Here is a 56,547-nt window from a genome sequence, read left to right as displayed (position 1 = left end):
ATCGCGGGGAGGGGACGGTGCGGTCAGGCGACCTCGACGATGACCTCGACCTCGACCGGGGCGTCGAGCGGCAGCTCGGCGACGCCGACGGCGGAGCGGGCGTGCCGGCCGGCCTCGCCGAAGACCGCGCCGAAGAGGTCCGAGGCGCCGTTGATCACGCCGGGCTGGCCGGTGAACCCGGACGCGCTCGCGACGAAGCCGGTCAGCTTCACGATCTTGACGACGTTCTCCAGGCCGACCAGGGCGTCGACCGCCGCGAGGGCGTTCAGCGCGCACCGCTCGGCGAGGTCCTTGGCCTGCTCGGCGGAGACGCCGGCGCCGACCTTGCCGGTGGCGAGCAGCTTGCCCTCGGCGATCGGCAGCTGGCCGGAGACGTAGACGTGCTGGCCGGACTGCACCGCCGGCACGTAACTGGCCACCGGCGGCACGACCTCGGGCAGGGCCAGCCCGAGTTCCGCCAGCTTGGCGTGAGGCCCGTTGCTCATGCCCGTCAGCCCTTCGGACGCTTCAGGTAGGCGACCAGCTGGTCCGGGTTCGGGCCGGGGACCACGGCGACCAACTCCCAGCCGTCCTCGCCCCAGTTGTCGAGGATCTGCTTGGTCGCGTGGACCAGCAGCGGGACCGTGGCGTATTCCCACTTCTGCATCGGTGGAAGGCTCCCTTGCCTGGCGTGGACTGGTTTCCAGGCACAGCCTACGGTTTGGGCGTCGGCCGGGGCGCGGGACGCTGCTCGGGGGCGGTCGGCACCTCGCCGCACGGGCCCTCGTGGTCGTACGGCTGGGGGCAGCGGGACCTGTCGGGCAGCAGCAGGTCGCAGAAGACGCGGTGCCGGTTGTTCTGGTCGTCGGCGGTCGAGACGGTGGTGTCCCCGGCGTCCAGCTCGGGCAGGAAGCCCAGCGAGACCGCCACCGTGCCGGCCAGCGCGGTGGCCGCCGACAGATCGGCCACCCGGATCGGCAGGTGGATGACGTAGCCGGGCTCGTCCTCGTCCCGCCCGCCCGCGCGGCTCAGGATGCGCAGCACCTCGTTCGGCTCGGCGCACCGGCGGTACGACCGCTCGTTGATCGGGAGACCGTCCGTGTCCCCCCGGTCGGCGAGCCGGCCGGCCCGGTCGCCGGGCGGGAACTGGGCTCGAGCGATGTTGTCCGCGTCGCGCATGTACTGCCTCCGGGCCTCAAACCATGAACTGACCGCCGTCCGGACCGGGCCCACCGCCCGACCCGCTCCCCCGCCGGCACGAACGTAGGACCGCAGCCCGGACGGCCACAACGGGACGCGCATGGCCGATCACCTGGAGTCACATATGCGACACATGCCTCGTCCGGAACGTGACGACGCGGGCCGACGGCTCGTGAACGGTGCGCCACGGAGGGGCCCATCGACCGCTACCCTTCTGCCTCGGACGGGCGAGCCACGTCGCCCGCCGCGCCCGCACCCTCTTCCACGCCCAGCGGCGGCGAGGACGCCCATCCCCGGGGGACCAGATGACGCAACCGCCGAACGACGGAGCGACCGGATCGCCGGCCACCCCCGCGCCGGGCGACACCACCCCCGACGAGCCCGGGCCGGGCGCCATCCCGCCACCCCCGCCCGCCTACCCCGCGGACCAGGCGCCGGTGGCCCGGCGCCGGCGCGGCCTGCTCATCGCCTCACTCGTGCTGGCCGGCGCTCTGCTGCTCTGCGGCGGGGGCGGGACGGCCGCCTTCCTGGCCCTGCGGAACACCGAGGACGGCGAGGGCGCGAAGGAGCCGGCGGTCGCGGTGGACAACTTCCTCACCGCCGTCTACCGGGACCAGGACGCGAAGAAGGCGGCCGACCACGTCTGCGCGGACGCCCGCGACCAGGAGAAGCTCGACGCCAAGGTGGCCGAGGTGCGCAGGTACGCGGCCGGCTACGCCAACCCGCGCTTCCGCTGGGCCAGCCCGAAGGTGGACAACCAGACCGGGGACCGGGCCACCGTCACCACCAAGGTCACCATGACCACCGCCGACGAGAAGGTCGCCGAGCAGGCGCTGCGCTTCACCGTCGTACGGAAGACGGGTTGGTGGGTCTGCGAGGTGGCCTGACGCCGCCGGGTGGATAGGCTCGACGGGTGCGAGCAGCAGAGCGGCCGGCCGACCCGGCCTCCACCGGATGGCCGGCCCGCCTGCACGTGGTCACCGGCAAGGGCGGCACCGGCAAGACCAGCGTCGCGGCAGCCCTGGCGCTGGCCCTGGCCGAGGGCGGCCGGCGCACGCTGCTGGTCGAGGTCGAGGGGCGGCAGGGCATCGCCCAGCTCTTCGGCACCGACCCGCTGCCGTACGAGGAGCGGCACCTCACCGACGCTCCCGGCGGCGGCGAGGTACGGGCCCTGGCGGTGGACGCCGAGGAGGCCCTGCTGGAGTACCTCGACATGTTCTACAAGCTCGGCGCGGCCGGCCGGGCGCTGCGCAAGCTCGGCGCCATCGACTTCGCCACCACCATCGCGCCGGGACTGCGCGACGTGCTGCTCACCGGCAAGGTGAAGGAGGCGACCACCCGCACCACCGGCCAGCGCCGGGCGTACGACGCGGTGGTGCTGGACGCGCCGCCGACCGGGCGGATCGGCCGCTTCCTCAACGTCACCGCGGAGACCGCCCGGCTGGCCAAGGTCGGCCCGATCAAGACCCAGAGCGAGGGGGTCGCCGCGCTGCTGCGCTCCCCGATGACCGCGGTGCACGTGGTCACGCTGCTGGAGGAGATGCCGGTCCAGGAGACGGTCGACGCGATCGCCGAGCTGACCCAGTTGGGCTTTCCGGTGGGGCGGGTGATCGTCAACGGCGCCCGGCCGCCGGTGCCGGCCGGGCGTGAGGTCACCCAGGCCGAGCTGAAGCGGGGGCTGCTGGCCGCCGGGCTGCCGGCCGACCGGGCCACCGTGGCCGGGCTGGCCGGCGAGGCACGGGACCAGCAGATCCGGCGCGAGCTGGAGGACTCCCTCCGGACGGACCTGGTGGAGCTGGGGCTGCCCCTGACCGAGCTGCCGCTGCTCCCCGACGGGGTGGACCGGGCCGGGCTGGATCGGCTCGCCGAACTCCTCGGCCGGGCCGATTGACTCACACCTGACCTCGGCACGGGCGCACGGACCCCACCGGCCCGATACGCTCGATTGGTGCCTTCCGAAGACGCGGCGCCACGGCTGGACGTCGACCAGATCCTCGCCGATCCCGGCGTGCGGATCATCGTGTGCTGCGGCGCCGGCGGTGTGGGTAAGACGACCACGGCCGCCGCGCTCGCCCTGCGGGCGGCCGAGCGGCACGGCCGGCGGACGGTGGTGCTCACCATCGACCCGGCCCGCCGGCTGGCCCAGTCGCTCGGCCTGACCGAGCTGGACAACACACCCCGCCAGGTCAAGGGGCTCGACGTCGAGGCCAGCGGCGGCGAGCTGCACGCCATGATGCTGGACATGAAGCGCACCTTCGACGACGTGGTGCTCCAGCACACCGATCCGGCGAAGGCGGCGGAGATCTTCGCGAACCCCTTCTACCAGGCCATGAGCTCGACCTTCGCCGGCACCCAGGAGTACATGGCGATGGAGAAGCTGGGTCAGCTGCACGCCCGCGGCGAGTGGGACCTGATCGTGGTGGACACCCCGCCGTCCCGCTCCGCGCTGGACTTCCTGGACGCCCCGGCCCGGCTCTCCCGCTTCCTCGACGGGCGGATGCTGCGGCTGCTGCTGGCGCCGGCGCGCAGCGGGGGGCGGAGCATGTTCAGCCTCGTCACCGCCAGCTTCGGGATGTTCTCGAAGGTGGTGCAGAAGGTGCTCGGCGCGCAGCTGCTCACCGACCTCTCCGGCTTCGTCGCCGCGCTGGACTCGATGTTCGGCGGCTTCCGGCAGCGGGCGGAGCAGACGTACCGCATCCTGCAGGCCCGGGAGACGGCCTTCCTGCTGGTCGCGGCGCCGGAACCGGACGCGGTCCGGGAGGCGGCCTACTTCGCCGGGCGGCTGCGCGAGGAGCGGATGCCGCTGGCCGGCCTGGTGCTCAACCGGGTGCACCGGCCGGCGGTGCCCGACCTCGACGCGGCCGAGAGCGTCGCCGCTGCCGGGCGGCTGGCGGAGCTGGGCGGGCACGACGCGACCGTCGACGTGCTGCGGGCGCACGCCGCGCTGGCCCAGCAGGCGGTACGCGAACAGCAGGTGGCGACCCGGTTCAGCGAGGAGTTCCCGACGGTGCCGGCCGTGTCGGTGACGGCGCAGCCCGCCGACGTGCACGACGTCGACGGGCTGCGGACGATCGGCGCGGCGATCAGCCGGCCGTGACCGGCGTCAGCCGGCGGCGGTGACCAGGACCTTGTCCTTGCCGGTCTTGTCCTTGGCGTTCTTCTTCATCGCGGCCTCGAACATCTTGCGCCAGCTCGTCACCTGCGGGTGCCGGCGCAGCAGCGCCCGACGTTCGCGTTCGGTCATGCCACCCCACACCCCGAACTCGATCCGGTTGTCGAGCGCGTCGGCCAGGCACTCGTACCGAACTGGGCAGCTCCGGCAGATCCTCTTCGCCACGTTCTGTTCGGCGCCCTGTACGAACAACGCGTCCGGGTCCCCGTTCTGACACGCCGCCAGTGACGGCCAGTCAGTGATCATGCCCATGTGTACACGTCCCCCCTTGCAGTACCTACCGACCTCGTGCGACCAGGCGTGAATTTCCCCCCGGTCGTCCGGCCCGTTCCTTCCCCAAGGAGGCACGGACGACGTGTGGCCTGTCGCCGCCACCATCATGCTCTGTAGTCGCCTGATTACGCAACGTTGTCGGCGAAATCCATCATTACGGACACTCCCGGCTTACCGGGCCTTCGCCCGCCGCTTACCCGGCCCGGGTACGTGAAAACGCTGCGGACGCTCCACCGTTCGGTGGAGACTCGCGGCAGGTCACACGCAACCACGTACCGGGGGTCGTGCGTTTAGCACAACGAGGTCGGCGCGCGCAGGAAATGGGGAAAGAACGCCCCAGCGCCCCTCGTTCCCTACTCGCGTACCCTGTCGAGGTGACCTGGATGCGGAAACGTGACCACAATGTCTTCACCAACGCCGCATCGCTGCTTGTCTGTGGCCTGCTGGCCGGCGTGGTGGTCGCGGCGGCGGCCTTCCCCGCGGTGGCGATGTCCGGCTTGGCCGCGAAGGCCGGCGCCGAGACCTTCGGCGCGTTGCCGAAGGAGCTGACCGTGGCCCGCGCGCCGCAGATCAGCTACCTGCTCGCCTCCGACGGCAAGACACCGCTGGCGACCATGTACGACGAGAACCGGCGGGACGTGAAGCTGGCCGACATCGCGCCGGTCATGCAAAAGGCGATCATCGCCGCCGAGGACCACGACTTCTACAAGCACAACGGCGTCGACCTCAACGGTGTCGCCCGTGCCTTCGTCAACAACCAGTCCGGCGCCAACTCCCAGCAGGGCGCCTCGACGCTGACGATGCAGTACGTCCGGCTGGCCATCGCCTACTCGGCGACCCACCCGGCCGACGTCGTCGCGGCGACCGAGGACACCAGCGCCCGCAAGCTGCGCGAGATGCGCTACGCGATCCAGATCGACAAGGAGTTCTCCAAGGACGAGATCCTGGAGCGCTACCTGAACATCGCCTCGTTCGGCAACGGCGCGTACGGCATCTACGCCGCCAGCCAGGTCTACTTCGGCAAGCCGCCGAGCAAGCTGAAGATCGAGGAAGCGGCGATGCTGGCCGGCATGGTCAAGGCGCCGACCACCAACGACCCGACCACCCGTAGCGGCCGCCCGCTCGCCCTCGACCGGCGCAACTACGTGATCGACAACATGGTCAAGATCGGCGCGATCAACCAGCAGGAGGCCGACGCCGCCAAGGCGGCCCCGATGGTGGTGAAGGACAAGCGCACCCCGAACGGCTGCGTCTCCACCAACGAGAAGGGCTGGGGCTTCTTCTGCGACTACTTCTACCGCTGGTGGCTGCAGCAGGAGACGTTCGGCTCGACCACGTACGACCGCGAGCGGCGGCTCAAGAGCGGCGGCTACACCGTCATCACCACCCTCGACGCGCAGGCGCAGCGGGGTGCGGACAAGGCGGTGCGCAAGGCGAAGAAGGAAGGCGCCAAGGAGGCCGCCATGGTCGCCGTGGTGGAGCCGGGCACCGGCCGGGTGCGGGCGCTCGCGGTGAACCGGTCCTTCAAGATCGACGACCCGAAGAACCCGAAGAACAAGATCTCCAGCGACCCGGCGAAGGCCAAGAAGAAGATCCGCGGTAACTACCCGAACACGGTCAACCCGCTGCTCACCGGCGGCCAGGGCATCACCGGCTACCAGGCGGGCTCGACCTTCAAGATCTTCTCCATCGTGGCCGCCCTGGAGAAGGGCATCCCGCTCGGCTACACCATCAACGCCCAGCAGACGTTCAAGTCGGAATACATCATCGACAGCAGCTCGCCGGCCGCCTGCCCGGGCACGCACTTCTACTGCCCGAAGAACGCCGGCGGCAAGGCCGGCGGCGTGCAGAACATGTGGAGCGCCTTCTCCCAGTCGACCAACACCTACTTCGTCCCGCTCCAGCAGCAGGTCGGGGCGGAGAACGTGGTCGACGCGGCGAAGCGCCTCGGCATCCAGTTCCGGGCCGCCAACGACGCCAAGTTCGCCGGCACCAAGGACGCGGCGCACCAGTGGGGCGCCTTCACCCTGGGCGTCTCGCAGACCACCCCGCTGGAGCTGGCCAACGCGTACGCGACCCTCGCCGCGGACGGCAAATACTGCGAGCCGATCCCGGTGCAGGAGATCAAGGACCCGGAGGGCAACAAGCTCGACATCGCCAACCCGCGCTGCGAGAAGCGGGTCAGCACCGAGGTGGCCCGGGCCGCCGTGGACGCCGCCCGCTGCCCGGTCGGCGACAACTCCTCCACCAGCAAGTGCGGCGGCAGCCGTACCGCCCGCCAGGTGAAGACGATCGTCAAGGCGCCGGTGGCCGGCAAGTCCGGCACCACCGACTCGGAGAAGACCGCCGCCCTGGTCGCGATGACCAAGCAGTACGCGGTGGCCGGCATCATGGCCGACCCGGACTGGCCGCAGACCAACGTCAAGATGAAGCACAACCAGCCCGACGGCATCAACCCACCGGTCATCGAGACGCTCCGCGCCGCGATGGAGGGCAAGGAACGGATCAACTTCGAGCCGCCCGGCAAGAAGATCTCCGAGGGCGACCAGCGGTCCATCCCGAGCGTCACCTGCCAGGACCTGGACGCCGCCAAGTCCCGGATCAACGGGGCCGGCTTCGAGGCGGTCGTCTCGGACGTCAAGGTCCCGTCGAGCTGCCCGGCCGGCAAGGCCGCCGGCACCAGCCCGGAAGGCCGGACCATCAAGGGCGGCGTGGTCACCATCCAGGTGAGCAGCGGCGGCGCTCCGCCCGGGACGACCACGGGCCCCGGCGGCACCGCCACCCCGCCGACAACGGGCCGACCCCCTCGGCCCCGCGGCTGACCTCCGCACGAACGACGGGCGGGCACCCCTTTCGAGGGTGCCCGCCCGTTTCGCGTACCCGGGTCAGAGGCCGAGCTGTCGGCGTACCTCGGCGGCCACCCGGCCCCCCTCGGCCTGGCCGGCCACCGCGGCCTGGGCCGCCTTCATGGCCGGGCCCATCTGCGCCTTGCCGGTGAAGCCGCCGGCCGCGAGCGCCCCCGCGACCAGCTCGGCCAGCTCGTCGTCGGAGAGCTGCTTGGGCAGGTAGCGGTCCAGCACCTCGCCCTCGGCGGTCTCCTTGGCGGCCTGGTCGCCCCGGCCGGCCTCGGCGAAGGCGGTGGCGGCCTCGCGCCGCTTCTTCGCCTCCTTGGTCAGCACCGCGAGCACCTCGTCGTCGGTGAGCTCGCGCTTGGCCTTGCCGGCGACCTCGGCGGTGCCGACGGCCGCGAGGGCCAGCCGCAGGGTGGAGGTGGTCAGCTCGTCGCGCGCCTTGAGAGCGGCGCGCATGTCGGCAGTGAGGCGGTCCTTCAGCGTGCTCATGGACGGTCAAACTACCCTGAACGGCATGCGAAAGCGCACACTATTCCGCCTTGCCGCCGGAACCGTCGCCGCGGGCGCGGCCACCCTGGCGTACGCGTCGCTCATCGAGCGCAACATGTTCACCCTGCGGCGGTACGACGTGCCGGTGCTGCCGGCCGACGCGGAGCCGCTGCGCGTGCTGCACCTGTCGGACCTGCACATGATGCCCGACCAGGCACGCAAGCAGCAGTGGGTGGCATCGCTGGCCGCCCTCGACCCGGACCTGGTGGTGGTCACCGGCGACAACATGGCCCACCCCGACGCCGTCGAAGGGGTGCTGCGGGCCCTGCAACCGCTGCTCGATTTTCCGGGCGCGTTCGTCTTCGGGTCGAACGACTACACCGGGCCGGTCTGGAAGAACCCGTTCACCTACTTCCTGCCCAACCGGGAGTACACCGAGGGCGTCGAGCTGCCGCACGAGGAACTGCGGGACGTGTTCACCGGGGCCGGTTGGGCGGACCTGAACAACGCCCGGACGTCGGTGAAGGCCGGCGGCCGCCTGGTGGAGCTGGTCGGCGTGGACGACCCGCACATCGAGCGGGACGACTACGACGCCGTCGCCGGGCCGGTCGCCGCCTCGGCCGACCTCGGCATCGCGCTCGCGCACTCCCCCGAACCGGCGGTGCTGGACCGGATGGCTGCGGACGGCTTCAGCCTGCTGCTTGCCGGGCACACCCACGGCGGCCAGGTCTGCGTGCCCGGCTACGGGGCACTGGTGACCAACTGCGGGCTGCCCCGTTCGATGGCCCGCGGGCTGCACCGCTGGCCCGGCTCGGACTCCTGGCTGCACGTCTCCGCCGGCCTGGGCACCCACCCCACCGCTCCGGTGCGGTTCGCCTGCCCGCCGGAGGCGAGCGTGCTGACGCTCATCCCGCGCTGAGCTCCCCGGCGCCTGCGCCCCCGGGCCGGGTCGAGGGGGTACCGAGTTTGACCATCGGACCGGGTGGGCTACTATTTGTCGGCACGCCTCGGGGTGTGGCGCAGCTTGGTAGCGCGCTTCGTTCGGGACGAAGAGGTCGTCGGTTCGAATCCGGCCACCCCGACCAGAGGCCAAAAGGCCAGGTGAGATCACCTCTCACCTGGCCTTTTGTCATTCCCTCGGTGCTCTCGTCCATCGGCTCAGGCCGCTGGCTAGTCGGCGCTTTCGTCCTCGTCAGCCTCGAAAGTCAGCGGAAAGTCAGCGAATGAGTCCCTGACCTTCTGCGCGCCGGCCTCGAACGCGTGCGTGTACCGGTCCAGCGTGGTCGAGATCTGCTCATGCCCCATGACCCGCGCCACGTCGTTGATCGGTACGCCGTCCGATACCAGCCAGGTCGCGTACGAGTGCCGCAGATCATGGAACCGAAGCCCGCCCTGGGCCATGCCAGGTGCCGGCCGCCGCCGACCTGTTCGCATGGGAACGCGCATGCGGCGCCGACGACACCGCCGCTCAGGACCTGTTGCGGATGCTCGGCGAGGTCCAGGCCGCGCACCGCAGCTTTCGTCGCCGGATGCGTCAGGGTCAGGCCGCTGTTCAGGACAGCTACAACCAGCTTGTCGCCGAGTCGCGGCTGATCCGGCATTTCGAGACCGTGTACGTGCCGGGCCTGCTCCAGACCGCCGACTATGCGCGCCGCATCCTCACCGAGATGGTCGAGCTGCACAACCTCGACATCGCCGACGTGGACGCCGCCGTAGCCACCCGCATGCAGCGCCAGCAGCTCCGGTACGACACCAGCAAGCGGTTCGAGTTCCTGCTCGCCGAACCCGTGCTGCGGTGGCTCCTGGCCTCGCCCGAGGTCATGCGCGGCCAGCTGGACCGGCTGCAAACCGTCGTCGGCGTTCCGAACATCCGGTTCGGCATCCTGCCGTTGGGCGTTCCGCTCGCCACCACCCCGCAGAACTCCTTCCAGATGTACGACGATGTCGCCATCGTGGAGACCTTCGTCGGCGAGACCACCTACCGTGATGACGAAGCGGCCACCTACGCCAAGGCCATCGAGCGACTCTGGACCGAAGCCGTCACCGGTGAAGACGCCCGCCAACTCATCGTCCGCGCCGTGCGGGATCTCCCGATCTAATACGACAGCCCGGGTCCGTTCATCGCACCGCACGGCTCACCGATTGGATGGCCGTATGAGGATTCCGCCGTTCGCGTTCAAACTGCTCTACCGCATCCGTCGGCTGTACTGGCGGATCGCCAAGCCGACCACCTACGGCGTGAAGGCGCTGATCATGCATCCGGTCGACGCTGACCGAGTGCTCCTCGTCCAACACAGCTACGGCGACCGATCCCTGTGGAGCCTGCCGGGAGGCGGATACAAGCCAGCACGGGAGACCCCAGAGCGAGCGGCCAGGCGTGAGTGCATCGAGGAACTGGGCATTGAGTTGGACTCGTTCGCCCTTGTGCTAGAGGAACACCTGACCACCAGCGGGGGCAAAAGGGGGCACCTGAAGATTGTCCGCCTGCACGCGACCTCGGACGAGATTAGCCCAAATGGGGAGATCTCCGAAGCTCGGTGGGCAGGCGTCGATCTTACGGACCTACCTGGCAACCCGGCGGTCTCCAAGTGGGTGTACTCGGCTTTAGAAGCGCATGGACGCCGAGCCGCTGGAAACCGAGACGCGTCTTGAGGACTCAAGAACCGAAGACGTTGCCGAATTGCCCTCTTAAGGATCAAGGCGGCCCGTAGAGCGGGCCGCGCCGGCCCGGCCCCGGCCTGCTGGCGACCTCCGGCCGGCATCGGCCGGGCCGGCCGGCCACGCTGGCGGACGAAGATGTGGCATCCCGACTGGTTGGCTGACTCGCGGCTCCGAGTCGTTGACGAAAATCGGGGAGCGCCGCGCGGGGTGATCTCGGTCTGGTGTCGTGTTGAATGCGGGCCATGTCGCTGAGCATCGGACCCGCCTTCACGATCCCCGGCTATACCACCGTGGCCCCGCCTGACTACGCCATCGAGTGCGACGCAACCGTGTATGCGGCAGACGGTGTGGTGGGATACCCCGCCTTCTGGTTGCACTACCTGTCGGGACCGCTGGGTGCCCACCGGGAGTCGGAGGCCGCCTTCGAGGTGCATGCCGCTGATTACAACGCGATGTGTGCCGTCCTCAACGACCCGGAGCGCTGGCCGGTCGCCTCGGTGCGGCTCGACGGAGAAGTGTGGCTACGGATCGTGTACCGCAACGTCGAGGAGGATGAGGGGCTCGACTTCGTGGAGGAGCGGCCGGGCCTGCCAGCAAAGTTGGTCGCCTCGGTTGAGGGCCACGGGTTCACGTCCGCGATGACCTGGGCGGAGCTGCTCGCCGCGGCGGCGCTGCCGGATGAGCGGCTGACCTGGGCGCAGCGGCTCATCCTGATGCTGCCGATGTTGGGTCCGCAGGAGCTGCCCGAGGGCGCCGCGGAGGTTATGCACAGGGCGCTGGACGGGATCGGTGCAACAAACCGGCCGACCCTGGTAGGGGGCCTGCTCGACGCCATGGACTGGCGTATTCACTAGCTGGAACCTAAAGGACCTCGGGGCTCTGCCCCGAACCCCGGCCCTCCTCAGAGATGCCGGTGCGGATCACCTCGCCGGGCACCACAAGGGCTACCAGCCTCCCCGGACGGTCTACGACTGCCCGACGAGGAGATTCGCTTCCACAGCCTGGAGCTCAAGAACCGCGAAGATCCGGCTCGGCTGCTAGGGAATGCACCCAACAGATACGGACAGCACCCACAGTTGTCCCGCCCTGAACGCGGCCAGCTGCTCGGCCGTCAGCTCGAAGTGCAGCGCACGCGAAGCGCTCGTCTTCCAGCGCTTCACCCGCACTCCACAGCCGTTCCATATGCCGTGACCGATCAAGTCGCTGTCGCTAAACCCCGGATCCTCTGTTCTGGCGTTGACAACGAGTCCAGGTCCCGACACTCGGGCAAGGACATTGTCATCCGGAGGTCCGACGAAGTCAGCGACAGCGGCGCGCTCCCTCGCAGGCCCCGTACCAAAATCTAGGTAGTCGTGCACTCGCTCGTAACCGCGCACGTTGATCTGAGACACGTGGCGCTGGGCCTCGGTCTTGAAGGGGTCTAGCCAGATCAGCACGCCAAGTAGACAGGCAACAGCCGCGACAACCGACAGCAGCCATGCTCGTGTGCGTCGCGAATGGGGCGGGACGCTTCCCCCGGCGGCATGGTCGGGTTCAGGCACGACAAGACAGTAGCCAACCCGACTGGCGCAGGGGTGGGAGCGGAAGTTCGTAGCGGTGGACACGAGGTACTGCCGTGGGCCGTCCACGGGCCGGTAGCCGCGAGGCCCAGCGGTCACGAGCGGGCACGAGACGGCACCGGACCAGCCGCCAGGAGCAGGCGTTTGGGGCATGACGGCCTCATGAGCATGCTCTTCCAAACTGGAGTGCGGCCCGCCTAACCGCCCGGGCGCCATTCACTCCCCGCCGAGGCCCCTGAACGTGCCGGACTCATCGGAGGCGTCTGCGAACTCGTCGAAGTCCAGGTTCGCGATGGTCAGGTTGGCAGAGACGTCGGCGTACCAGCGGGGCGGCAGCCGGAAGGTGCGACCGGGCTCGGTGTACAGGTCGACGGCGAGCAGCGGATGCTCGTCGTCGGTCATGGTCATCACGTCGGCGAGGAACAGGTAGGTCAGCTTGTCGTCGTCGCTGGCGGCGGCATCCATGTCAGCCAGCTCCTGGACGGTTGTTCCGGCGTACATCGGGTCGCTGACGTAGGTAGCGCTCGACGCGTCCCGGCTGTCTATGGCCGCTTTCAGCACGGCCCAGGCTGCGTCGTCGCTGAAGTCGGTACGCAAGACCAGTGACGTCAGGTCCGCCGGTTGAGGCAGGGAGGTCATGCCTGGGATCTTCTCGGGCAGCGCGTCAGCAGAAAGTCAGCGAACCCGTGACAGCGGTTCCCCATCAACGAGCCGAGCCGGCTGCCGACCCGGAAGTCACCGCGACTAACGACACCGGTTGATAGCCAACTACAGCACCGACGGCCGTTCGGGACGAAGAGGTCGTCGGTTCGAATCCGGCCACCCCGACCAGAGGTAAGTGAAGGTCGGGGCCCCTCCACGGAGGGGCCTTGATCCGTTCTTGGGGCTCACCGCTCCGCAGGAGGCAACCGGCCGGGCAGCTAGCGAAGCGACCGGAAGGCGGTGCGCAGCTCTTCGGACAGGAGCTGTGGCTGTTCCCAGGCCGCGAAGTGCCCGCCCTTGTCGAGCTTGTTGTAGTGGATCAGATTGGAATACGCCCGCTCCGCCCAACTCTTCGGGGCCTGATACATCTCGTTCGGGAAGACGCTCACGGCAGCCGGGACGGAGACGCCCTTGGCTGCGAAGAAGGGGAGCTTGTTCTCCCAGTAGATGCGGGCCGCGGAAACTCCCGAGTTCATCAGCCAGAAGAGCGTGATGTTGTCGAGGACGTCGTCCCGCGTGAGGCCGACGGACTTCCCGGCGAAGGCCTGGCAGATCAGGTCCAGGCTGGCCGCGTCATGGTCGATCATGTAGCTCGCCAGCGCGATGGGCGAATCCGCGAATCCGGTCAGCGTCTCCGGACGCGTGCCCATCATGAGGGCGTAGGCGGAATGCTGCCAGAAGAAGGCGAGCTGCTCGCACGTCTGCTTCTCCTCGGCGGAGAGGTTGGACGGCAGCGAGGCCAGCGGGTTTGCCGCTCCGGTGACGCCGGTCTGAAGCAACGTGTCGATGTCGGGCGGGACGACACCGGGCATGTTGGTGTGGATGCCGGCCAGTTCCGGAGGCGCCTGCAGAGCGATGACGTCCGTGATGAGCGCCCCCCAGTCGCCGCCCTGCGCGACGAACCGCGGGTAGCCGAGGCGCCTCATCAGCTCGATCCAGGCGCTGGCGATGCGCTCCGGGCCCCAGCCGGGCTCGGTCGGCTTGCCGGAGAGCCCGAAGCCGGGCATCGACGGGATCACCAGGTGGAAGGCGTCCGAGGCGGCCGCGCCGTGTGCCGTCGGGTCGGTGAGCGGACCGACGATCTTCAGCTGCTCGATGATCGAGCCCGGCCAGCCGTGCGTGACGATGAGCGGCAGCGCGTCCTCGTGCTTCGACCGGATGTGGAGGAAGTGGATGTCCAGCCCGTCGATCTCGGTGATGAAATTCGGTACGGCGTTCAGCCGTGCCTCGACCTTGCGCCAGTCGTACTCCTTCTCCCAGTAGCGGGCGAGCGCCTGGCTGGTCTCGAGCGGCACGCCCTGGGACTGATCGCCGACGGTCTGCTTCTCCGGCCAGCGGGTGGCAGCGATACGCGCACGTAGCGCCTTCAGGTCCGCCTCGGGCACCTCAACGGTGAACGGCCGGATCTCCGCAGTCCTCGTGCGCGCTTCGGTCTTGACAGCCATGTGGCCACCTTCCGTTCGAGGTGATGAAAGGTCGAGCGGGAGACTTCTGCCCTCGTGCCGCGACAAACGGCAAAGCGCCCCGCTCCTGCCTCGCGAGGGCATTCCGATGACGGCGCTACCCGAACTTCCGGCAGGTCACAGAGGTGCACGGCCCATCTGCCCAGAGCGTAGAACGGCCCTCTACGGGTCGCGGGCCATACCACCGATCCCGCCCGGCGCTGCGGGCCGAGTCCGCCCGAGTGTCCGAATACCGGTCCGGCGGCGCTGATTCGTCACGTTCCAGGCGCCTGTCACAACCGCGCGCGGCCCGGTGTCAGTGCGGTGAGGAACCCCGGACGACCCGCCCGGGTGAGCCGCACACCGAGGAGTTCTCCTGATGTCCACCACGCACGTCGTCGTGACCCTGCTGGCCGCCGCCATGGTCGGCTTCTCCGCCACCTCCGTCTTCCTCCGCGCCCCGTGGGTCGTGCAGCCGCTGGCCGACTACGGCGTACCCCGCTCGTGGTGGCCCTGGCTCGGCACCGCCAAGGCCGCCGGCGCGGTGGGACTGGTGGCCGGCCTGTTCGTGCCGGTCGTCGGCGTGCTGGCCGGGATCGGCCTGGTGCTCTACTTCACCGGCGCCGTCGTCACCGTGCTCCGGGCGCGCTCGTACTCGCACATCCCGTTCCCCCTGCTCTACGCGGCGCCGGTGGTCGGCTCCCTGGCGCTGCTGGCCGCCTCCTGAGCGGCGCGGCAGCCCCGGACCCGGACGGCGCGGTCGCGGTGCGACCGGCCGTCCGGGGCGTCGACGGTTCAGGCGACCTTGACCGGCGCCGAGCGCAGCTCGTTGTCGTACGGGAGCGCGTCCCGGGCGTCGAGCAGTTCGGCGACCGCCCGGAAGGAGACCTTGCCGACGGCCAGGTCCTCCGGCGTGACCGTGTAGTCGATGACGAAGCGGGTGGTCTTCCCGCTGTCCGTCGCCGGTACCGGACGGGTGGACGATCCGGCGGGCAGGTAGCCGGTGGGGGTGCTCCGCTCGAGATCGACCCTGACGTTCTCGTCGTACCGGGTGCTCCGGACCTGGACGGTGACCCCGATGGTCTGCCCCACCCGCGCCGTCGACGGCACGTTCAGCTTCACGACGGCGACGTCGTGGGTCCGGACCGACACCACGTGACTGACCGACGCGGTGCCCCCGTCGACGGTGCGTACGGCGAGCCGGACGGTCCAGTCGCCGTCACCGGGGAACCGGTGCACCGGGTACGGCTCGGTCGACGTCGTCCCGTCCCCGAAGTCCCAGGCGAAGGAGGCGATGCCGGCGCCGGCCGGGTCGTAGGCGGAGCTGCCGAGGCTGACCTGGTCGTACGAGCTGGGGTCGCTCGGGTAGTGGTAGAAGTCGACGGTCGGGTCGGCCGCCACGTCGAGCTGGAAGGTGTGCGCGGCGCTGCCGTCCGAGCCCACCTGGAACAGGTACGTCCGGCCGGCCTGCGCCACGAAGGTCAGCGGGTCGTAGTCGTAGAGGGACGTGCACCCCACTCGGGCGAGCGTGGTCAGCGAGGAACCCGTGTAGGCGGCGATGCCGGCGTAACCCGGGTTCGTGCGGGCCGTGATCGAGCCGGTGGTCGTCGGCGTGTACGCGTTCCAGGCCGAGTGGCTGGAGGTGACGCAGGACGAGGGCTCGCCGGTCTCGGCGGTCGCGCCGGCGTAGTTCCGACGGCGTACGGCAGCGCGCCGACCGTGATCGCGTCGGCGAAGTCGTCGTTGGCCGGGGCCACGGCCTGGTCGAGCGAGAACCGCAGCGAACCGCCGATGGTGTCGCCGAAGCCGCCGGTGCCGACCATGAGGTGGTACGTCGTGCCCGCGGTGACCGCGAAGCGGATCCCCGACCGCTGGCTGCCGTTGTCGTCGTTGCAGGCCACCTGCGTGAGAAAGCCCTGCTCACCGGTCCAGGCCGAGAGCACGCTGTAGTAGTCGCTGCCGTACGTGTGGGCCTCGACGCGGCCGTCCACGGCCGGGGTGAAGCTGAACCAGACGGACCCCCGGTTGGCGCACCCGGTCGGGTCCGTCGGGTCCGTGGTGGCGCCGGTGGTGTCGATGGTGGTGGTGAAGGGAGTGGTCCCCACCGTCGTCGCGGCGGAGAAGTCGTCGTTCGCCGGTGCGGCGTAGGCGGCGGTCTGCCCCGCGACGAGCAGGGCGACCACCCCCGTGAACGCGACAGCGAGCCGGCCCGGCGGTCCGACCGGGTGGTCGGTCCGCCGGGCCCCGCAGGGGTACGTCAGAGCGGGCGGTTCGGCTCGCTGACCGGGCCACCGGGGTACGTGGTGGCGGCCGGGTCGGGCACGACCTCGACGTCGATGACCACGTAGTCGGTCTCGGTGGTGGTGGTCGACGTCCGGTCCTCGTCGCCCGTGCGGTGCCTGGCGGCGGCGATCCCCGCGGCGGCAGCGGCACCCGCGGCGGCGGCGCCGGCCGCGACCGCGGTGCCCGAGACACCGGCCTTGCCGCTGTCACCCGCAGACGACGCCGCGTGCGCGACACCCGGCGTGCCCACGCCGTGCCCCTCGCCGACCGAGCCGCGCCAGGCGCCGGTCTCGGCGCCCCGGGACTCGATGAAGCTCTTGAACTTCTCCAGGTCGGACTCGGCCTGCTTCTCTACGATGTTCAGCTTGTCGCCGGTCTTCTCGACCAGCCCCTCCGGCTCGTACTCCAGGTACAGCCGGACCATCGTGCGGCCCGCGCCCACCGGCTGGAAGTAGACGGCACCGGCGTTGGTGGCGCCCTCGGTCGCCGCCCAGGCGACCTTCTGGTCGGGCACCTGCTCCAGGACCCTGGCGTCCCACTCACGCTTGACGCCGGCGATCTGCGCGACCCAGTGCATCCGCTGGTCGTCCAGCTGGCGCACCTCCTGCACGCCGCCCATGAAGCGGGGGAACTCCTCGAACTGCGTCCACTGGTTGTAGGCGGTGCTGACCGGGACGTCGACTTCGATCGACTTCTCGACCACGGTGGTCATGGCAATCCTCCTCGTTCCGGTCGACCTCCCTCCACGCGGGAGGAAACAGCGTTTCTCGTCCACCAGAATCCCTACCCACCGTCGGACGGCTGAACCGGAAAATGCCGGAGCCGGCGACATCCCGCTGGTCACGGGGGGTCGCCGGCTCCGGCTTCACGTCAGGACGCGGGGCCGATGAAGTAGCCCGACTGGTCGACGACCAGGTGTGCGCTGCCTCGGCTGTTGTTGTGGACGCGGACGGTCCCGAACTGCCCGACGTTCACGGTCGCCAGGTTGGACGCCGTCTCTCCGCCGACGAAGTTGACGTTGGAGGCGTTGGGCGGCTGGGCATCGGTGCTCGGGTACATGGTGAGGAAACCGGCCTGGGTCGGCTTGGTGACCGTCAGGTTGAACACGCCACCCGTCGCCGCCGGGCAGTCACCCCAGCAGCTCGTCCGCTCGAACTGCGGGCGGAAGATGAGCCGCTCGTCCGGCTGGAGGGGCATGCCGAGGGGCCGCTCCGGCAGGCCGGTGTTGTTGCGCGTGTCGATGATCCGCACGGGCCCGTTCGGCACATAGCTGTCCGTCGCGCCGGACGCGGCGGAGCCGTAGTAGCCCGCGAGGTCCGCCACCACGTGGGTGGCGCCGGAGCTCTGGTTGTGGATGCTCACCCTGCCGCCGACCACCGGCACCACGACCAGGTTGGGGATGGTCTGCCCGGTGACGAAGTTCAGGTTCGAGGCCACCGGCACCGACGCGCCACCCGGGAACACCTTGAGCACCCCGTCAGCCGCCGGCTTCGTCACCGTGACGTTGAGGATGGCCGCCGTCGCGTCCGCCGGCATCGTGCCGGAGAGGTCGAGCTGCCGGGTGGTGTTGGCGGGGACCGCCGTGTTCCCGGCGCTACGGGTGTCCAGCACCCGCCTCGGCGCGAGCGGCTCGAATCCGGACCCACCGCCGGAGTAGAAGCCCTGGAGGTCGGCCACCACGTGTGCGGTGCCGCCGCCGCTGTTACGGATGCGGATCTTCCCGTTGCTCATCGGCACGGTGACCAGGTTCGGCACCGTCTCCTTCGGCACGAAGTTGACGTTCGACGCGTTGGGCAGCGTCGCGCCGTCCGGGTAGACGGTGAGGAAGCCGGCCGTCGTCGGCTGGGTCACCGTCACGTTGAGCACCACCGCCGTGATGTCCGCTGCGGAAGTGCCGCCCACCCGCTCGATCGGCAGCACGACCTCCGAGTTGCCGGGCACCGGCGTGGTGGTGGGCACCCCGAGCGCGGCCCGGGTGTCCAGCAGCCGGGTCGGCGCCACCGGGGTGTAGTGCGCCCCGACGACCGTGTGCAGCCGCCCGGTGCCGCTACCGGGAATGTCACGGAACCCCGTGTAGTTCACCCGGCCGACCACCGAGACCAGGCCGGCCCTGCGGAAGGTGTGGCTCATCGACGTGGCGGTGCCGACCCGCCAGTAGCGGTCGTCGCTGAACTTGAAGGCGGTCATCGAGACCGACCCGTCCATCGGGTACTTGTAGATCGGCCCCATCCTCGCGACCACGTCGAGCGGACCACCGCCGACCTTGCGGCGGATGTCGTAACCCCGAAGGTCACCCCAGCCGATCATCTCGACGGCGCCCCGGTCGTGGTAGCCGTTGCCGGTGCCGGTGTTGGCGATCTCCGGCGGGTCGGCGTGCGGGTTGTTCAGCAGGTCGGTGGCGGTGACCCCCGGCGCGGTCGCGTCGGCGGAGTCGATCGCCGGCGAGGTGGTGAGGAGCGGGTACCAGCCCCGCTCGCCGCCGGACCGGCCCCGCAGCCGGGGCGGGGCGGCGATGTCGTGGCCGCCCTGGCCCGTCGCCGCCCGGAAGGCGGCGAGGGTGGCATGGTCGGTGCCGCCCCAGTGGTAGGGCGCACCCCCGCCGGTCGGGTCGATCAGGTTGTGGTCGGCGGTGGTCTGTGACGTGGAGGCCGCAGAGACGCTGATCGCCGTGGCGGTAATCGGGTCCGCGCAGGCCTGCGGGATGGACGGCGTACCCGCGGCGGTCTGCACGATGTTGTTGCGGAGGGAGACCCCCGGGGATGCGCCGGTCACGCTGATGCCCTGCCGGCAGGTCAGCACCACGGTGTTGCCGGTGACGACCGTGCCCGGCGCGTCGGTGACGAGCATCCGGCTCTCGGAGAAGGTGCTGGCGGTCACCACCGCGCCGGTCACGCCCGCCTCGACGGACACCCCGTCGGCCGTGCCCTGGAACCAGCCTCGGCTGACGGTGACGTCGCTCGACGCGCCGGTGACCCGTACCAGGGCGGGAGCGTTGGCGGCCCGGATGGCGAGACCGTCCAACGTCACGTCGGAGGCGTCGTCGACGAGCACCGGAACGACGGTCTCCGGGGTGAGCACCGTGAAGCCCTCGACCGCGACATCGTGCACGCCGACCAGGGAGAAGACGGTGCCCGGGACGATGTTGCCGCCGACGTAGCCGACCCGGACGGACCCGTCGGGTCCATTGACCGCGCGGAAGGTGATCGGCGCGCCGCTGCTGCCCGAGCGGGTCAGCGACACCGTCTCGGGATAGTCCCCCGGCTGGACCAGCACCGTCTGACCCGGCTGGGCGGCGGCGGCCGCGGCGGAGATGGTGCAGAAGGGCGCGTCGTAGCTGCCGTCCGCGCCCGACGCGCAGTCCTTGACGCTGACGTACAGCTCCGAGCCGGACGTCGTCGCCTGGGTGACCGGCGGGGGCGCCGCCACCGCGGGCGCCGTCGGCCCCACGAGGCCGAGGCCCGCCATCAGTGGTACGACCGCGAGCCGCGCAGGTCCATGTCTTCTCATCGACCGCCCCCGTGACGTGTGAACAGATGTGTGCCGCAGCAGCGTATACCGACGTCGACCGATCCGGTTGCCGCCGAACAGGCGGGTGTCGACCAGCCCGAAACGGCATCGGCCACCCGTCCGGGCGGACGAGTGGCCGGTGGCCGCTGCTGCCCACCCGGGTAGGCGATGAGCACGCGAGACGCGCATCGATCCCAGCAGCGCTGGACGGATCACGCCGAGCCACCGTTCGGCCGGCCGTGATCGGGTCCACCGACTTGATGCACGTGGGCCGATTGATCCGTTCCCTTGGCATTGTTGACGACATGACCGCGCTGATTCGATCACGTTTGACGGACTGGACCGTATTCGTACCGATCCTTGCGGTTGTGCTGCTCGTCCTCACCTGGGGTCGCGACCTCCCCGGGGTCGCGGTCGCGCTGGTGCCCGCCTTCCTGGCCGGCGCGGTGCTCGCGGCCGTCCACCACGCCGAGGTGGTCGCGCACAAGGTCGGCGAACCGTACGGCTCGCTGGTGGCGCCGTGGCGGTCACCGTCATCGCGCGACCGTCCTGCAGGGCGGGGTCCACCTGGTGCTGCTGGCCGCGTTCGTCTTCCTCGCCGCCAGCCCCTGACGAGGGGAAGCAATGCACAGCGGCCGCGCCCCTCGTCGGGGCGCGGCCGCTGTCGGACCAGGTCAGTACTGCGGTGTGATGAAGACGCCCGCCTGGTCGACGACCGTGTGGGTGGTGCCCGAGCTGCTGTTGTGCAGCTTCAGCCCGCCGTCGGTCCCGACGATGGCGAGGTTCGACGCGGTCTCGCCGGCCACGAAGTTGACGTTCGACACCGTCGGCCGCGCCTCGTCCGCCGGGTGCGCGATGAGGACTCCGGAGGCGGTCGGCCGGGTGACGGTCAGGTTCGCCACCACCGCGGCGGGCGTCACGCAGCAGGCCAGGTTGTTGGCGTACGGAGCGACGGTGATCGTCTCCCGCGGCTGGAGCGGCGTGGTGCCCCGGTTGTACACGCCCGTGCCGTCGCGGGTGTCGGCGATCCGCAGCGGACCGTTCGGCACGTAGCTCAGCTGGCCGTCCGGCCCGAAGTGGCCGGCCAGATCCGCGATCACGTGGGTGCTGCCGGAACTGGCGTTGTGGATGCTCACCTTGAGGTCCGTCACCGGCACGATCACCAGGTTCGGGATGGTCTGGCCGGTGACGAAGTTCAGGTTCGACGCGGTCGGCACCGCTGAGCCGTACGGAAAGACCTTCAGCACGCCGTTGGCCCGCGGCCCGGTAACTGTGACGTTGAGGACGACCGCGGTGGCGGCCGGGGAGACCTTGAGGTCCAGGTCGAGCAGCCGGGTGCTGTTCGGCGCGAGCGCGCCACCCGCGGTACGGGTGTCCAGCACCCGCTTCGGGGTGCCGACGGCGAAGCCCTGCCCGGCGGCTCCGTACCAGCCCTGGAGATCGGCGATGACGTGGACGGTCCCGCTGCCGCTGTTCCGGATCCTGATCTTCCCGTTGGTCATCGGCACGGTCGCCAGGTTCGGCACCGTCTCCCGGGCCACGAAGTTGACGTTCGACGCGCTCGGGGCGCCCGGGGCGTCCGGGTAGACGGTCAGGAACCCGGCGGCCGTCGGTTGGGTCACGGTCACGTTCAGGACGACCGCGCTGATGTCCGCCGCCGGTACCCCGCCGATGCTGTTGATCGGCAGCACCACCTCGGAGTTGGCCGGTACCGGGGTGGTGGTGGCCACCCCGATCGCCGACCGGGTGTCCAGCAACCGGATCGGTGCCATCGCCGTGTAGTGCGCGCCGAGCACCACGCAGGACGGCGAAGTGGCGCCGGCGCTGGACCGGAAGTCGCTCCAGTTGACGTGCACCCGCACGCAGGCGCTCCCCGCCCGCCGGAACCGGTGGTCCACGTCGAGTGACGACCGGGCGGTCCGCCAGAGGGGGGAGTCGTCGTACTTGTAGGCGAACCGGCCACCCGGTCCGTCGGTCGTCCACTGGAAACTCGTGCTGGCCCGGAGCTTGGTGTCGAGCGGGCCCGCGCCGATCGTCCGGTGCAGCGGCTCGGTCTTCGAGTTGGTCCCCTGGACCCGCTCGACCGCGCCCCGGTCGTGGAAGCCGTTGCCGGTGCCGGTGTTGTTCCAGGTCGGATCGTCGGCGTGAGGATTCCCGAACAGGTCGGTCGCAGGTACGCCACGCGCGGTCGCGTCGGCCGAGTCCACCGCCGGGGAGCTCTGCTTCAGCCGGATGTAGCCCCGGTCGCCGCCGGCCGCGAGGTCGAGCAGCGGGTCGGCGGCGATGTCGTGCCCGCCCTGACCGGTGGCGGCCCGGAAGCCGTCCAGCGTCGGGTAGGTGGTGCCGGCCCAGGCGTACGGGGCCCAGCCGGCGGTCGGGTCGATCAGGTTGTGGTGGCTGGTGGTCTGCGGCACCGACTCCGCCGACACCGCGATGGCCACCTCGGCCACCGGCTTGACGCACGCCCCCTGCTCGGCGTAGGGCTTCACGATGTTGTTGGCGATGACGGTGCCGGGCGAGGTGCCGGTGACGTCGATGCCGGGGCCGCAGTAGGCGACGACGGTGTTGTTGGTGACAGTGGTGCCGGGGGCGTCGGTGAACACCATGCGGCCGGCCGGCACCTGGTTGGCGACGACCGTCGTGCCGGTCACGCCCGCCTCGACGGCCAGCCCCACCTTGGCGAGGGTGAAGAACCAGTTCCGGCTGATCGTCACGTCCCGGGACACGCCGGTGATCCGTACGCCGAGCGGGCCGACCCCCTGGCGGACGGCCCCGCCGTCGAGGGTGACCCGGGACGAGCCGTCGACCACTACGACGGGCGCCGTGCCCGTGCTGTCGCCGTAGAGGGTGAAGCCCTCCACGACCACGTTGTGCACCTGACGGAAGCTGAAGATCGTGCCGGTGACGGAGGTGGTGTTGTAGCGGCCGACCCGGACCATCCCGTCGGGGAGGTTGACCGCGCGGAACGTGATCGGCGCCGCCTCGGTGCCGGACCGGGTGAAGGCGACGGTTTCCGAGTACGTCCCCGGCTGCACCAGCACCGTCTGGCCGGGCTGCACGACGGCGGCGGCGGCCGAGATGGTGCAGAACGGCGCCTGCGCGCTGCCGTCGCCGCCCGGCGCGCAGTCCGCGCCGCTGACGTGCAGCTCCGAGCCGGTCGAGGCCGCCGCAGCTGCGGTCGGCGCGGGCGCCGCGACGGCGGGTGCCGGCGGCGCCACCAGACCCGCGGCCCCGATCAGGGGTACGAGCGCGAACAGGGATCGGGCAGGTCTTCTCATGGACACCCCGTGACGATGAACGAATGACGTGCCGAGGCAGCGTACCGCGGTCGATATGGGGCGGACGGCCGCCGGACGGCGATGTGGACGGTGACACGGACGGGTTCGGCCCGCCCGTCCGGACGGGCGGGCCGAACCTCGGATCAGGAAGCCGGGGCGATGAAGTAGCCCGCCTGGTCGACGACGACGTGGGTGCTGCCGCTGCTGTTGTTGTACGCGGCGATCCGGCCGTCGGCGCCGACCTTCACCACGGCCAGGTTGGACGCGGTCTCCTTCGCGACGAAGTTGACGTTCGACGCGGTCGGCGCGGCCTGGCCGGCCGGGTACGCGGTGAGCACCCCTGCGGCCGTGGGCGCGGTGACGGTCAGGTTGAGCACCGCCGCCGTCGGCTGGGGACATCCGCCGTCGCACCGCTGACTCACCAGGACGCCGACCGACGCCTTCGCATACTTCGTGAACGGCCCGTCGTAGGGCTTGATCCAGCCGGTGCGGTTCCGGCTGTCGGCGATCCGGTGCGGTCCCTGCGGCAGGTAGGTCTGGTCGGCGCCCGACGCGGCCGAACCGAAGTACCCGGCCAGGTCGGCCACCACGTGGGTGGTGCCCGAACTGGCATTGCGGATCATCGCCTTGCCGGCGACGACCGGCACGATCACCAGGTTGGGGATCGTCTGCCCGGCCACGAAGTTCAGGTTCGAGGCCACCGGCACGGGCGACCCGTCCGGGTAGACCTTGAGAACGCCGCTCGCCGTCGGCTTCGTGACGGTGACGTTCAGGATCGCGGCCCTCGCGTCCACCGGCACCCTCCCCGACAGGTCCAACCGCCGCTCACCGTTCGCGGCCAGCGCCGCGCCGGTACGGGTGTCCAGCACACGGGTCGGGGTGAACGGCTTCAGGCCCGAGCCCTGCCGGCCGTAGAAGCCCTGCAGGTCGGCCACCAGGTGCACCGTCCCGCTGCCGGTGTTGCGCAGGCGGATGCGGCCGTTGGCCATCGGCACCGTGACGAGGTTCGGGACGGTCTCCCCGGCGACGAAGTTGACGTTCGACGACTGTGGCGCGCCCACGCCGTCGCCGTCCGGGTAGACGGTGATGAACCCGGCCGCGGTCGGCCTGGTGACCGTCACGTTGAGCACCACCGCGGTGATGTCCGCGGCCGGCGTGCCACTGATGCTGGGAATCGGAAGCACGATCTCGGAGTTCGCGGCGACCGGTGTGGTGGTGGCGGTGCCGACGGCCGCCCGGGTGTCGAGCAGCCGCGTCGGCGTCACCGGCTGGTAGAGCGCACCGACCGTGGTGCAGTGGTAGTAGGTGTATTCCGCCCCGTTCCGGAAGTCGGTGAAGCTGGTGTGCGTGGTGACGCAGGCCTGCCCACCCCGACGGAACGAGTGGTCCAGTGTCCGCGCGGCGGTGACCCGCCAGAACGGCTCGTCCCAGAACCGGTAGGCGATGGAGCCGCCCTCGCCGTCGGTCGGCCAGGCGTACTGGGGCGCGGCGATCGCGGTCACGGCGAGCGGGTCACTGCCCCGCTTGCGCTGGATGCCCACCTGACCGCCGTTGACGCCACCCTGGGCCTCCACCGCGCCCCGGTCGTGGTAACCCGGACCGGTGCCCGTGTTGGCGACGGCGGGGTTGTCGCTGTGCGGGTTGAGCAGCATGTCGGTGCGGGTGAGCCCCTTGGCGGCGGCGTTCGCCGAGTCGACCGCCGGTGAGGCCGGGTCGATCGGGAAGTACATCCGGGCCGCTCCCTGCCAGTTGCCGATGCGCGGGTCGGCGGCGATGTCGTGACCGCCCTGCCCGGTGGCGGCGCGGAACGACGGCAGGTCGGGGTAGCTGGTCCCGGCCCAGGAGTAGAGGGCGCCGCCACTGATCGGGTCGATCAGGTTGTAGTCGGCGACGGACCTCTCGGTGGACTGCGGGGAGACCGCGATCGCGGTGGCGTTCTCCGTGGTGGTGCAGGCCGCGCGGAGCCGGTTGGTGCGCACGACGTTGTTCTGGATCTCCACCCCGGGGGATGCTCCGGCCACGTCGATTCCCCGGGTGCAGTAGGTGAGCACCGTGTTGTTGGTGACCACCGTGCCGGGGACGTCGGTGGCGATCAGACCCCCGTAGTAGAGCTGGTTGTGGACGACGACACTGCCGGTGACGCCCGGGTCGATCCGCACCGCCGGCTGCGGAGTCGCGGCGACGTTGCTGAAGAAGCCCCGACTGATGGTGACGTCGCTGGACCCTCCGGTGATGCGCACGACCTCGGGGCCGCGCGAAACGGAGGCCGTGACGCCGTCGACGGTGACCCGGCTCGAGCCGTCGACCACGAGGGGCGTCTTTTCCGGCTGGGTCGCCAGCCGGAAGCCCTCGATCACGACGTCGTGCACTCCGGTCACGGTGAAGACCGTGCCGATGGTGGCGTTACCGTCGAGGCTGCCCACGTCGACCCGGCCCTCCGGCCCGTTGACGGCGCGGAAGGTGATGGGGGCGTCCGCCGTGCCCGAGCGGTTGAAGGTCACCGCCTCCGCATAGGCGCCGGGCTGCACCAGTACGGTCTGGCCCGGCTGGGCCACGGCCGCCGCCGCCGAGATCGTGCAGAACGGCGCGGTCATGCTGCCGTTGCCGCCCGGCGCGCAGTCCTTGTTGCTCACGTACAACTCGCTCGCCACCGCCTCGGTGACCGGCGCTGGCGCGGCGACCGCCGCGGGCGCCGCCGGGGCCACCAGGCCCGCACCGCCGACCAGTGGTACGACCGCGAGCCGTACCCACGCACGTCTGTCCATCATCCGCCCCCGTGACGAATCGATCATGCCTGGCCGGAGCGTATCGTGACGGACGCCGATGTGATCAGGGTCGGACGGGCGGCGCTCGTCGGCCGATCGGCCAGGCCCGGACGGCGCAGCGGCCGCATCCCGGTGTCGGGACGCGGCCGCTGCGGACCGGCGGTGACCGTCAGGCCGGGGCGATGAAGTACCCGGACTGGTCGACGATGGCGTGGGTGTCGCCGCTGCTGTTGTTGAACGCCGCAACCTGGCCGTTGGCGCCGACCTTGACCACGGCCAGGTTGGCGGCCGTCTCGCCGGCGACGAAGTTGACGTTCGACGCGGTCGGAGCCGCCTCGTCCGCCGGGTACGCGGTCAGCACCCCCGCGGCCGTCGGCCCGGTGACGGTCAGGTTCAGCACCGCGGCGGTCGGCCGGGGGCACTCGACGCCACAGCCCGTCTCGCTCTTCACCGTGACCGACGCCTTCTGGTACCTGCTCAGCTTGCCGGGGAAGACCCCCAGCCAACCCGAGCCGTCCCGGGTGTCGGCGATCCGGGTCGGCCCGTACGGCACGTACACCTGGTTGGCGCCCGACGCGGCCGAGCCGAAGTAGCCGGCCAGGTCGGCGACCACGTGCGTGGTGCCGGAGCTGGCGTTGCGGATCATCACCTTGCCGGCGACCACCGGCACGATCACCAGGTTGGGGATCGTCTGCCCGGCCACGAAGTTGAGGTTCGAAGCCACCGGCACCGGCGAGCCGTACGGGTAGACCTTCAGCACGCCGGCCGCGGTCGGCTTGGTGACCGTCACGTTCAGGATCGCCGCCGTCGCGTCGGCCGGAAGCCGGCCGGCGAAGTCCAGCTGCCGGTCGGCGTTCCCGGCCACCGGCGTCGACGTCCGGGTGTCCAGCACCCGCACCGGGCTGAGCGGCTTGAAGCCGGAGCCCTGCCGGCCGTGGAAGCCCTGCAGGTCGGCGACCAGGTGCACGGTGCCGCTGCTGGTGTTGCGGAAGCGGATGCTGTCGCCCATCGGCACGGTGACCAGGTTCGGCACGGTCTCGTTGGCGACGAAGTTGACGTTCGACGAGCCGGGCAGCGGGGTGCCGTCCGGGTAGACGGTGATGAAGCCCGACGCCGTCGGCCTGGTGACCGTGACGTTGAGGACCAGCGCGGTGATGTCCCGGGCCGGCACGCCGCCGACGCTCGGGACCGGCAGGACGACCTCGCCCTTCGGCGGCACCGCCGTGGTGGTGGCGGTGCCGATCGCCGCCCGGGTGTCCAGCAGCCGGGTCGGCGCCACCGGCGTGTAGGGCGCCCCGACCGTGGTGCAGTGGGAGTAGCTGTACTCGGCGGCGACCCGGAACCCGGTGAAGCTGGTCCGGGTCAGTACGCAGGCCGGACCGCCCCGGCGGAAGGAGTGGTCGCGGGTCCGGGCGTCGGTCACCCGCCAGAACTTCTCGTCGGCGAACTTGTACGCGATGGCGCCACCGTCACCGCCGGTCGGCCAGGCGTACTGCGGGGCGGCGATCGCCGTCACGGCGAACGGATCGCTGCCCCGCTGCCGCTGGATGCCGACCTGGCCGCCGATCACGCCGCCCTGCGCCTCGACCGCGCCCCGGTCGTGGTAGCCGGAACCGGTGCCGGTGTTGGCGACGGCGGGGTTGTCGGTACGCGGGTTGCCCAGCATGTCGGTGCGGGCGACCCCTTCGGCCGAGGCGTTGCCGGAGTCGACCGCAGGCGAGTTCGACTGCAGGGGGAACCACGACCGCATGACGGTCCGCTGGCTTCCGAGCAGCGGGTCCGCCACGATGTCGTGACCGCCCTGCCCGGTAGCCGCACGGAAGGCGGCCAGGTCCTGGTACGCCGTGTCGCCCCAGGAGTAGAGGGCCCCACCCGTGATCGGGTCGACCAGGTTGTAATCCAGCACCGTGCCGGCCACGGACGAGGCCGAGACCGCGATGGCGGTCGCGTTGGCCGGCGTGGTGCACGCCTGCCGGGCCCGGTTGGTGCGCACGATGTTGTTCTCGATCGACACCCCCGGCGAGGCCCCGGTCACGTCGATCCCCCGGACGCAGTTCGTCACGAAGGTGTTGTTGGTGATCACGGTGCCCGGCGCGTCGGTCACCCGCAGCCCGGAGTAGGAGAACTGGTTGCCGCTCACCACCACGCCGGTGACCCCGGCGTCGATCGCGAGGCCCGGATTGCCCGCGGGCAGGTTCCCCAAGTAGCTCCGGCTGACGGTGACGCCGTCCGAATCACCGGTGATCTGCACGGCGCCCAGCAGCGGACGCGACGCCAGAACGGCGGCCCCGTCGATGGTGATCCGGTCCGAGCCGTCCACCACCGCGGCGGCCTGGCCGCTACTGGTGACCAGGCGGAAGCCCTCGATCACGACGTCGTGCACCCCGGCGAGGGTGAAGACCGGGCCGGTCGCGGCGCTGCCGCTGACGTTGCCGACCGCGACCGAACCGTCCGGGCCGTTGACCGCCCGGAAGGTGATCGGCGCGCCCTCGACGCCCGAGCGGGTGAAGGCGACGGTCTCCGCATAGTTGCCCGGCTGCACCAGCACCGTCTGCCCGGACTGGGCCACCGCGGCCGCCGCCGAGATGGTGCAGAACGGCCGGTGCGCACTGCCGTCGCCGCCCGGCGCGCAGTACAAGTTGCTCACGTACAGCTCGTCGGCCACCGCCTGGGTGACCGGCACCGGCGCGGCGACCGCCGCGGGCGCCGCCGGACCCACCAGGCCCGCACCGCCGACCAGTGGTACGACCGCGAGCCGTACCCACGCACGTCTGTCCATCAACCGCCCCCGTGACAAGTCGATCATGTTGTGCGCGGAGCATATCGGGACGACTGCCGATTTCATCAGCGCCGATTGGTCGGTGCCCTCGCCCGTTCGGCCAGCGCCGCAACGGGGATGACGTGCGTCGCGCCGCCGCTCTTTGTGGAACGCGCTGATCTCCCCGCCGGCACCGATCTTGACGACGGCCAGGTTGGACGCGGTCTCCTTGAGCACCGAAGCTCTCGGCTTCGGGCAGGCCCCGTAGCAGGGATGCTGGCTCGACGTCACCGGGCGTCTGGTCGCCCCGACGCCCTCGACGAGGCTCAGTCGTGCCGTTCGGTGCGTTCGATCTCGGTGAACGCCGCCCCCAGGTAGCCCTCGACCGGCCGCCCGGTCACCGCGAGCAGATCGGCGACCAGCAGCGGGGCGTGCCGGGCGATCGCCGCCGGATCGGGCGGGGAGTCGTCCTCGCCCGGGTCGTACACGCCGAGCGCGGAGGCCAGCAGGACCAGCACCACGTGCGGGTCGACCTCCGGCCGCCACGGCACCGCCGCCCGGACGCAGTGCTCCAGCACCTGCCGGACGTCATCGCCGTCCAGCCCGTCCGGGTGGGTCTCCTCGAGCAGCAGCCGCACCACCGCGCCGAGGACCAGGCCGGACCGCTCGGCCCCGCCGAGCCGCGCGGTCGCCGCCTCGTACGCCGCACCGTCGCGGGCCTTCGCGGCCTCGACTGCGTCGGCGGCGGCGACGGCGATCTCGCGGGCCGATGCGGGCAGGTGTCGCCAGGTCACGCTCACCGGGCCAGCATGGCAGAGCCGACCGACAGCGCCGGTGGGCCGGAGGCTCAGCCCCCGGTCCGCCGTCCCCGACCCGTCCGGCCGGGCTCGACAACGCCACGGGCCACCAGCGGCGCGGCGACCAGGTGCGCGACGACCACCAGACTGAGCGGCACCGCCGACCGTTCCAGCCGTTCCCCCTGGCCGGCCGACGACAGGACGATGCCGGCACCGCAACAAAGGACGCCGGTGAGCAGGGCGCCGACCAGGGGCACCGCCCAGGGCCGGGGCAGGCGCAGCCCCCCGGCGACGAGCAGACCGAGGAGCAGAGTCGCCGGTAGGCCGATGCCCACCGTGAGGGAGACCTCGTCGCCGAGGGCCACGACACCGGACCCGTTGGCGGCGTCTGCCGCCGTTTCCGCCGCGAGTCGTGCATCGACCAACCGGCGGGCGTACGCCGCGGCGGCCAGCCAGGCGGCCGCGACGCCGACGCCGACGAGGGCGCCACGGGTGCCGTACGACAGCAACGTCCCCGTGGTCGAGGCCGGGTGACGGTCAGCGGTCATGCCGGAGGCTACCGCGAAGCCGGCCCTGCGACGTGTGTTCGGTCATGCCCGGGCCGGTCTCTGCGCGCAAGCGGCGGCAAAATGCGTCGCGCCCTGTCAGACCCGCTGGAAAGAATCGCGGCATGCTGCGCCGATCCCTCCCCCGCCGTCCGGAAGCCCGACGCATCCTGCTCGGCACCCTGCTGTCGGCGATCGGTCGCGGCCTCACTCTGCCGTTCCTGTTCATCTACCTGACCGACGTGCGCGGGCTCTCCGACCCGCGCGCCGGCCTGGTCATCGGCTGGTACGGCGCGGTCACCCTGGCGCTCTCCCCGCTGGGCGGGACGCTGATCGACCGGTTCGGCGCCCGCCGGGTGGTGCTGCCGTCCCTGCTCATCGAGGCGATCGGTACCGGGTCGCTCGCGCTGGTCGACTCGACCGCCTCCGCGTTCGGGGTGGCCACGGTGATCGCGATCGGCAGCTCCGCGATCTGGTCGGGGCAGAACACCATTCTCGCCTCGCTCACCGCCGACGACGAGCGGCAGCGGGTGTACGGGCTGAACTTCGCCCTGCTCAACCTCGGCATCGGCATCGGCGGCCTGACCTCCGGCGCCATCGTCGACGTCGCCCGACCGGTGACCTTCCAGGCGATCTACCTGCTCGACGCGCTCAGCTACCTGACGCCGGCGGTCATCCTGCTGACCCTGCCGCACGTCGGGCACCGGCTCGCCGCCGGCGCGGCGGGCGCGAAGACGGGCGGCGGGGGTTACCTCACGGTGCTGCGGGACCGCCCGTTCCGCCGCCTGGTGATCTTCGGGCTGGTGCTCACCACCTGCGGGTACGCCCAGATCGAGGTCGGTTTCACCGCGTACGCGGTCCGGGTGGTCGAGGTGACCCCGCGCGTCGTCGCCTGGGCACTGGCCGGCAACACTCTGATGATCGTGCTCTCCCAGCTGCTGGTGATCAGGCGGATGGAGGGGCGCAGCCGCACCGGAGGGCTCGCGGTGGTCGGTGCGGTCTTCGCGACCGCCTGGCTCACCCTCGGCGCGGCCGGGCTGATCGGCACCGGCAACGCCCTGGTGGCGGCGCTCGGCGTGGTGGCCTGCGCGGCGATCTTCGGGTTCGGCGAGACCATGCTGTCGCCGGTGATGCCGGCGCTGACCAACGCGCTCGCCACCGACGAACTGCGCGGCCGGTACAACGCGATGAGCTCGATGATCTTCGGGATCAGCGGGGTGATCGGTCCGGTCACCGCCGGCCCGCTGATCGGCGCCGCCGACGGCAAGGTCTGGGTCGCCGTCGTGGTGGGTGGCTGCCTGGCCGCCTCGCTGATCGCCCTCTCCCTGCGCCCCCTGCTCACCGCCATCCAGGACGGCCGGCCCGCCGCCACCGCCCACCGCACCCCCGAACCCACCCCCGCCTGACTCCCTGCACCGCCCCCCAGCCCGCGCTTCACCCGCGCCCCGCGCTTCACCACGCCGCGCCCACCCCGCCGCAAAAGCCGCCCACTTTCACGGAAAGCGTGGCTATTTGATGCGCCATAGCCACGCTTTCCGTGAAAGTGCGTGCGCGGCGCGACGGGGGCGGCGGCGCGGCGGGGGACGGCACGGCCGGGGGTGGCGCGGAGACCGGGGGCGGAGACGGGGACGGGCCCCGGAGCGGGTGCTCCGGGGCCCGTTCGTGGGCGGGGTCCTGCCGTCAGGCGGCGGGGACCTCGGCGGTGGTGCGGATGCGGTCCAGGGCCGGCGCGGAGACCGGCGAGGACGCGGTCAGGTACGCCACGAAGGCATCCAGGTCGATCATGCCGGTGACCTGGTTGGTGCCGCTCTTGAGCGCGGTGAACCCGTCACCGCCACCGGCCAGGAAGTTGTTCACCGTGACCCGGTAGGTGCCGGCGTCGGTGACCGGCACGCCGCCGAGGGTGAGGCTGCCCCGGACGACCCGGGTACCGGCGCACGGGTCGGCGGTGGTGCCGGTGGTGCCGTTCACGTCGACCGTGTAGCGGACCGCCGAGGACGGGTAGAGCGTCCGGCCGACGACGAACTGCTGCTCCAGCACGCAGTAGAGCTGCGCGCCGGTGAGGTCGAGCGTGACCAGGTTGTTGGCGAACGGCTGGACCGTGAACGCCTCCTCGTAGGTGACCTGGCCGGCGTCGAGGTCGGCGCGGACACCACCGGGGTTCATGAACGCGCCGAGCGCGCCCTGCTCGTTGTCGGTCGCCGCGAACTGCGCGTCGGCGATCACGTTGCCGAGCGGGGACTCGCCCTTGGCCGTACCGAACAGGGTCTCCTGCACGCGGTTGAGCGGCTCGGCGGTCTCGCCGACGACCTTGGTGGCGACCGGGCCGAGCGCCGTCTTGTAGCGGGTGATCAGCTCGGTCTGCGCCGCGTCCTTGGTGACGTCCCGGGTGACCACGACGTTGTTGGCCTTGGCGGTCAGCACGTCGCCGGTCTTCCGGTCGATCTGCAGGTCGATGTCGGTGACCAGGCGACCGAACGAGCTGGCGCTGGTGACCAGCTTGCCGTTGATCTCGCAGTTGTACGCCTGGTGGGTGTGTCCGCTGACCACCACGTCGATCGACGGGTCCATCCGGTTGGCGATGTCGACGATCGGGCCGGTGAAGCCCTTGCAGTCGTTGATGCCGCCGGTCGTGTCCTGCTGACCGCCCTCGTGCAGCAGCACGACGATGGACTCCACGCCCTGCGAGCGCAGGATGCGGGCGTACTTGTTGGCGGTCTCCGCCTCGTCGCTGAAGGTGAGGCCGGCGACGCCCTCCTGGGAGACGATCTGCGGGGTGCCCTCCAGGGTCATCCCGATGAAGCCGACCTTGACGCCGGCGACCTTCTTGACCGCGTACGGCGGCAGCAGCGGCTGGCCGGTGGCGGTCTTGAACGCGTTGGCGGAGAGGTACTGGAAGCCGGCGCCCGTGTACGGGGTGCCGTCCGCGCAGCCGTCGACCGGGTGGCAGCCGCCGTTCTGGATGCGCAGCAGCTCGTTGGCGCCCTCGTCGAACTCGTGGTTGCCGACGCTGGCGAAGTCCAGCCCGGCCATGGTGAGCGACTCGATGGTCGGCTCGTCGTGGAACGCGGCGGAGAGCAGCGGGGAGGCGCCGATCAGGTCACCGGCGGCGACCGTGATGGTGCGCTCCTGCTCCTCCTCGGTGGCGCCGCGCAGGGCGGCGAGCTGGGTGGCGAGGTATTCGGCGCCACCCGCGGGCTGACCGGCGATGGTGCCGCTGGAGCCGGTCGGCGGTTCGAGGTTGCCGTGGAAGTCGTTGAGGGCGAGCAGCTTGACGTCGACCGGCTTGGGGCCGGCCTCGGCCTGGCTCGGGTTGACGGCGACCGTGCTCAGCGCGGCCGCGGCGAGTGCGGTCAGGCCGATGGCGGCCCGACGCATCCCGGGGACGGACATGGAACTCCTCGTGAGGTTCGGCGTTGGACGCGGCACGGGCGATGGTTCGCCCGGCCACCCTGATCCGTGCCGTGACAGGGGGCGATCGCGGATGGCGGCGGTCGGGGGTCGCCGCTCCGTCAGGGACAGCCTCTCATCTCCGCCACCGCCGGGCGACTGGGGAAGTCGAACAGACCTGCGGATACGTGAGGTGACCCGACCTGGACGTTCGGACCATTCCGACATGACGGGTAGGTGAAGGCAGTCCGGCGGTCGGCGTCGGATTCGCGTCGGTGGCACCGACCAGGATGGGAGACGACGACGAGGAGAGGATCCACGGATGACTGACGCGACCCTGGCGGTGGGCACGGTGCGCTCCGCCGACGGCACGACCATCGCGTACGAGCGCAGCGGCGACGGGCCGGCGATCGTGCTGGTGGGCGGCGCGTTCAACGACCGGACCACCAGCCGCGCGGTGGCCGCCGCGCTGGCCGAGGACTTCACCGTGTTCGGGTACGACCGGCGCGGCCGGGGCGACAGTGGCGACACCGCCCCGTACGCGGTGCAGCGGGAGATCGAGGACCTGGCGGCGCTGATCGGCGCGGCCGGTGGCACGGCGTACCTCTACGGGATCTCGTCCGGCGCGATCCTCGCCGCCCTGGCGGCCGCCGCCGGGCTCCCGGTCGCGGGGCTGGCCCTCTTCGAACCGCCGTTCCGGGTCGGGCCGCACGACGGGTCGGGCGTGGCGCTCGCGCCCCGGCTGGCCGAGCTGGTGTCGGCGGGCCGGCGGGGCGACGCCGTCGAGTGCTTCCTGCGCGACGCGGTGGGCCTTCCCGCCGATCAGGTACGCGGCATGCGTGACCAGCCGATGTGGCCCTGGCTGGAGATGATGGCCCCGTCCCTGGTCCACGACGCCACCGTCAGCGGGGACGGCAGTCTTCCCGCCGACCGGCTCGCCACCATCACCGCGTCGACGGTGGTGCTGGACAGCACGGGCAGCCCGCAGTGGCTGCGCGACGCGACGGTCGCGACCGCCGAGGCGGTGCCGGGTGCCCGGCGGGTGAGCCTGGAGGGCGGCTTCCACGAGGTGCCCGCCGACCGGCTCGCCGCCGAGCTGCGCCGCCTCCTGCTTGGCTGACCGGCCGCAGCGCCGGCCACCGGCCGAGGGGCGATCGGCCAAGGCGTGGACGACCGCCCCGGGCAGGGGTGGCGGCTCCCGGTGCGGAGGAGCCGGCGCCCGCTGCCCGGGGCGGCCGGATGGCGTGCCGGATCCCGCCCCTTATCGGGATACCGGCAGCCGGGCCTGCGTGCAGGTCGGTGGCCCGCCCGGTGGGTGGTCAGCAGTCGGGCCGACCTCGGGGGTCGGCCACGGAGTGGGCCGAGGCTATCGATGCCGTTCGGCGATTGTGGACCGTGAAACCTCTGCCGAGGCAAACAGGTCCGCGAGTCCGGTGGGTCGAGACTGGACGGTGACCGGGGTCGGCGCGATCGTCGGCCCCGGAGCAGCCCTTCCGCCGACGCCGGCCCGCCGACCGGCCGGCGACGCAGCCCGATCGGCGCGCCGCCCGCCGGCTGCCCGACGGTGCTCAGGTCATCGTGCCGGCACGCCCGCCACCAGGTCGGTCAGGTCGGCCTGGGTCCAGTGCCCGGTCACGCCGGGGCGGTCGGCCAGGTAGGCGACGGTCCGCCCGACCGACCAGCCGTGCGCCGCCCGCAGCCCGGCCGCGATCATCCCCAGGTAGACCGGTGCCGGCGCGGTCCACTCCACCTCGCCCGCCCGCCAGGGCGCGGTGAAGGTCAGCATCGGCACCCCGTCGCGCACGCCGACCCGCAGCAGCGTCTCGTACCGGCCGGGGCCGAGGGTGGCCCGTCCGGCCTCGACGGCCACGGCGATCAGGTCGAGGTCGGCGCCGGGCGGGCGGTACATCTCCTGCGCGGCGATGTCGGCGAACTGCCCGGCGGTGAGCAGGTAGCCGCGCGTCGCCGCCGTGCCCGGCAACTCGGGGTCGTAGAACGCCATCCCGCCCGTCCAGGCCCGGGACTCCCCGGCGAAGTAGACGCCGCCGGGGACCAGCACCGGTTCCGTCCGGCGCGGTGGCCGGCAGTCCCGACAGCCGGGGTACGACCGCAGCCCGCCGGGTGGCCGGCCACCGGCGAGGTACCAGCCGAGCCGTGCCGGATCCATGTTCGACCCGTACGCGACGTACCAGAGGAGCCGCACCCGGCGGAGGTCAGTAGCCGCAGGTCTGACCGGCGGCGTGGCTGACCTGCACGGTGTGGGTGACGCAGCCGCCGTCGTCCACCGCGTGCAGCAGGAAGGCGGTCGGCTCGTCGACCCAACCGATCTCGTCGTCGGCGCGCATGGTCAGCGACGCCTGCCGCCAGGTGCTCGGCGCGACGGTCAGCACGGTGCCGGCGTACCCGGTGGTCACCGGGCGGTGCAGATGGCCTGCGGCGACGCGTACCACGTGGGGGTGTCGGCGGACGACCTCGGCGAGCGCGTCTCCGTCGGCGAGCCGGACGGCGTCGGCGGCCGGGACGCCGACGGCGACCGGCGGGTGGTGCAGGCAGACCAGGGCGGGCACGTCCGGGCGGCCGGCCAGCACCCCGTCGAGCCAGCCGAGCTGGTCCTCGCCGAGCCGGCCGCCGCCCTCCCCCGGGGTCAGTGAGTCCAGCACCACGACGGTCACGTCCGGGTGGTCGACGTGGTAGTACGCGGAGAAGCCACCGCCCAGGTACGGGGTGCCGCCGAAGGCGTCCAGCAGCGACTCGCGGTCGTCGTGGTTGCCGGCGACCAGGTGCACCGGCAGCGGATACCGGCCGATCACCTCGCGCAGCACCGCGTACTCGTCGGGGCGGCCCTGGTCCACCAGGTCGCCGGTGATCACCACGCAGTCCGGGCGGGGGCGCAGCGCCAGCACCCGGCCGAGCGCGCGGTGCAGGCCGGCGGCCGGCACGGCGCCGAGCACGCCGGTGGTCAGGTGCGGGTCACTCAGCTGGGCGATGAGCATGGCTCCTCCACTGCGACCGGGACCTTCACGCTAACCCGGCGAGCCGTCGCGGGCGGGCCCGTCGCGCAGCCCACAGGCCGTGTCCACAGCCTGTGGATGGCACATGTGTACGAACGCCAGATGATCTTTCGCGTGGCGGACCGCCATCGGCTGAGTACGCTTGATCGCAGCCCCGGCGCCGGCCGGGCCCACCCCCACCTGGAAGAACGTGGATCACGAGCGACTCGTCCGCGACGTCACGGTCCGCCTGCCGATGGCGTCGACCGCCGTCGAGGCGTGCCAGTGGACCGTGACCGCGCTCGCCCGGTACGCCCCCGCGACGATCTCCGTCCTGCTCCAGGTCCACGACCGGCTGCGCTGCGTCGCCGCCACCGGGTCATGGCAGGTCTTCTCCACCGTGCCGCCGAAGTCCGGCATCGTCGGCCGGGTCTACGCCTCCGCCGAGGGGGCCACGGTGCCCGACGTCACCGCCGACCCGGACTACCTCCCGCTGCGCCCGGACGTGACCGCCGAGATCTGCGTACCGGTGCTCGACCCGGCGGGCCGCCCGATCGGGGTGCTCGACCTCCAGTGGAGCGGGCCGGCCGAGCTGGGGCGGTGGCGGCAGACCGCGGAACGGCTGGCCGGCCGGTTGGGCGCCCGGATCGTGGCCCTCGGCGGGCCGCCGGCCGAAAGCCGCAGCGAGAAGCTGCTGCGACACGCCACCGCGTTCACCGCCGCCCCGACCGGGCGGGACCTGATGGCCGCGGCCCTCACCGCGGCCCGGGACGTCGCCACCCTCTCCTGCGCCGTGCTGGTGCTCACCGGCCGGGGCGGCCCCCGCCTCGGCGACCCGACCGGCGCACCGGGCGAGTTGGAGTCGCGCATCCGGGCCGAGCTGACCGAGGCCGGGGCCGGACCGCTCAGCCGGATGGTGGCCCGGGTCCACCGGCACGGCACCGCGTACACGCTGGGCGAGGCGGGTCATCCGCCCACGGACGAGTACGCGCCGCTGGCCCGGGCCGGGGTACGCACCCTGGTGTCGGTGCCGTTCGGCCGGTCCGACGCGGGCGGGGTGCTGCTGGTCGCCGACGAGCGGCTGCTGCGGCCCGACCCGACCACGGTCAACCTGATCGAACTGCTGGCCGGGCAGGCCTGGGGTGCGCTGGACCGGCTCCGTACGCTGGCCCGGCTCCGCGAGCAGGCCAGCTCCGACCCGCTCACCGGGCTCCGGCACACCGGGCCGTTCGGCCAGCGGATCAGGGCGGCCACGCCGGGCCGTACCGCCCTGCTCGCCATCGACGTGGACGGGTTCAAGACCGTCAACGACACGTACGGCCACCAGGCCGGCGACCGGCTGCTGGTCGGACTGGCCCGGGCGCTGGAGGGCGCGCTGCGCCAGGGCGACGAGCTGTACCGGGTGGGTGGCGACGAGTTCGTCGCGGTGATCGAGGTGAGCCGCCCCGAGGAGGCGGTCCGGATCGCCGAGCGGCTGACCGAGGCCGCCCGACGTACCGGGCGCACCATCAGCGTCGGCGTGGCCCTCCCTCAGCCCGGCGAATCCGCGGAACTCACCCTCCGCCGCGCCGACCAGGCCCTCTACGCGGTCAAACGCCACGGCCGCGACGGCGTCCGCCTAGCCGCCGCCTGACCCACCCCCGTCGACGCCGCGCCGCACCCCGTCGACTTCCCGCCGCACTTTCAGAGAAAGCGGCCCTATCCAGGCGCGGATAGGGCCGCTTTCTCTGAAAGTGGCCGCCCTCGGGTGGGGGTCCGGTGGAACGGGGCACGGTGGGCGGGCCGCCGGTGGGCGGGGTGGTGTGGAATGCCCGAGGCCCGGGGGGGTGGGTCAGGGGCGGGTGAGGTCCTTGGCGAGGAGTTCGGCGATCTGGGCGGTGTTCAGGGCGGCGCCCTTGCGGAGGTTGTCGCCGGTGACGAAGAGGTCCAGGGCGCGCGGGTCGTCCAGGGCGCGGCGGATCCGGCCGACCCAGGACGGGTCGGTGCCGACCGCGTCGATCGGCATCGGGAACTCGCCGGCGGCGGGGTCGTCGACCAGGATCACGCCGGGGGCGTTGCGCAGCGCCTCCCGGGCGCCCTCGGCGTCCACCTCGGTGGCGAAGACCGCGTGCACGGCCACCGAGTGGCCGGTCACCACCGGCACCCGTACGCAGGTCGCGGAGACCTTCAGGTCGGGCAGCCCGAGGATCTTGCGCGACTCGTTGCGGATCTTGATTTCCTCGGACGACCACCCGAAGTCGACGAGCGACCCGGCCCACGGCACCACGTTGAGTGCCAGCGGCGCGGGGAACGGGCCGAGTTCGTCGCCGACCGCCTGGCGCACGTCGCCCGGGCGGGAGCCGAGCACCCGGTCCCCGGCGATCTTGCCGAGCTGGAGGTGCAGCGCGTCCACGCCGGCCTGACCCGCCCCCGACACCGCCTGGTACGAGGAGAGCACCAGCTCGCGCAGGCCGTACTCGCGGTGCAGCGGGGCGATCGCCACGATCATCGCGAGCGTGGTGCAGTTCGCGTTGGCGATGATCCCCTTGGGCCGGTTGCGCACCTGCTCAGGATTGATCTCCGGGACCACCAGCGGCACGTCGCGGTCCATCCGGAACGCGCCGGAGTTGTCGACCACGACCGCCCCGCGAGCCACCGCGACCGGCGCCCACTCGACGGAGACCTCGTCCGGCACGTCGAACATGGCGACGTCGACGCCGTCGAACGCCTCCGGGGTGAGCGCGCGGACGGTCAACTCCTCGCCCCGGCAGCGCACCTTGCGCCCGACGGAGCGTTCCGAGGCGAGCAGCCGGATCTCGCCCCAGACGTTGCGCCGGGAGGAGAGCAGCTCGCACATCACGGTCCCGACGGCGCCGGTCGCCCCGAGGACGGCGAGCGTGGGCTGCGCCGACACGGGCGCTACCGTCCCGTCCCCGCGTAGACCACGGCCTCGGAGTCGCCGCCCAGCTCGAACTGGTCGTGGATGGCCCGGACCGCCTTGTCGAGGTCGGTGTCCCGGCAGACCACGGAGACCCGGATCTCCGACGTGGAGATCATCTCGATGTTGACCCCGGCCGCGCCGAGCGCGGCGAAGAAGCCGGCCGCGACACCGGGGTGCGACCGCATGCCGGCGCCGATCAGCGACACCTTGCCGACGTGGTCGTCGTAGAGCAGGCCACGGAACTTGACGACTTCCTGGATCTTGCTGAGCGCGGCCATCGCGGTGGGGCCGTCGGTCTTGGGCAGCGTGAACGAGATGTCCGTGCGCCCGGTGCCCTCGGTGGAGACGTTCTGCACGATCATGTCGATGTTGATCTCGGCGCCGGCCACGGTGTCGAAGATCCTGGCGGCGGCACCCGGCTCGTCGGGCACGCCGACAATCGTGATCTTGGCTTCACTGCGGTCGTGGGCGACCCCGGTGATCAGTGCCTGTTCCACGGGAAGGTCCTCCATCGATCCGGTGACCATGGTGCCGGTGTTGGTCGAGTATGACGAACGGACGTGGATCGGCAACCCCGCGCGCCGCGCGTACTCCACGCTGCGCAGGTGCAGCACCTTGGCGCCGCAGGCGGCCAGCTCCAGCATCTCCTCGTAGGTGATCTGCTTGATGTGCCGGGCGTTCGGCACGATCCGCGGGTCGGCGCTGAAGATGCCGTCCACGTCGGTGTAGATCTCGCAGACGTCGGCGCGCAGTGCGGCGGCGAGCGCGACGGCGGTGGTGTCCGAGCCGCCCCGGCCCAGCGTGGTGACGTCCTTGGTGTCCTGCGAGACGCCCTGGAAGCCAGCGACGATCACCACCGCGCCCTCGTCGAGCGCGCCCTTGAGCCGGCCCGGGGTGACGTCGATGATCCGCGCCCGTCCGTGTACCGAGGTGGTGATGACACCGGCCTGCGAGCCGGTGAACGAGCGGGCCTCGTACCCCAGGTTGTGGATGGCCATCGCGAGCAGCGCCATGGAGATCCGCTCGCCGGCGGTGAGCAGCATGTCCAGCTCGCGGCCCGGCGGCAGCGGGCTGACCTGGTTGGCCAGGTCGAGCAGCTCGTCCGTGGTGTCGCCCATCGCGGACACCACCACCACCACGTCGTCGCCGGCCTTGCGGGCGGCGACGATCCGCTCCGCCACCCGCTTGATGCGCTCGGCGTTGGCGACGGAGGACCCGCCGTACTTCTGCACCACGAGTGCCACGACGGTGCACTCCCTCCCAGCGACGACCCTGAGCGTGCCGACGCCGCCGGTCGAGTGGTCCGGCGGCGCGTGTCAGACCTGTCCAGGGTATCGGGCGGTACGCGAGGACGGGTCGGGCGATCCCACCATCCGGCGGAAGCGGCCGGTCGACGCCCTGCCCAGGGCGGTCGCCGCCGCTCGCCGACACGCCGGTCGTCGTCGGCGGCACGGGTCCGTGGGCGGCGGGCGGGCGGCGCAGAATGACCCGGTGCCTGCCCATCTGCGCCCGACGTGCCGGTCCACCGGCGTCCTGGTCCTGCTCCTGCCGGCGCTCCTCACCGCCTGCACCGCCGACCGGCCGGCCCCGCCACCCACCGCCGGTTCCGCCGACCCGGCACCGGCCGGGGTGGACGCGGCCCGGGACGAGCTGGCCGCGCTGGCGGCGGCGGCGCGGGACCGCCACCTGACCGCCCGCTACACCTTGACCGGCACCGACGGGCCGACCCGCGACGTCACGGTGACCAGCGCGGCGGACGGCACGTGGCGGGTCGACGTCCCGGGGGGTGCGCTCGGCGGCACGGTGGACGTCTCGCTGGCCGCCACCGCCGACGGGCTCTTCCAGTGCGGCCTGCCGTCGGCCGGCCGCCCCGAGTCGGCCAGCTGCGTCCGCCTCGGCGACCGGGACGACGCGGTGCCGCGCCGGCTGGATCCCCGGGTGCAGCACCCGTTCACCGACTGGCTGGAGGTGCTCACCGACCGGCGCACGCCGCTCGCGGTCTCCCCCGCCACCGCGCCGGCCGGCGTGGCCGGCACCTGCTACGCGGTGGAGACCACCTCCGCCTCGCTCAACCCGCCGCTGGACGTCGGGATCTACTGCTACGAGCCGGACGGGACGCCCACCCACGTCCGCGCCGCCCTCGGCACGCTCACCCTGGCCGGGCCGCCCGGGCCGGCACCGGCCACCGCGCCGCTGGCCGGGCCGGTGGTGAACGCCGAACCGCTGGGCCTGGAGGCAGCCGAGCCGAGCGACAGCACGGGCGCGGGAACGCCCTGACCCGGCGCGGCGTTACGGGTGCGATTGACCACATTTGCCCCCACCCGCCCATCGGGGCGAATCGCCCATACGAGACGCTCTTCGCATGGTCGACCTCACCCCGCTGCTCGCCTTCCGCTGGAGTCCCCGGGCCTTCGACCCGGCCGCCGAGCTGACCGGGGAGGAGGCGTCCTCGCTGCTGGAGGCCGCCCGCTGGGCCCCCTCGACGGGCAACGCCCAGCCCTGGCGGTTCGCCCTCGGCCACCGCGACGACGAGACCTGGAAGCGGACCCTGGTCAGCCTCCCGGAACCCGACCAGCGCTGGGCCCGGCACGCCGCCGCCCTGGTGGTGGGCGCGCACGCCGGCACCGACCCGGAGCGGGCCGCGTACGACCTGGGGCAGGCGATGGCCCACCTCACCGTGCAGGCCACCGCGCTCGGCCTGTACGTGCACCAGCTCACCCGCTTCGACCGCGCCGCGCTCTGCGCCGACCTCGACCTGCCACCCGCCGTACGCCCGCTGGTGGTGGTGGCGGTGGGCCGACTCGGCGACCCGCTCGACCTGCCCGACGAGCTGCGCCGGCGAGAGACCGCATTGCGCCGCCGACACCCGGTGCACGCCCTGCTGCTGCGCTGAGCCATCCGGCGCCACCCGCTGACCGGCCGGAGGGAGAACCGTCGTCGGGCGTCACTCTCCCCGCCTGGCCCGCAGCAGCACCGCCGCCGCGCCGGTTCCCCGGTAGAGCACGTGCCGCCCCTGCCGGACCCGGGAGACCAGCCCGGCGGCGTGCAGCGCGGCCAGGTGCTGGGAGACGTTTCCCGCCGACATCCCGGTCCGCCGGGCCAGGTCGCTGGTGGTGGCCCCGCTGTCGAGCAGCCGGAGCAGCGCCGCCCGGCCCGACCCGATCACCCGGGCCAGCGGGTCGCCGGGCGGCGCCGGGGCCGCCTCCCAGAGGGTGGCCACCGCCCGCACCGGGTACGTCCCGCCGGGCGGCGAGTCCTCCAGCAGGTTCCACAGCACCCGCTGGGGCGTGAAGATCCCCGGGTTCAACGCGATACCGCGACCGCCCAGGTGGAAGTCGAGCCGCCACGGGTCGTCGCTGACCACCCGGTCACCGGCCCAGCGCACGGTGGGGTGCAGCCCGGCGAGGGCCAGCCCGGCACCGCCCTCGGCGAGTTGGCTGCCCCGGTGCGCGATGTCCGCCTCCAGCAGCGCCCGCATCCTCGGCCAGTCGGGGGCGATGGCCACGTCGTGCCAGACCCGCAGCGCGGTGACCAGTGCCGGCAACATGGCCTTCGGGTCGGTACGCAGGGCCTGGCCGAACGGACCGAGCGGCCGTTTCGGGGTGGTGGCCAGCAGGTCCCGCACCACCACCGCCGGCGGCGTCGCCCTGACCTGCTCGAGGCTCTCCTCGAACTCGACGTCCGGGCCGGGCGGGGGTGGCGTGAGGAAGTCGGGCAGCCAGGCGCGCGGGCGGGTCAGCTCCCGCAGGGGGCCCACCGCGACGGCCACCTCCGGGCGTGCGACGAACGTCCGGGCCCGGTCGATCCAGGGCAGGTGCAGGGCGTTGCGGATCGGGTCCCGCAACACCCACAGGCTGGAGACCGTCTCCCACACCGGAGAAACGCCGAACCGCACCCCGGCGACGTCCGCCGTCTCGAACCGCAGCTGCGACATCCTCCACCCCCGTCGAGAATTCGGCCCAGCCTAAAAGGCTCGACCCGTCGGTGGGGGGCACGGTTTGCTCGACGGCCATGGGGACCAGCGACACCATCCGCACCGCCGTCCGACACGTCGTGCCACCCGCCGGCCTGACTCGCGCCCTCGCCGTGCAGGCGATGGTCTACGCCGTCGGCAGTGGCCTCTTCCAGGCCGGCAGTGCGGTCTTCTTCACCCGCGCGCTCGGGCTCAGCGCCACCCAGGTCGGGCTCGGCCTGTCCATCGCGGCCGGGGTGTCGCTGCTCGGCACCGTGCCGCTCGGCGGGCTCACCGACCGGTACGGCCCACAGCGGGTCTGGCTGGCCGGCCTGGTGCTCGACGCGGCGCTCTTCGCGGCGTACCCGTTCGTGGGCGGTTTCGCCGGATTCCTCGCGGTGGTGGTGACGCTGGCCGCGGTGGACGCCGCCACCGGGGTGGCCCGGCAGGTCTACTCGATCAACGCGCTGCCGCCGGCCGAGCGGGTCACCGCGATGGCGTACCAGCGCTCGTCGCTGAACGTCGGATTCGGGCTCGGGGCGGTGATCAGCGGCATGGTGCTCGCGGTGGACACGATGGCGGCGTACCGGGGGATGGTCTGGTTCATCGCGGCGGTGTTCCTGGTCACGGCGGTCTTCGTCCGCCGGCTTCCCCGGCTGCCCGAGGTGGCCCGGCCGGCGGAGCCGATGAGCCGGCTGGCCGTGCTCCGGGACCGCCCCTTCATGGCGGTGTCCCTGCTCTCCGGGCTGCTCACCGCGCACCAGACGCTCTACCTGACGGTGCTGCCGTTGTGGATCCTGAGCCACACCGACGCCCCGAAGACGGTGATCGCCGGGCTGGTGCTGCTGAACACGATCCTGATCGTGCTGCTCCAGGTACGGGCCAGCCGGGGCGCCGACACCACCTCCGGCGCGGCCCGGGCGTCCCGCCGGGGTGCCCTGCTGATCGCCGGTTTCTGCCTGGTCCTACCGCTCTCCGGGGTGACCCGCGGCGGGCTCACGGTGGTGGTGCTGGTGGCCGCCGCGACGCTGCTCATCGTGGCCGAGTTGATCGAGTCGGCGGGCACCTGGGGGCTGACCGCCACCCTGCCGCCGGCCGCCCAGCGCGGCGCGTACGTCGGGGCGTTCCGGCTCGGCACGCAGTTGCAGTACCTGATCGCGCCGGCCGGGCTGACCGCGCTCGGCGTCGCCACCGGCGGTTGGGGCTGGTACCCGACCGCGGCGCTCTTCGTGATCATCGGGTTGGCCGTGGTACCTGTGGTCGCCTGGGCTGAGCGGACGCCGCGCCTCGGCGAGACCGCTTCGGAGCCGGCGGAGAGGGCCGTGACTCCGATCCCATAGTCCGGACCTGCCTTCCCACCCCCCGTCTCACCACGTAGGGTGACCCTGTCATGTGGCAGGCGTACCTCCTCCTTGGTCGCCGCGACGAGGCCTGACCGGCCGGCACCTCGTCGCGGAGTCGAACCGCGCCGTCCAGCACATCCGAACTTCCCCTCGGCACCGCCCGGGCATCGTCGCCCGGCACCCGCCGACACCTTCCGATTGCTGACGCCCGACATGACCCACGGGAGCACTCCGCCATGGCTCAACCCGCCACTGACGCCGAGACCGATCCGATCGCCCGGCAGCGCCCCAGCCGGATGCCGTTCCACCGCTACCAGCCGTACCAGCAGCAGTTCCGGATCGACCTGCCGGACCGCGCCTGGCCGACCCGGCACGTCGACGTCGCGCCCCGCTGGTGCGCGGTCGACCTGCGTGACGGCAACCAGGCCCTGATCGACCCGATGTCCCCGGAGCGCAAGCGCCGGATGTTCCAGCTGCTGGTGCAGATGGGCTACAAGGAGATCGAGGTCGGCTTCCCCTCAGCCAGCCAGACCGACTTCGACTTCGTCCGGCAGCTGATCGAGCAGGACCTGATCCCGGAGGACGTCACCATTCAGGTGCTCACCCAGTGCCGGGAGCACCTGATCGACCGGACCTTCGAGTCGCTGCGCGGCGCGCGCCGCGCGATCGTGCACTTCTACAACTCCACGTCGACGCTCCAGCGCCGGGTGGTCTTCGGGCTGGACCGCGACGGCATCACCGACATCGCCACCCAGGGCGCCCGGCTGTGCCAGAAGTACGCCGAGATCCACACCCCGGACACCGAGATCCACTACGAGTACTCGCCGGAGTCGTACACGGGCACCGAACTGGAGTACGCGCTGGAGGTCTGCGCGAAGGTCATCGAGGTGGTCGACCCGACCCCCGACCGCAAGCTGATCGTCAACCTGCCGGCCACCGTCGAGATGGCCATGCCGAACGTGTACGCCGACTCGATCGAGTGGATGCACCGGCACCTGCCCCGGCGGGACAGCCTGGTGCTGAGCCTGCACCCGCACAACGACCGGGGCACCGGGGTCGCCGCCGCCGAGCTGGGCCTGCTGGCCGGCGCCGACCGGATCGAGGGCTGCCTCTTCGGCAACGGCGAGCGCACCGGCAACGTGGACCTGGTGACGCTGGGGCTCAACCTGTTCTCCCAGGGCATCGACCCGATGATCGACTTCTCGAACATCGACGAGGTCAAGCGGGCCGTCGAGTACTGCAACCAGCTGCCGGTGCACGAGCGCCACCCGTACGCGGGCGACCTGGTCTACACCGCCTTTTCGGGCTCGCACCAGGACGCGATCAACAAGGGCTTCGACGCGCTGGCCGTCGACGCGGCGGCCGCCGGGGTGCCGGTCGACCAGCAGCAGTGGGCGGTGCCGTACCTGCCGATCGACCCGAAGGACCTGGGCCGCACCTACGAGGCGGTCATCCGGGTCAACTCGCAGTCCGGCAAGGGCGGCGTCGCGTACATCATGAAGAGCGAGCACCAGCTCGACCTGCCGCGCCGGCTCCAGATCGAGTTCTCCGGCGTGGTCCAGCAGGTCACCGACCACGACGGCGGCGAGGTCGACCCGGGCACCATGTGGGAGATCTTCGCCCGGCACTACCTGCTCGACCACCAGAGCGACCCGGCCGTCACGCTGTCCGGCTACACGATCGGCACCGTCGACGGCAAGGTCGAGATCGAGGCCGAGGTGGAACTCGGCGGGGAGCGCCGCGCGCTCGCCGCGGTCGGCAACGGCCCGATCGACGCGTACGTCAACGCGCTCCAGTCGGTCGGCGTCGCGGTACGCGTGCTCGACTACCACGAGCACGCGCTCTCCTCCGGTGGTGACGCGCAGGCCGCCGCGTACGTCGAGTGCGACGTCGACGGTCGGACGGTCTGGGGCGTCGGGATGGACGCCAACATCGTCACCGCCTCGGTGAAGGCGGTCACCAGCGCGGTCAACCGCGCCCGCGGCTGAGGTGCCACGGCAGGGTCCGGCTCCGGTCGGGCCCTGCCGCGCGCGCCCGGTCAGACCGGGGTGACCCCGGCCGACCAGCCGTCGCCGAGCACCACCGCCTGGGCGACGACCACCCGCCCGCCGTCGAAGGTGATGGCCGGGGAGCCGTGCAGCCGGTAGCCGTCGGCCAGCGCCGCGCTGACCCGGCGGCAGAAGTCGGCGTCGTCCGGCCCGGTCAGCAGCCGGTAGCGCAGCCGGTCGTCATGATCGTCCATCCGCCGACCGTAGCAACCGGTCCGGTGGGTCGGGGCGGCAGCGAGGGCGCGGCTACGACGGCGGGGCCGGCCGGGGCGGCCGGTGCACGAGCAGGCCGGCCGTCACCGCGCCGGCCAGCAGCAGCCCGACGCACCAGGCCAGCGCGCCCCGGTACGCGTGGGTCAGCTCGGCCGGCTGCTCGTACCCGGTGCCGGAGAGGCCGACCAGCAGCGGCAGCGCGGCCACCGCGAGCAGGCCGCCCGCCCGGGACGCGGCGTTGTTGAAGCCGCTCGCCACCCCGGCGAACCGGTCCGCGACGGCGGCCAGCACCGACGCGGTCAACGGCGCCACCACCAGCGTCAGCCCCAGCCCGAAGAGGAGCACCCCGGGCAGCACGTCCACCCAGTACGACGTGCCCGGGCCGACCCGGCGCAGCAGCAGCAGGCCGGCGGCGGCGATCACCGGGCCGACGGACAGCGGCAGCCGGGGGCCGATCCGCGCCGACAGGGCGCCGGCCCGGGCCGAGCCGACCAGCAGCAGCACGGTCATCGGGACGGTGGCCAGCCCGGTGCGGACCGCGGACCAACCGACGACGTTCTGGAGGTAGACGGGGAAGAAGAAGGTGAAGCCGCCGAGCGCCGCGTAGACCACCACGGTGAACAGGTTGAGCGCCGAGAAGAGGCGGCTGGTGAACAGCCCGGTGGGTAGCATCGCCGCCTCCCCCCGGCGCCGCTCCACCAGCACGAAGGCCACCGCGCCGAGGACGCCGACCAGCGCGGCCAGCAGCACCGGCAGCGAACGGGGGCCCCGCGCCGGGGCGTCGATCAGGGCGTACGTGACGCCGGCCAGGCCGAGTGCGCCGAGCAGCGCCCCGGTCACGTCGAACCGCTTCCCCCCGCTGCGCGAGGCGTCCTCGTCGCGGCTCTCCGGCACCCAGCGCAGCGCGGCCAGGATCACCGCGACCGCCAGCGGGAGGTTGATGAAGAAGATCCACCGCCAGGAGAGCGCGTCGATCAGCCAGCCACCGAGGAAGGGACCGAGCGCGGTGGTCACGCCGGCCAGCCCGGACCAGGCGCCGATGGCCCGGCCCCGGTCGTCGGGGTGGAAGCTCGACTGGAGCACGGAGAGCGAGCCGGGGGTGAGCAGCGCCCCGCCGGCGCCCTGGAGGAACCGGGCGACGACCAGCCAGCCGGTGTCCTGGGCCAGGCCGCAGAGGACGGAGGCGACGGCGAACCAGACCACCCCGAGCAGGAAGATGCGGCGCCGGCCGAAGCGGTCGCCCAACGCCCCGCCCAGCAGCACGAACGCGGCCAGGGTCAGCAGATAGCCGTTGATCGTCCATTGCAGACCCGCCACGGTCGCCTCGAGTTCGGCACCGAGCCGGGGCAGTGCCACGTTGACCACCGTGCTGTCGAGGAAGACCATTCCGGAGGCGAGGATCGCCGCCACCAGCGTGCCCCGACCCGCGCCACTGCGGAGCCGGAGCGCGTGAGGGGGTGCGGTCATGGGTACCAATCTGCCCGCGCCCGCGTGGGAGATTCCACGAAACGCCGAAACCCTGCCCGGGTACTGTGCGGGATCGCCGGGAGCCCGCAAGCTGGAGAGGTGTCGTCTGTGCGTACCAGATCAGGAGCCCGTGGGACGGTGGCCGTCGTGCTCGCCGCGGTGCTCGCCCTCGGCGTGGGCGGTTGCGAGGTCTCGCTCGACGAGCCGGAGGCGCCGCCGAGCAGCGCCGGCAACGTCGGTGAACAGCTGGCCGAGCTGACCGTCGCGAAGGCGGGCTCGATGCGGGGCTACAGCCGCGAGCGGTTCCCGCACTGGCGGGACACCGGCACCAACTGCGACGTCCGGGACAGCGTGCTCAAGCGCGACGGGGAGGACATCCGCCTCTCCGGCTGCAACGTGGTCGCCGGCCACTGGGAGAGCGTGTACGACGGGCGCACCTTCACCGATCCTTCCGACGTGGACGTCGACCACATGGTGCCGCTGGCCAACGCGTGGCGCTCGGGGGCGAACGAGTGGGACGACGCCAAGCGCGGGGAGTTCGCCAACGATCTCACCCGACCGCAGCTCATCGCGGTTTCCGCGACCTCCAACCGGGCAAAGGGTGACCAGGACCCGTCGCAGTGGAAACCGGCGAACCGGTCGTACTGGTGCAAGTACGCGGAGAGCTGGGTGACGGTCAAGCATCACTGGCGGCTGACGGTGACCAGCGCCGAGAAGGCCGCCCTCAGCGACATGTTGGAGGGTTGCACATGGGCGAACAAGCCGTGACCGGTGCGGGGGCGACTCCAGCGCCGGAGCAGATGCCGGACGCCGGCGGGGACGACGCGGCCGCCGCCACCGGCAGCGGTGGCGGCACCGGCACGACGGCCGCCATCGCCGGAATGACCGCGGACGGCCACCCGGCGGCGCCCGCCGCCGTGCCGGGGGCCGGGATGAGCGCCGACACCCGCCCGGACGCGTCACCCCGGGAGCTGACCGCCGACCTGGTCGCCGGGCCCGGCGGGGTGATGACCGACGAGGCCGGCGTGGTGACCGGCGAGCTGACCCTGAAGACCCGGTACGCCGACGGGCAGGTCACCCTCTCCGTGCAGTACAAGGACGCCGACGAGTGGTACGCGGTGACCGGCGGGAAGGCCGCGCTGGCCGACCCGGCCGGGTTGGACGCCGTCCACGCGGTCGCGGTCGCCCTGCTCAACCGCCCGGAGGGCTGAGACACGCCGAGGCCCCCAACCCCTGCGCGCGGGTTGGGGGCCTCGGCACGCGCTCACGGCGTCGGGATCAGCTCACCGGTGTCCGGCGCACCGTCGTCCGGCCGGACCAGCTCCGGCTCCACCTCGTGCGGACGGATCCGGCCGGCCGCGATCTCCTCGGCGAAGTGGCAGGCGACCTTGTGCCCGCCGACCACCTCGCGCAGCGTCGGCCGCTCGTCGGCGCAGCGGGTCGGCTGCGCCCACGGGCACCGGGTGTGGAAGCGGCACCCGGACGGCGGGTTGGTCGGCGAGGGCAGGTCGCCGGCGAGCAGGATCCGCTCCCGGCGGTCCTCCACCAGCGGGTCCGGCACCGGCACCGCCGACATCAGCGCCTTGGTGTACGGGTGCATCGGCTCCCGGTAGAGGTCGTCGCTGGACGCCTCCTCCACCAGGCCACCCAGGTACATCACGCCCACCGTGTCGGCGATGTGCCGGACCACCGCCAGGTCGTGCGCGATGATCAGGTACGTCAGGCCGCGCTCGTTCTGGAGGTCCTCCAGCAGGTTGAGCACCTGCGCCTGGATGGACACGTCGAGCGCCGACACCGGCTCGTCGGCGACGATCAGCTCCGGGTTGAGCACCAGCGCCCGGGCGATGCCGATGCGCTGGCGCTGGCCGCCGGAGAACTCGTGCGGGTACTTGCTCAGCGCCGACGCGGGCAGGCCGACCGCCTCCAGGGTCTCCCGCAGCCGCCGGCTCGTCTCCGCCTTGTCGTTGGCGAGGCCGTGCGCCTTGAGCCCCTCGACCAGCAGCGACTCCACCGACTGCCGGGGGTCCAGGCTGGACAGCGGGTCCTGGAAGATCATCTGCATCCGGCGGCGGGCCAGGCGCATCTTCTCGCCCTTGAGCTGCCGGACATCGGTGCCGTCGAAGAGGATCTCGCCGTCGGTCGGCTCGACCAGCCGCAGCAGGCCCCGGCCCAGCGTCGACTTGCCGCAGCCCGACTCGCCGACCAGCCCGTACGTCTCACCCGCCCGGATGGCGAGCGAGACGCCGTCGACGGCGTAGACGTATCCGACGGTGCGGTCGAAGAGCAGGCCGCTCTTGATCGGGAAGTGGACCTTGAGGTCGCGCAGTTCGACCAGTGGTCCGGTCCGCTCGGTCACGGGACCGCCACCTCCTCGGAAACGGGGTTGTTGCAGCGAAGGTCGCCGCCGGTGGCGGTGGGCTCCAGCGGGGGCGGACCCTCCAGGCAGGCGTCCACGACGTTGTCGCAGCGGGGCGCGAACGCGCACCCCTCGGCCCACGGGATGTTGTCGGCCACCGAGCCGCGGATGGCGTGCAGCCGCTCGCCGCGCGGCGAGTCGAGCCGGGGCACCGAGCTGAGCAGCCCGTGAGTGTACGGGTGCCGGGCCCGGGCGAACAGCTCGTGCCGGGCGGCCCGCTCGACCACCTTGCCGCCGTAGAGCACGTTGACCGTGTCGCAGAGGCCGGCCACCACACCGAGGTCGTGCGTGATCATGATGAGCGCGGTGCCGGTCTCGTCGACCAACTGCTTGAGCAGGGTGAGGATCTGCGCCTGGATGGTCACGTCCAGGGCGGTGGTCGGCTCGTCCGCGATCAGCAGCCGCGGCTTGCAGGCCAGCGCGATGGCGATCAGCGCGCGCTGCCGCATGCCGCCGGAGATCTGGTGCGGGTACTCCTTCAGCCGGCGCTCCGGGTCCGGGATGCCGACCGCGTCGAGCAGTTCCCGGGCCTCCCGCAGCGCCTTCTTGCGGTCCATCCCCTGGTGCCGCTCCAGCACCTCGGCCACCTGCACGCCGATCGGGATCACCGGGTTCAGCGAGGAGAGCGGGTCCTGGAAGATCATGCCGATGTCCCGGCCACGCCGGTCCCGCATGTCGTCCGGGCGGAGCTTGAGCAGGTCGGCGCCGTCGAAGAGCACCTCGCCGCTGACCTTGTTGCCCCGCCTGGGCAGCAGGCCCATGATCGCGAGGCTGGTGACGCTCTTGCCGCAGCCGGACTCGCCGACCAGGCCGACCGTCTGGCCCGGCTCCACGCTGAAGCTCACCTTGTCCACGGCGGTGAACGGCCGCTCGCCCCGCCGCTGGAACACCACGCTCAGGTCGCGTACGTCGAGCAGGCTCATCGGGTCACTTCCTCACTGCACTGGTACTTCGCTCGCGACTGCGGGGCTCGCAAGCTCACTCCTCGCGCTCGCCGGCACTGGCACTTCGCTCGCGACTGCGGGGCTCGCAAGCTCACTCGTCGCGCTCGCCGGCGGCCCACGCCGGCCGTGCTGGTCCGCCGCACCGCCCTCACCGCCGGTTCTTCGGGTCGATTGCGTCGCGCATCGCCTCGCCCAGCAGGGTGAAGCCGAGCGCGACCACGATGATCGCGAGCGCCGGGTAGTAGGCCAGCTCGGGGCGGGCCTCGAAGTAGTGGACGCCGTCCACGCCGAGCATCAGGCCCCACTCGGCGCGGTTGATGTCCGGGTCGCCGAGGCCGAGGAAGGAGAGCGCCGCCGCGTCCAGGATCGCCACCGCGAAGGTGAGCGTGGCCTGCACGATCACCGCGGTCAGCGAGTTGGGCAGCATGTGCCGCAGCACGATGTTGCGCTCCTTGACGCCGAGCGCCCGCGCGGCGAGCACGTGGTCGCTCTCCCGCTGGGCGAGCATCGAGCCACGCAGCAGCCGGGCGAAGATCGGCACGCTGACGATGGCCACCGCGAAGATGACCGTCCACTGGCTGGACTTGCTCGCCATGGCGACCAGGGTGATCGCCAGCAGGAGGCTGGGCAGCGCCAGCATCACGTCGGTGAGTCGCATCAGGACGACGTCGACCCAGCCACCGAAGGCCCCCGCGATCGCGCCGAGCAGCACGCCGAGAGAGAGACCGATCAGGGTGGCGAGCACGCCGACGAAGAGGGTCTGTCGGCTGCCGTAGATGAGCCGGGAGAGGAAGTCGCGACCCAGCGGGTCGGAGCCGAGCGGGTGCCCGTCGGTGGCCCCCGGGATGTTCTCCACGGTCAGGTTCTTGGTGAGCGCGTCGAACTCCTGCGCCGGGTCGTGCGGCGCGATCAGCGGCGCGAAGACCGCCACCAGGATGAACAGCCCGACGATGATGGCGCCGACGATGGCGACCGGGTTGCGCCGGAGCCGCCCCAGCGCGTCGCGGAAGAGGCTGACGCCGCCGTTGTCGGCGGTGGCCCGGGCCAGCTCGTCCAGCCGCGCCTTCTTCCGGTCGCCGAGCAGGCCGATGTTCCGCTCGCTCACGCCGCCCGTGCGCTGGCCACCGGTACGGGGTGCCGGCGCGGTGGCGCCGGCCTGGGTGGTCGGATCGGTCATCGGACACGCACCCTCGGGTCGATGAAGGCGTAGGAGAGGTCGACCAGGAGGTTGACCACCACGAAGACCAGGGCGGCCAGCAGGATGATCGCCTGGAGCACCGGGTAGTCCCGGCCACCGGTGATCGAGTCGACGATCAGCGTGCCGAGTCCGCCCCAGTTGTAGACCTTCTCGGTGAGCACCGCGCCGGAGAGCAGCGCGCCGGTCTGCAGGCCGATGGTGGTGACCACCGGCAGCAGGGCGTTGCGCAGGATGTGCCGGCCCCGGATGGTCCGGTGCCGCAGGCCCTTGGCCTCGGCGGTGCGCACGTAGTCCTCGTTGAGCACGTCGAGCACGCTGGCCCGGGTGATCCGGACGATCACCGCCAGCGGGATGGTGGCCAGCGTGACCGCCGGCAGGATCAGGTGCCAGAGCGCGTCGGCGCTGGCGTCAAACTCCCGGGTCAGCAGGCCGTCGAGAACGTAGAACCCGGTGATGTTGGTGTTGTCCAGCCCGGTGGTGACCCGCCCGGACGGCGGAAACCAGTGGATGTTCTGGGTGAACACGTCCTTGAGCAGGTAGCCCAGGAAGAAGATCGGGATCGAGATGCCGATCAGGGTGCCGGCGATCGTCAGGTTGTCGAGGGAGCGACCGCGCCAGCGGGCGGCGAGGTAGCCGAGCGGGATACCCAGGCCCACCGCGATGATCATCGCAGCGAGGGCCAGCTCGATGGTGGCGGGGAAGGCGCGCCCGATCACCTCACTGACCGGGTCACCGGTCCGGATCGAGTTGCCGAAGTCCCCGGTGAGGACCCGCTGCATGAACTTGCCGTACTGCACCAGGATCGGCTGGTCGTAGCCGAGCGCCTTGATCAGCAGGGCGCGGCGTTCCGGGGTGGCCCGCTCGCCGAGCAGCGCCTCCACCGGGCCGCCGGGCAGGTTCCGCAGCCAGATGAAGATCAGCGCCGACAGCGCTATCAGGGTCACCACCAGCTGCAGCAGGCGGCGGACTATGACTCGCAACATCTCTCACACACCAGACTCTCGATGTTCGCGGAATCGGCCCGGGCCGGGGTGGAGCCCCCGACCCGGGCCGATACGCGCCTACGGCGTCAGCCGACGTACGTCACTTGGTGACGCTGACCGTGTTGAACCGCTCGTCGGTCAGCGGGCTGGCGACCAGACCCTTGACGTCCTTGGTGACGACGATGGCCGGCGGGGCGTGCCAGACCGGCACGGCCGGCAGCCACTTGCTGGCGATGTCCCGGTTGACCTGCTCCCAGGCCGCCTTCTTGGCCGCCTCGTCGACGGTGCCGTCGGCCTTGGCGATGGCGTCGAACATCTCGGTCATCGACTGGTCGCCGAACTCGACCTTGCCCCGACCGAAGAACGTGCCGACGAAGTTGCCCGGGTCGTTGTAGTCACCGGTCCAGCCCAGGATGTGCAGGTCCTGCTTGCCGAACTGCTGCACGTCGTCCTTGAAGCCACCGTTCCACGGACGCGGCACGCCGTTGACCTTGATGCCGACGGCCTGCAGGTCGTTGGCGAGGATCGTGAAGATCTCCTGCGGGTTCGGCATGTACGGCCGGGAGACGTCCGGCGGGTAGTAGAAGTTGAGGGTCAGACCCTCGGCGCCGGCCTCCTTGAGCAGCTGCTTGGCCTTCTCCGGGTTGTACTCGTACTTCTGCACGTCCGGGGCGTAGCCGAGCACGGTGTCCGGCATGAACTGGTCGGCGACCTTCGAGCCACCCGGGCCCTTGGTCTGCACGAGCTGCTGACGGTTGAGGGCGTAGGCGATCGCCTGGCGCACCCGCAGGTCCTTCAGCTTCGGGTTCTTCTGATTGATGCCCAGGTAGAGGATGTTGAACGCCGGCCGGGCGACGACCTGGAAGCCCTCACCCTCGAGCGCCTTGCGGTCAGCCGGGGCCGGGAAGTCGATGCCCTGGACGGTGCCCGCGCGCAGCTCCTGCTTGCGGGTGTTCTCGTCCTTGATGATCTTGATGATCAGCTTGTCGACCTTGGCCTTCTCCCCGAAGTAGTCCGGGTTCCGGTTCAGGGTGATCTCGTTCTTGGCCTTGTCCCAGCCGCCGAACGTGAACGGACCGGTGCCGACAGGGCCGCTGGTGGCGAACGAGCTGTACTCGAAGGAGTCGCCGTTCTGCTTGACCGTGTCGGCGTCGCCCTTCTTCAGGGCCTCCGGGCTGGCGATCGAGAGCGCGGTCAGCGCGAAGGCGCCGGGGAACGCACCCTTGTACTGGTTGAGGGTGATGACGGCGGTGCCGTCGTCCTTGGCCTCGCACTTGTTGTAGACCGGCTTGCCGGCGTCGGGGTTCTCGTTCTTCGCGAAGCCGCCGAAGACGTCCATGTAGTAGATCATCTGCGACTGGGCGGCGGCGCCCTTCATGTTGTACCAGCGGTCGAAGTTGAAGCAGACCGCCGTGGCGTTGAAGGGGGTGCCGTCGTGGAACTTCACGCCCTGGCGCAGCTTGAAGGTCCAGACCTTGCCCTCGGGGTCGTGCTCCCAGCTCTCCGCCAGGCCGCCCTGAAGCTCGGCCGTGCCCGGCTTGTGCTGGATGAGGGTGTCGTACATCTGCCGGATCGGCCGGAACGACTCACCGTCGTCATTGAAGATCGGGTCGAAGTTCTTGGGGTCACCGGCACCCGCGAAGATGAAGGTGCCGCCCGTCTTGGCCTCGCCGCTGTCGTCGCTGCGGTCGCTTTCCGCACAGCCGGCCGCGCCGACCGCCAGGGCTGCAACGGCCGCGAGTGTCACGGCCGTTCTAAGCCTTCTCGCCTGCATCTCTCACCTCTGTCATCCGCGTGACCACGCCGGTTTCATGGCCGGTCCGTGAGCGGGAGGCTATGACAGGACTCACCCGCAGCGGAACGGCCGTTAGGCAATCGCTATCAAGCCGACACCAAGCCGCCGGGTCTGACAGCCCCGGATCGGTCGACAAACGGGACTGTCACACCCGGCACCCCGGTCGAGACCGTTCCCGCGCCGCCGGCAAATACCCACCAGAACCCCCCAAACCACCCTCCGGACCACCGCCCGCCCCCGCCGGCTCCTCTTCGGGTACGCGGACACCCGCCCTACCTGCCGTCAGGCGGACGGATCGGGGCCGCCACCGGCGCGGGACGGTCGGGTGCGATGTCCGGTTCATGCCCGGGTCGGGTCCACGTCCCGTGACCGGCGGCACCCTCACGCCGGAATCGTGGCCGGCCCGGGGTCGTTACATCACCTGGACGATCGCAGCAGCACCCCGCTGGCCTGGCCCGATCACCTGGGCCGCCCGGGATGCGGGCCCCGGAATGATGGCGGGCCGCCGGTCGTTACACATGGACCCGGCACCCGAGCCCCCGCTCGTGAAGCCTGCCGGACCGAAGACTTTCCCCTTGTATGTGTGAGCGCCTGCTCGTGGTGCTTACGCCGCCTGTCATGTCGAT

The 56,547-nt window shown here is 71.7% G+C and carries 48 protein-coding genes, 1 tRNA gene and 2 pseudogenes; 20 read left to right on the top strand and 31 right to left on the bottom strand.

Annotated elements, in window-relative coordinates:
- Window positions 1–23: 23 nt before the first annotated feature.
- The 3 genes from KBX37_RS12540 to KBX37_RS12530 are packed head-to-tail and all read right to left on the bottom strand — an operon-like array spanning window position 24 to window position 1,158.
- Window positions 24–485 (bottom strand): RidA family protein, encoded by a 462-nt coding sequence (locus KBX37_RS12540; protein ID WP_154941322.1) that lies wholly within the window; start codon window positions 483–485, stop codon window positions 24–26.
- A gap of 5 nt (window positions 486–490) precedes the next feature.
- On the bottom strand, window positions 491–646 hold the full coding sequence (locus tag KBX37_RS12535; protein ID WP_088959894.1) for a hypothetical protein: 156 nt from the start codon (window positions 644–646) through the stop codon (window positions 491–493).
- 47 nt (window positions 647–693) lie between these two features.
- On the bottom strand, window positions 694–1,158 hold the full coding sequence (locus KBX37_RS12530) for a hypothetical protein (protein ID WP_210776074.1): 465 nt from the start codon (window positions 1,156–1,158) through the stop codon (window positions 694–696).
- A gap of 326 nt (window positions 1,159–1,484) precedes the next feature.
- On the opposite strand from KBX37_RS12530, the gene KBX37_RS12525 reads away from it, so the two are divergent.
- From KBX37_RS12525 to KBX37_RS12515, 3 genes are read left to right on the top strand one after another with little or no spacing between them, the layout of a single operon-like run.
- On the top strand, window positions 1,485–2,066 hold the full coding sequence (locus KBX37_RS12525) for a hypothetical protein (RefSeq protein ID WP_210776073.1): 582 nt from the start codon (window positions 1,485–1,487) through the stop codon (window positions 2,064–2,066).
- A 26-nt stretch (window positions 2,067–2,092) separates the two neighbouring features.
- On the top strand, window positions 2,093–3,070 hold the full coding sequence (locus KBX37_RS12520; RefSeq protein ID WP_154941319.1) for an ArsA-related P-loop ATPase: 978 nt from the start codon (window positions 2,093–2,095) through the stop codon (window positions 3,068–3,070).
- A gap of 54 nt (window positions 3,071–3,124) precedes the next feature.
- Complete coding sequence (locus KBX37_RS12515) at window positions 3,125–4,276, top strand: ArsA-related P-loop ATPase (protein ID WP_210776072.1); 1,152 nt, start codon at window positions 3,125–3,127, stop codon at window positions 4,274–4,276.
- 6 nt (window positions 4,277–4,282) lie between these two features.
- Here KBX37_RS12515 and KBX37_RS12510 read toward each other — a convergent pair whose 3' ends face one another.
- Window positions 4,283–4,603, bottom strand: coding sequence for a WhiB family transcriptional regulator (locus tag KBX37_RS12510; protein WP_088959889.1), 321 nt, complete (start codon window positions 4,601–4,603; stop codon window positions 4,283–4,285).
- A gap of 404 nt (window positions 4,604–5,007) precedes the next feature.
- Between KBX37_RS12510 and KBX37_RS12505 the strand changes: the two genes are divergently transcribed.
- The gene (locus KBX37_RS12505; protein WP_210776071.1) at window positions 5,008–7,446 is read left to right on the top strand and encodes a transglycosylase domain-containing protein; all 2,439 of its coding nucleotides are present in this window, start codon (window positions 5,008–5,010) and stop codon (window positions 7,444–7,446) included.
- Between the two features lie 63 nt (window positions 7,447–7,509).
- Here KBX37_RS12505 and KBX37_RS12500 read toward each other — a convergent pair whose 3' ends face one another.
- Window positions 7,510–7,965, bottom strand: coding sequence for a GatB/YqeY domain-containing protein (locus KBX37_RS12500; RefSeq protein WP_210776070.1), 456 nt, complete (start codon window positions 7,963–7,965; stop codon window positions 7,510–7,512).
- A gap of 25 nt (window positions 7,966–7,990) precedes the next feature.
- On the opposite strand from KBX37_RS12500, the gene KBX37_RS12495 reads away from it, so the two are divergent.
- Both KBX37_RS12495 and KBX37_RS12490 read left to right on the top strand, forming a co-directional pair.
- Window positions 7,991–8,884 (top strand): metallophosphoesterase, encoded by an 894-nt coding sequence (locus KBX37_RS12495; protein ID WP_210776069.1) that lies wholly within the window; start codon window positions 7,991–7,993, stop codon window positions 8,882–8,884.
- Between the two features lie 89 nt (window positions 8,885–8,973).
- A tRNA-Pro gene (locus KBX37_RS12490) sits at window positions 8,974–9,050 on the top strand.
- Window positions 9,051–9,135: 85 nt separating this feature from the next.
- Here KBX37_RS12490 and KBX37_RS12485 read toward each other — a convergent pair.
- Window positions 9,136–9,366, bottom strand: a complete 231-nt coding sequence (locus KBX37_RS12485; protein WP_247657812.1) for a tyrosine-type recombinase/integrase — start codon at window positions 9,364–9,366, stop codon at window positions 9,136–9,138.
- Between the two features lie 5 nt (window positions 9,367–9,371).
- On the opposite strand from KBX37_RS12485, the gene KBX37_RS12480 reads away from it, so the two are divergent.
- From KBX37_RS12480 to KBX37_RS12470, 3 genes are all read left to right on the top strand, one after another.
- Entirely contained in the window at window positions 9,372–10,064 is a 693-nt protein-coding gene (locus KBX37_RS12480; protein ID WP_210776080.1) for a DUF5753 domain-containing protein, read from the top strand.
- 55 nt (window positions 10,065–10,119) lie between these two features.
- Window positions 10,120–10,617, top strand: coding sequence for an NUDIX domain-containing protein (locus KBX37_RS12475; RefSeq protein ID WP_210776067.1), 498 nt, complete (start codon window positions 10,120–10,122; stop codon window positions 10,615–10,617).
- A 251-nt stretch (window positions 10,618–10,868) separates the two neighbouring features.
- On the top strand, window positions 10,869–11,480 hold the full coding sequence (locus tag KBX37_RS12470; protein ID WP_210776066.1) for a hypothetical protein: 612 nt from the start codon (window positions 10,869–10,871) through the stop codon (window positions 11,478–11,480).
- A 183-nt stretch (window positions 11,481–11,663) separates the two neighbouring features.
- On the opposite strand, the gene KBX37_RS12465 is transcribed toward KBX37_RS12470, so the two are convergent.
- The 3 genes from KBX37_RS12465 to KBX37_RS12455 all read right to left on the bottom strand — a co-directional run bounded on the left by KBX37_RS12465 (window position 11,664) and on the right by KBX37_RS12455 (window position 14,332).
- Window positions 11,664–12,167: a hypothetical protein gene (locus KBX37_RS12465; protein ID WP_210776065.1), complete on the bottom strand. Its 504-nt coding sequence runs from the start codon at window positions 12,165–12,167 to the stop codon at window positions 11,664–11,666.
- A gap of 234 nt (window positions 12,168–12,401) precedes the next feature.
- Complete coding sequence (locus KBX37_RS12460; protein WP_210776064.1) at window positions 12,402–12,824, bottom strand: hypothetical protein; 423 nt, start codon at window positions 12,822–12,824, stop codon at window positions 12,402–12,404.
- A gap of 281 nt (window positions 12,825–13,105) precedes the next feature.
- Window positions 13,106–14,332, bottom strand: a complete 1,227-nt coding sequence (locus KBX37_RS12455) for an epoxide hydrolase family protein (RefSeq protein WP_210776063.1) — start codon at window positions 14,330–14,332, stop codon at window positions 13,106–13,108.
- 376 nt (window positions 14,333–14,708) lie between these two features.
- On the opposite strand from KBX37_RS12455, the gene KBX37_RS12450 reads away from it, so the two are divergent.
- Window positions 14,709–15,056 (top strand): DoxX family protein, encoded by a 348-nt coding sequence (locus tag KBX37_RS12450; RefSeq protein WP_210776062.1) that lies wholly within the window; start codon window positions 14,709–14,711, stop codon window positions 15,054–15,056.
- Window positions 15,057–15,124: 68 nt separating this feature from the next.
- Here KBX37_RS12450 and KBX37_RS12445 read toward each other — a convergent pair whose 3' ends face one another.
- The 4 genes and pseudogenes from KBX37_RS12445 to KBX37_RS12430 all read right to left on the bottom strand — a co-directional run bounded on the left by KBX37_RS12445 (window position 15,125) and on the right by KBX37_RS12430 (window position 20,077).
- Window positions 15,125–15,847, bottom strand: coding sequence for a PKD domain-containing protein (locus KBX37_RS12445; RefSeq protein WP_210776061.1), 723 nt, complete (start codon window positions 15,845–15,847; stop codon window positions 15,125–15,127).
- A gap of 14 nt (window positions 15,848–15,861) precedes the next feature.
- Window positions 15,862–16,512: a hypothetical protein gene (locus KBX37_RS12440; RefSeq protein WP_210776060.1), complete on the bottom strand. Its 651-nt coding sequence runs from the start codon at window positions 16,510–16,512 to the stop codon at window positions 15,862–15,864.
- A 365-nt stretch (window positions 16,513–16,877) separates the two neighbouring features.
- Window positions 16,878–17,324: pseudogene (locus KBX37_RS12435) on the bottom strand (SRPBCC family protein); the annotation flags it as partial.
- A gap of 158 nt (window positions 17,325–17,482) precedes the next feature.
- A complete protein-coding gene (locus KBX37_RS12430; protein ID WP_210776059.1) occupies window positions 17,483–20,077 on the bottom strand; it encodes a hypothetical protein in 2,595 nt (864 codons plus the stop codon).
- A 347-nt stretch (window positions 20,078–20,424) separates the two neighbouring features.
- On the opposite strand from KBX37_RS12430, the pseudogene KBX37_RS34425 reads away from it, so the two are divergent.
- Window positions 20,425–20,657: pseudogene (locus KBX37_RS34425) on the top strand (ionic transporter y4hA); the annotation flags it as partial.
- A gap of 136 nt (window positions 20,658–20,793) precedes the next feature.
- Here KBX37_RS34425 and KBX37_RS12425 read toward each other — a convergent pair.
- From KBX37_RS12425 to KBX37_RS12405, 5 genes are all read right to left on the bottom strand, one after another.
- Complete coding sequence (locus KBX37_RS12425) at window positions 20,794–23,397, bottom strand: DUF1565 domain-containing protein (protein WP_210776058.1); 2,604 nt, start codon at window positions 23,395–23,397, stop codon at window positions 20,794–20,796.
- 143 nt (window positions 23,398–23,540) lie between these two features.
- The gene (locus KBX37_RS12420) at window positions 23,541–26,189 is read right to left on the bottom strand and encodes a right-handed parallel beta-helix repeat-containing protein (RefSeq protein ID WP_210776057.1); all 2,649 of its coding nucleotides are present in this window, start codon (window positions 26,187–26,189) and stop codon (window positions 23,541–23,543) included.
- Between the two features lie 142 nt (window positions 26,190–26,331).
- Complete coding sequence (locus KBX37_RS12415; protein WP_210776056.1) at window positions 26,332–28,941, bottom strand: right-handed parallel beta-helix repeat-containing protein; 2,610 nt, start codon at window positions 28,939–28,941, stop codon at window positions 26,332–26,334.
- A gap of 305 nt (window positions 28,942–29,246) precedes the next feature.
- On the bottom strand, window positions 29,247–29,720 hold the full coding sequence (locus tag KBX37_RS12410; protein ID WP_210776055.1) for a hypothetical protein: 474 nt from the start codon (window positions 29,718–29,720) through the stop codon (window positions 29,247–29,249).
- 47 nt (window positions 29,721–29,767) lie between these two features.
- Window positions 29,768–30,265 (bottom strand): hypothetical protein, encoded by a 498-nt coding sequence (locus KBX37_RS12405; RefSeq protein ID WP_210776054.1) that lies wholly within the window; start codon window positions 30,263–30,265, stop codon window positions 29,768–29,770.
- A 122-nt stretch (window positions 30,266–30,387) separates the two neighbouring features.
- Between KBX37_RS12405 and KBX37_RS12400 the strand changes: the two genes are divergently transcribed.
- A complete protein-coding gene (locus tag KBX37_RS12400; RefSeq protein WP_210776053.1) occupies window positions 30,388–31,668 on the top strand; it encodes an MFS transporter in 1,281 nt (426 codons plus the stop codon).
- A 274-nt stretch (window positions 31,669–31,942) separates the two neighbouring features.
- On the opposite strand, the gene KBX37_RS12395 is transcribed toward KBX37_RS12400, so the two are convergent.
- Window positions 31,943–33,655, bottom strand: coding sequence for a bifunctional UDP-sugar hydrolase/5'-nucleotidase (locus KBX37_RS12395; RefSeq protein WP_210776052.1), 1,713 nt, complete (start codon window positions 33,653–33,655; stop codon window positions 31,943–31,945).
- Window positions 33,656–33,974: 319 nt separating this feature from the next.
- On the opposite strand from KBX37_RS12395, the gene KBX37_RS12390 reads away from it, so the two are divergent.
- Complete coding sequence (locus tag KBX37_RS12390) at window positions 33,975–34,772, top strand: alpha/beta fold hydrolase (RefSeq protein ID WP_210776051.1); 798 nt, start codon at window positions 33,975–33,977, stop codon at window positions 34,770–34,772.
- 453 nt (window positions 34,773–35,225) lie between these two features.
- Here KBX37_RS12390 and KBX37_RS12385 read toward each other — a convergent pair whose 3' ends face one another.
- Complete coding sequence (locus KBX37_RS12385; RefSeq protein ID WP_307849047.1) at window positions 35,226–35,855, bottom strand: histone deacetylase; 630 nt, start codon at window positions 35,853–35,855, stop codon at window positions 35,226–35,228.
- Window positions 35,856–35,865: 10 nt separating this feature from the next.
- Complete coding sequence (locus KBX37_RS12380) at window positions 35,866–36,645, bottom strand: phosphodiesterase (RefSeq protein ID WP_210776050.1); 780 nt, start codon at window positions 36,643–36,645, stop codon at window positions 35,866–35,868.
- A 208-nt stretch (window positions 36,646–36,853) separates the two neighbouring features.
- Between KBX37_RS12380 and KBX37_RS12375 the strand changes: the two genes are divergently transcribed.
- Window positions 36,854–38,275 carry a diguanylate cyclase gene (locus tag KBX37_RS12375; RefSeq protein ID WP_210776078.1) on the top strand — a complete coding sequence of 474 codons (1,422 nt, stop codon included), beginning with the start codon at window positions 36,854–36,856 and terminating at the stop codon, window positions 38,273–38,275.
- A gap of 198 nt (window positions 38,276–38,473) precedes the next feature.
- On the opposite strand, the gene KBX37_RS12370 is transcribed toward KBX37_RS12375, so the two are convergent.
- Together KBX37_RS12370 and KBX37_RS12365 are read right to left on the bottom strand one after the other, a co-directional pair.
- A complete protein-coding gene (locus KBX37_RS12370) occupies window positions 38,474–39,535 on the bottom strand; it encodes an aspartate-semialdehyde dehydrogenase (RefSeq protein ID WP_210776049.1) in 1,062 nt (353 codons plus the stop codon).
- Between the two features lie 5 nt (window positions 39,536–39,540).
- Window positions 39,541–40,806 carry an aspartate kinase gene (locus KBX37_RS12365; RefSeq protein ID WP_210776048.1) on the bottom strand — a complete coding sequence of 422 codons (1,266 nt, stop codon included), beginning with the start codon at window positions 40,804–40,806 and terminating at the stop codon, window positions 39,541–39,543.
- A gap of 247 nt (window positions 40,807–41,053) precedes the next feature.
- On the opposite strand from KBX37_RS12365, the gene KBX37_RS12360 reads away from it, so the two are divergent.
- The gene (locus KBX37_RS12360) at window positions 41,054–41,839 is read left to right on the top strand and encodes a hypothetical protein (RefSeq protein WP_307849046.1); all 786 of its coding nucleotides are present in this window, start codon (window positions 41,054–41,056) and stop codon (window positions 41,837–41,839) included.
- An 85-nt stretch (window positions 41,840–41,924) separates the two neighbouring features.
- Window positions 41,925–42,455 carry a nitroreductase family protein gene (locus KBX37_RS12355; RefSeq protein WP_210776047.1) on the top strand — a complete coding sequence of 177 codons (531 nt, stop codon included), beginning with the start codon at window positions 41,925–41,927 and terminating at the stop codon, window positions 42,453–42,455.
- A gap of 51 nt (window positions 42,456–42,506) precedes the next feature.
- On the opposite strand, the gene KBX37_RS12350 is transcribed toward KBX37_RS12355, so the two are convergent.
- Entirely contained in the window at window positions 42,507–43,496 is a 990-nt protein-coding gene (locus KBX37_RS12350; RefSeq protein WP_210776046.1) for a helix-turn-helix transcriptional regulator, read from the bottom strand.
- Between the two features lie 77 nt (window positions 43,497–43,573).
- On the opposite strand from KBX37_RS12350, the gene KBX37_RS12345 reads away from it, so the two are divergent.
- Window positions 43,574–44,854 (top strand): MFS transporter, encoded by a 1,281-nt coding sequence (locus KBX37_RS12345; RefSeq protein WP_210776045.1) that lies wholly within the window; start codon window positions 43,574–43,576, stop codon window positions 44,852–44,854.
- A 239-nt stretch (window positions 44,855–45,093) separates the two neighbouring features.
- Window positions 45,094–46,845 (top strand): 2-isopropylmalate synthase, encoded by a 1,752-nt coding sequence (gene leuA, locus KBX37_RS12340; RefSeq protein ID WP_210776044.1) that lies wholly within the window; start codon window positions 45,094–45,096, stop codon window positions 46,843–46,845.
- A gap of 50 nt (window positions 46,846–46,895) precedes the next feature.
- Here the strand turns inward: leuA and KBX37_RS12335 are convergent, their stop codons facing one another.
- Together KBX37_RS12335 and KBX37_RS12330 are read right to left on the bottom strand one after the other, a co-directional pair.
- On the bottom strand, window positions 46,896–47,099 hold the full coding sequence (locus tag KBX37_RS12335; RefSeq protein WP_210776043.1) for a DUF1737 domain-containing protein: 204 nt from the start codon (window positions 47,097–47,099) through the stop codon (window positions 46,896–46,898).
- A 52-nt stretch (window positions 47,100–47,151) separates the two neighbouring features.
- Window positions 47,152–48,585, bottom strand: a complete 1,434-nt coding sequence (locus tag KBX37_RS12330) for an MFS transporter (RefSeq protein ID WP_210776042.1) — start codon at window positions 48,583–48,585, stop codon at window positions 47,152–47,154.
- A gap of 108 nt (window positions 48,586–48,693) precedes the next feature.
- On the opposite strand from KBX37_RS12330, the gene KBX37_RS12325 reads away from it, so the two are divergent.
- Both KBX37_RS12325 and KBX37_RS12320 read left to right on the top strand, forming a co-directional pair.
- Window positions 48,694–49,353: an HNH endonuclease family protein gene (locus KBX37_RS12325; protein ID WP_210776041.1), complete on the top strand. Its 660-nt coding sequence runs from the start codon at window positions 48,694–48,696 to the stop codon at window positions 49,351–49,353.
- Window positions 49,335–49,796, top strand: coding sequence for a hypothetical protein (locus KBX37_RS12320; RefSeq protein ID WP_210776040.1), 462 nt, complete (start codon window positions 49,335–49,337; stop codon window positions 49,794–49,796). The genes KBX37_RS12325 and KBX37_RS12320 overlap by 19 nt, the downstream gene beginning before the upstream one ends.
- Window positions 49,797–49,849: 53 nt before the next feature.
- Here KBX37_RS12320 and KBX37_RS12315 read toward each other — a convergent pair whose 3' ends face one another.
- The 5 genes from KBX37_RS12315 to KBX37_RS12295 all read right to left on the bottom strand — a co-directional run bounded on the left by KBX37_RS12315 (window position 49,850) and on the right by KBX37_RS12295 (window position 55,900).
- A complete protein-coding gene (locus tag KBX37_RS12315; RefSeq protein ID WP_210776039.1) occupies window positions 49,850–50,941 on the bottom strand; it encodes an ABC transporter ATP-binding protein in 1,092 nt (363 codons plus the stop codon).
- Window positions 50,938–51,924 (bottom strand): ABC transporter ATP-binding protein, encoded by a 987-nt coding sequence (locus KBX37_RS12310; RefSeq protein WP_210776038.1) that lies wholly within the window; start codon window positions 51,922–51,924, stop codon window positions 50,938–50,940. Before KBX37_RS12310 ends, KBX37_RS12315 begins: the two co-directional genes overlap by 4 nt.
- 169 nt (window positions 51,925–52,093) lie before the next feature.
- The gene (locus KBX37_RS12305; protein ID WP_247657809.1) at window positions 52,094–53,122 is read right to left on the bottom strand and encodes an ABC transporter permease; all 1,029 of its coding nucleotides are present in this window, start codon (window positions 53,120–53,122) and stop codon (window positions 52,094–52,096) included.
- Entirely contained in the window at window positions 53,119–54,126 is a 1,008-nt protein-coding gene (locus tag KBX37_RS12300; protein WP_210776037.1) for an ABC transporter permease, read from the bottom strand. The genes KBX37_RS12305 and KBX37_RS12300 overlap by 4 nt, the downstream gene beginning before the upstream one ends.
- 100 nt (window positions 54,127–54,226) lie before the next feature.
- The gene (locus KBX37_RS12295; RefSeq protein WP_210776036.1) at window positions 54,227–55,900 is read right to left on the bottom strand and encodes an ABC transporter substrate-binding protein; all 1,674 of its coding nucleotides are present in this window, start codon (window positions 55,898–55,900) and stop codon (window positions 54,227–54,229) included.
- Between the last annotated feature and the right edge of the window lie 647 nt (window positions 55,901–56,547).

This window comes from Micromonospora sp. U56 (genome assembly GCF_018070095.1).
Taxonomy (GTDB): domain Bacteria; phylum Actinomycetota; class Actinomycetes; order Mycobacteriales; family Micromonosporaceae; genus Micromonospora; species Micromonospora purpureochromogenes.
The sequence above is the reverse complement of the archived record's forward strand: the minus strand, read 5'-3'. Positions and strand labels throughout refer to the sequence as shown.

What these genes read in the sequence shown, in the direction of transcription:
- KBX37_RS12540 (WP_154941322.1), bottom strand. Translation starts at nt 485, where the DNA reads ATGAGCAACGGGCCTCACGCCAAGCTGGCGGAACTCGGGCTGGCCCTG.
- KBX37_RS12535 (WP_088959894.1), bottom strand. Translation starts at nt 646, where the DNA reads ATGCAGAAGTGGGAATACGCCACGGTCCCGCTGCTGGTCCACGCGACC.
- KBX37_RS12530 (WP_210776074.1), bottom strand. Translation starts at nt 1,158, where the DNA reads ATGCGCGACGCGGACAACATCGCTCGAGCCCAGTTCCCGCCCGGCGAC.
- KBX37_RS12525 (WP_210776073.1), top strand. Translation starts at nt 1,485, where the DNA reads ATGACGCAACCGCCGAACGACGGAGCGACCGGATCGCCGGCCACCCCC.
- KBX37_RS12510 (WP_088959889.1), bottom strand. Translation starts at nt 4,603, where the DNA reads ATGGGCATGATCACTGACTGGCCGTCACTGGCGGCGTGTCAGAACGGG.
- KBX37_RS12505 (WP_210776071.1), top strand. Translation starts at nt 5,008, where the DNA reads ATGCGGAAACGTGACCACAATGTCTTCACCAACGCCGCATCGCTGCTT.
- KBX37_RS12500 (WP_210776070.1), bottom strand. Translation starts at nt 7,965, where the DNA reads ATGAGCACGCTGAAGGACCGCCTCACTGCCGACATGCGCGCCGCTCTC.
- KBX37_RS12495 (WP_210776069.1), top strand. Translation starts at nt 7,991, where the DNA reads ATGCGAAAGCGCACACTATTCCGCCTTGCCGCCGGAACCGTCGCCGCG.
- KBX37_RS12485 (WP_247657812.1), bottom strand. Translation starts at nt 9,366, where the DNA reads ATGGCCCAGGGCGGGCTTCGGTTCCATGATCTGCGGCACTCGTACGCG.
- KBX37_RS12475 (WP_210776067.1), top strand. Translation starts at nt 10,120, where the DNA reads ATGAGGATTCCGCCGTTCGCGTTCAAACTGCTCTACCGCATCCGTCGG.
- KBX37_RS12470 (WP_210776066.1), top strand. Translation starts at nt 10,869, where the DNA reads ATGTCGCTGAGCATCGGACCCGCCTTCACGATCCCCGGCTATACCACC.
- KBX37_RS12460 (WP_210776064.1), bottom strand. Translation starts at nt 12,824, where the DNA reads ATGACCTCCCTGCCTCAACCGGCGGACCTGACGTCACTGGTCTTGCGT.
- KBX37_RS12455 (WP_210776063.1), bottom strand. Translation starts at nt 14,332, where the DNA reads ATGGCTGTCAAGACCGAAGCGCGCACGAGGACTGCGGAGATCCGGCCG.
- KBX37_RS12450 (WP_210776062.1), top strand. Translation starts at nt 14,709, where the DNA reads ATGTCCACCACGCACGTCGTCGTGACCCTGCTGGCCGCCGCCATGGTC.
- KBX37_RS12430 (WP_210776059.1), bottom strand. Translation starts at nt 20,077, where the DNA reads ATGGCGGGCCTCGGCCTCGTGGGGCCGACGGCGCCCGCGGTGGCGGCG.
- KBX37_RS12425 (WP_210776058.1), bottom strand. Translation starts at nt 23,397, where the DNA reads ATGAGAAGACCTGCCCGATCCCTGTTCGCGCTCGTACCCCTGATCGGG.
- KBX37_RS12420 (WP_210776057.1), bottom strand. Translation starts at nt 26,189, where the DNA reads ATGATCGATTCGTCACGGGGGCGGATGATGGACAGACGTGCGTGGGTA.
- KBX37_RS12415 (WP_210776056.1), bottom strand. Translation starts at nt 28,941, where the DNA reads ATGGACAGACGTGCGTGGGTACGGCTCGCGGTCGTACCACTGGTCGGC.
- KBX37_RS12405 (WP_210776054.1), bottom strand. Translation starts at nt 30,265, where the DNA reads ATGACCGCTGACCGTCACCCGGCCTCGACCACGGGGACGTTGCTGTCG.
- KBX37_RS12400 (WP_210776053.1), top strand. Translation starts at nt 30,388, where the DNA reads ATGCTGCGCCGATCCCTCCCCCGCCGTCCGGAAGCCCGACGCATCCTG.
- KBX37_RS12395 (WP_210776052.1), bottom strand. Translation starts at nt 33,655, where the DNA reads ATGTCCGTCCCCGGGATGCGTCGGGCCGCCATCGGCCTGACCGCACTC.
- KBX37_RS12390 (WP_210776051.1), top strand. Translation starts at nt 33,975, where the DNA reads ATGACTGACGCGACCCTGGCGGTGGGCACGGTGCGCTCCGCCGACGGC.
- KBX37_RS12380 (WP_210776050.1), bottom strand. Translation starts at nt 36,645, where the DNA reads ATGCTCATCGCCCAGCTGAGTGACCCGCACCTGACCACCGGCGTGCTC.
- KBX37_RS12355 (WP_210776047.1), top strand. Translation starts at nt 41,925, where the DNA reads ATGGTCGACCTCACCCCGCTGCTCGCCTTCCGCTGGAGTCCCCGGGCC.
- KBX37_RS12350 (WP_210776046.1), bottom strand. Translation starts at nt 43,496, where the DNA reads ATGTCGCAGCTGCGGTTCGAGACGGCGGACGTCGCCGGGGTGCGGTTC.
- KBX37_RS12345 (WP_210776045.1), top strand. Translation starts at nt 43,574, where the DNA reads ATGGGGACCAGCGACACCATCCGCACCGCCGTCCGACACGTCGTGCCA.
- leuA (WP_210776044.1), top strand. Translation starts at nt 45,094, where the DNA reads ATGGCTCAACCCGCCACTGACGCCGAGACCGATCCGATCGCCCGGCAG.
- KBX37_RS12335 (WP_210776043.1), bottom strand. Translation starts at nt 47,099, where the DNA reads ATGGACGATCATGACGACCGGCTGCGCTACCGGCTGCTGACCGGGCCG.
- KBX37_RS12330 (WP_210776042.1), bottom strand. Translation starts at nt 48,585, where the DNA reads ATGACCGCACCCCCTCACGCGCTCCGGCTCCGCAGTGGCGCGGGTCGG.
- KBX37_RS12320 (WP_210776040.1), top strand. Translation starts at nt 49,335, where the DNA reads ATGGGCGAACAAGCCGTGACCGGTGCGGGGGCGACTCCAGCGCCGGAG.
- KBX37_RS12310 (WP_210776038.1), bottom strand. Translation starts at nt 51,924, where the DNA reads ATGAGCCTGCTCGACGTACGCGACCTGAGCGTGGTGTTCCAGCGGCGG.
- KBX37_RS12305 (WP_247657809.1), bottom strand. Translation starts at nt 53,122, where the DNA reads ATGACCGATCCGACCACCCAGGCCGGCGCCACCGCGCCGGCACCCCGT.
- KBX37_RS12300 (WP_210776037.1), bottom strand. Translation starts at nt 54,126, where the DNA reads ATGTTGCGAGTCATAGTCCGCCGCCTGCTGCAGCTGGTGGTGACCCTG.
- KBX37_RS12295 (WP_210776036.1), bottom strand. Translation starts at nt 55,900, where the DNA reads ATGCAGGCGAGAAGGCTTAGAACGGCCGTGACACTCGCGGCCGTTGCA.